Raw genomic sequence first — 57,671 nt, 5'->3', positions numbered from 1 at the left:
AGTCGATGTTCAAGAACGAGGTCCGTCGTGCATCGTGAGTCGAAGTCAGGGATGTTGGGCGGTGCCCTGTGGTGCCTCTTCACGCTGGTGGCATTTCCAGTTCACGCCATCTGTCCGGATCCTCCGCCACCGCCCACGACGTGCATCAACGCGAAGGGTTGCTACGGGATGACGGAGTGCGACGACTACCCGAGGTGCGGCTCGTTCTCGGGGGTCTCGAATGTCGCGTGCACGGTCTGCGGCGATCAGGGCCATGTCCGGTGTGATTGGGAGGGCAACCTCATCGCGGGCTCGTGCTCAGCCTACGGCGAGGAGAAATGCGACGCTTGTGACAACGACGGTGACTCCTTGATTGACGAGGGGCCCGACGGCGGCGTGCTGACGGGCGGCGCCTGCGACCCGCTCTCCAATGGATGTACGGGGACGCGCACGTGCAGCGCGGGCCAGTTCCAGTGCGTCATCCCCTCCGGCACGCGGAGACACTGTGACGAACCGAAATATGGCTGTGAGAACGCCACCGCCGCCTGTCAGCCCGACGGGACGCATGGCCCCTGCCGGCCGGCGACGACTACCCAGGAGAAGTGCAACGGCTGTGACGACAACTGGGACGGCTTCGTCGACAACCTGCCCGGCCAGGGAGCGGGGACCCTGACGCAGGAGTGCCGGACCACGGCAGGCACGTGCGCGGGCTCGGTGCAGGCCTGCATCGTCCAGGACAGCATCAGCATGTGGGGCCAATGTGTCGCGCCCACAGAGTCCTGCAATGGGCTGGATGATGACTGTGACGGGAACATCGACGAAGGGGACGTCTGTGCCCTGTATTGCACGTGCACCCCGACCACCTGTGCATCCCAGGGGAAGACCTGTGGCTCTGTCCCAGACGGATGCGGCGGCACGCTGAGCTGCGGCACCTGCCCGGCGGGCCAAGCCTGCGGCGCTGCCAATACCTGCGACACGGTGACCTGTCCGCCGTCTCAGTACCTGTGCTGTGACCAGCTGACGTGCAGCCCCCAGAAGGGCTGCCCGGAGATGGCCTGTGGGCCAGGAGGCGGTGGCGACGAAGGCTCCAGTTCCGAGCCCCTTCCTTAGGTTCGGTGCAAGCAGGGCCGTCACCGGCCGAGGGCGGCACGCCTCGCCATCACCGGAGGTGGCAAGGGCTCGGCCCGCACTGCCTTCATCGAGACACTTTGCGTGTCTCCGGATGCGGGAAGCCTCAGGCGATGTCCATCATTGAGGGTGAGGACTCCCGATGACGAGCGTTGCGGGCATCATCCGTCGACATCAAGAGGAGATCATCCGGCAATGGTCCGAGCAGGCAGCTCGGGCCGCGTCCGCCCGAGGGCTGGACGCGCCCGAGTTCAAGAACATCATGCCTATCTACCTGGCCTCGCTCGCTGACGAGGAAGGTGCGCCCGGTGCGCTTGCCCACGCGCAGCGGGAGCACGTGGAGACGCATGTGGCCGCCCGCCTCCGGCAGGGCTTCAATGTGGCGGAGGTCGTCGAGGAGTTCGCCATCCTGGGACGGTGCATCGCCAGCATGTGGGCGACCGCTGCGCCTGAAGCCCGTCCCAGCGTCCTTGACGTCGAGCGGCTCTTCACCGAGCTGTATGCCGCTTCGACCGCCGTGTCGGAGCTCTTCAGCCGTCACCTGTTGGAGGACGAGCAGACGGAGAAGCGTTACCTGCGGCTGCTCCAGAAGGTGGCAAGTGAGGCGCTCGTCGACGGGGATGCGGCATCCCTGCGTGACCACTTGAAGGGGGTCCTCTATTTGATCATCGAGGCGATGGGCGCCCAGAGTGGTGCCGTGCTCCTGTATGAGGCCGAGGGGGAGCAGCTCGTCACCGCGGCCGCCGCGGGATTGGCGAGCGAGCAGCTCGCGCACTACGCGGCATCCATGAGTCCTGCGTCCTTTCCCGGCAGCGTCGCCGCCGCGGGCGAGGAGACCAGCTCGGTCCTGGATGCCGAGACGACGTCGCTCGAGGTGAGCCCGCCGCTGCGTCAGAGCGGACTTCGTTCGCTGCTCGGGGTTCGACTTCCTCCCCACCGCGCGCTGGTGGGCATCATGTATGTCGGCCTTGCCGAGGTCCGGGAATTCACCGCCCGGGAAAAGGCGCGGCTCCTGTCGCTGGGACAACAACTGAGCGTCCACCTGGACAACGCCAAGCTGTACGCGAATCTGCGCGAGAAGATCGAAGCGCTGCAGACCGAGCGCTCGCTACGCGAGCACTTCGTCTCCGTGCTCGCCCATGACCTTCGCGGACCGCTGTCGGCGGCGAAGTCGGGGGCTCAGCTCCTCATGCGGCATCCCGAGCGGCTGGACCAACGACGCGACCTGGCGCTGCGCATCGACCGCAACATTGAACGCACCGACCAGATGGTGCGGGACCTGCTCGACGCGAACCGCATCCAAGGGGGCCAGCGGCTCCCGCTACGCCTCGACATGTGCGACCTGGGCGGTGTCGCCCAGGAAGTGGTCGAAGAGCTGAGCGCGCTCCATGGGGACCGCTTCGTGCTCCAGGCGGAGGAGCGCGTCCGGGGAATCTGGAGCGCGGAGGAGCTCCGCCGCGCCCTCTGGAACCTGGGCAGCAACGCCATCAAATACGGGTCCGCCACGGAGCCCATCACCTTCACCGTCACACGGGCCGGCGACCTGGCGCGAGCGTCTGTCCACAACCAAGGCCCCGTCATCGCGCCCGCGGACCAGGAACAGATCTTCAAGCCCTTCACCCGGACCCATTCCGCGAACAAGGGCCCTTCGAAAGGTTGGGGGCTTGGACTGACGCTCGTCTTGGGGTGTGCGCAAGCACATGGAGGAACAGTCTCCGTCCAGAGTGACGTCGAGACCGGAACGACCTTCACGCTGGAGCTGCCGCTGGACGCCCGCCGCTACCAACCTCGCGACCCGTGAGCCGGGACATCCGCCCGTCCAGCGGCCTGGGCAGCCCCCGCAGACTGGTGGACACTTCGAAGTCGGCTGACCGGCGGGAGTGTCCACCACTGGCTCTCAGGTGGAGCGTGCAAGGAAGAAGCCTGGAGGCAGGCACCCGGCAATGGCCTGCTGGGCGCCGGTCATGGCCCTGAGCATCGCCTTCTTCGTTCCCTTCATCGTCGCGGCATTGGCCGTCCCCATCACCCGGCTGTTCAAGTCCTGGGCGGGCTGGGTGCTCGCCCTGTGTCCGGCGGGGCTGGCGGTGTGGTTCGGCGCACAGGTCCCCGCCGGGGTCCGCGGTGAGGTGCCCTCGCTGACGCTGTCGTGGATGCCCGATTTGGGCATCGACTTCGCGCTGCGACTGGACGGCCTGTCCCTGCTGATGGCGCTGCTCATCACGGGCCTGGGCACGCTCGTGGTCATCTACGCGGGGCGCTACCTGGTCCACCACGAGGTGCTGGGCCGCTTCTACGGCTGGCTCCTGCTGTTCATGGCCGGGATGCTGGGCATCGTCCTCGCCGACAACACGCTCCTGCTCTTCATCTGCTGGGAGGTGACGACCTTCAGCTCGTTCATCCTCATCGGCTTCGAGCACAAGGAGGACGCCGCCCGCGAGTCCGCGCAGCGGGCCTTGCTCATCACCGCGCTGGGCGGCCAGTCCCTGCTGGTGGGCCTGCTCCTGCTGGGCGACCTGGTGGGCACGTTGTCCATCTCTGGCACCATCGCCGCCGCGGACACCGTGCGCGGCAGCCCCCGCTACCTGGCCATCCTCCTGCTGGTGCTGGGCGGCGCGTTCACCAAGTCCGCGCAGATGCCATTCCACACCTGGCTGCCGGGCGCGATGACCGCGCCCACGCCCGTGAGCGCGTACCTCCACTCCGCCACCATGGTGAAGGCGGGCGTCTTCCTGCTGGCCCGGCTGTCGCCCGTCCTGGGAGGCACCCCCCCATGGGAAACCATCCTCACCGTCGTGGGCACGGTGACGATGGTGCTGGGCGCCCTGCTGGCGCTGGGGCACACGGACCTCAAGCTGGTGCTCGCGTACGCGACGGTGAGCGTCCTGGGGGCGCTGGTGATGCTGCTCGGCCAGGGCACCGCGGCCGCCATCCAGGCCATGGTGACGTTCCTCACCGCGCACGCGCTCTACAAGGGCACGCTGTTCCTGGTGGCGGGCTCGGTGGACCACGAGACGGGCACGCGCGACGTGACGCACCTGGGCGGGCTGCGCAAGCGACTGCCGATGACGGCCGCCGCGGCCGCGGCCGCCGCCTTGTCGATGATGGGCCTGCCCCCGCTCTTCGGCTTCGTGGGCAAGGAGCTCATCTACGAGGCCTGCCTGAAGGGCCCGGGAGGCTGGCCCCTGGCGGTGGGGGCCATGGTGGGCTTCGGCGGCATGGTGGCCGCGGCGCTCCGCGTGGGCGTGCAGCCCTTCGCGGGCAGGACGTTCCGCGCCGCGAGGCCGGAGTCGGAGGTCCACGAAGCGCCGCCGTCCATGTGGGTGGGGCCCGCGCTGCTCGCCGCCGCGGGGCTGGTGTTGGGCCTGGTGCCCTGGGCCATCCAGCCCCTGCTGGCCATGGCGGCGGTGGACATTGGCGGAAGCCAGGCGGGAGACCTCAAGCTGACGCTGTGGCATGGCGTGACGCCCGCGCTGGGATTGAGCGCGGGGAGCCTCGTCCTGGGAGGAGGCCTCTTCGCGCTGCGCCAGCCGGTGCTGAAGGGCCTGCGCGCCCTGAACCTGTCCAGCCACGGCCCGGAGCACTTCTACCAGGCCTCCCTGAGCGGCCTGCTCAAGCTGTCCTCGTGGATGACGCGGGTGCTCCAGAATGGCTCGCTGCACCAGTACATCGTCGTCACCATCGCCACGTTCGGCGGGCTGCTGGCGCTCGCGGTGGTGCTGCGGCTGGGGCAGTGGCCCCGGGGCGTGTCCATGGATGTGCTGCCCTATGAGGTGGTGGTCCTGGTGGGCATCCTGGTGTCGGCGGTGCTGGCCGTGGTGTCGCGCTCGGCGCTGACGTCCATCCTCGCGCTGGGCGCGCTGGGCCTGGCGGAGGCGCTGCTGTACGTGTTCTTCGGCGCGCCGGACCTGGCCATGACGCAGGTCGTGGTGCAGACGCTCACCGTCATCCTGTTCGCGCTCGTCTTCGCGCGCTTCCCCGTCCAGCCGCACGAGCACCGCTTCCGTTGGTGGACGGCGGCGCTGCCCCTGGCCGTGGGCGGGCTCGTCACCTGGACGCTGCTGCACGTGGCCTCCGTGCCCACCCACACGCGGCTGGCGGACTTCTACGCGGCCCAGAGCGTGCCCGGCGGCAAGGGGCTGAACATCGTCAACGTCATCCTGGTGGACTTCCGGGCACTCGACACCCTGGGAGAGACCGCCGTGCTGGCGACGTCGGGGCTGGGTGTCTATCTCCTGTTCCGCACGCGCTCCCGGAGAAAGAAGAGGCAGGTATGAACCCCGTGGTGATGCACACCGTGGCGCGGATGATGGCGCCGGTGCTCCTGCTCGTGTCCCTGGTGCTGGCCGTGCGCGGCCACGACATCCCCGGCGGCGGCTTCGTCGGCGGCCTGCTGGCGGCGGCGGCCTTCGCGCTGCAGATGGTGGCCTTTGGCCGGTCCGCCGCGCGCAGGCAACTGCGCGTCCACCCCACCCGGCTGGCGGCGGCGGGGCTGCTGGTGGCGCTGCTCAGCGGCGTCCCCGCGATGCTGCAGGGCCGCGCGTTCCTCTCCAGCCTCTGGGGCCGGGTGCCCCTGCCCTGGTCGGACGGGTTGAAGGTGGGCACCCCGCAGCTCTTCGACGTGGGCGTGTACCTGGCCGTCCTGGGCACGGCGATGTCCTTCATCCTGGGCATGAGCCGGGGTGAGGAGACGACCGCGCCAGAGCTGGGGAGGTAGGCATGGAGCTGTTCCTCGCGCTCACCGTGGGCGCCCTCTTCGCGGCGGGGCTGTACTGCCTGATGCTCCACAGCGTCGTCCGCCTGGCGCTGGGACTGGTGCTGCTGGGCAGCGCCAGCAACCTGCTGCTGTTCACCGTCAACGGGCTCCAGCGCGGCTTCGCGCCCCTGGTGCCCGAAGGCCAGGAGGCGCTCACCCGGCCCTTCGCGGACCCCCTGCCGCAGGCCTTCATCCTCACCGCCATCGTCATCAACTTCGGGCTGCTCGCGCTGCTGCTGGTGCTGGTGCACCGGGCGGCGCAGGAGACGGGGACCGACGACACCCGCGCGCTGCGCACCGAGCTGAAGGACTCCCAATGATGCCGTCTTCGGCGCTGCTCAGCCTGCCCATGATTTTGTGCCTGGGCGCCGCGGCCGCGGGCCAGCTCACCCCCTCCCGCGCCTGGCCGCGCCGGTGGCTGGCGTTGATGACCATGGTGTCCGTCACCGCCGTGGGCGCGCTGCTGCTGGTGACGGTGCGGCGCAACGGCATCCAGGCGACGCAGATGGGCGGCTGGGCGGCGCCCTTCGGCATCACCCTGGTCGCGGATCTGCTCAGCGCGCTGATGGTGCTCGTCACCGGGCTGATGGGGCTGACGGTGGTCTCCTTCTCCGCGGCCACGCTCCCGGCCTCGCGGGAGGCGGGCGCCTACTACCCGCTGGTGCTGGTGCTGGTGGGGGGCGTGTGCGGCGCGTTCCTCACCGGAGACCTCTTCAACCTCTTCGTGTGGATTGAGGTCATGCTGGGCGCCTCGTTCGTGTTGCTCGCGCTGGAGGCCCGGCAGGAGCAGCTCGAGGCGTCCATCAAGTACATGTCGCTGAGCCTCATCGGCTCCGTGGTGCTGCTGTGCGCCGTGGGCCTGCTGTACGGCGTGGCGGGGACGCTGAACCTGGCGGACCTGTCCGTCACGGTGCCGGGCCTGGGCACGCCGAGGCTGATGACGGCCGTGTCCATGTTCTTCCTGGTGGCCTTCGCGCTGAAGGCGGGCGCCTTCCCGCTCTTCTTCTGGCTGCCGGCCTCCTACCACACGCCTCCCGCGGCGGTGACGACGCTGTTCTCCGCGCTCCTCACCAAGGTGGGCGTCTACGCCCTGGCGCGCGTCTTCACCCTGGTCTTCACGCAGGACGCGCAGTTCACCAGCACCCTCCTGCTGGTGATGGGCGGCCTGACGATGGTGACGGGAGTGCTGGGCGCGGTCGCGCAGTACGACGTGCGCCGGCTGCTGTCGTTCCACATCATCAGCCAGATTGGCTACCTCATCGCCGCCCTGGGGCTGCTGACCCGCGGCGCCCTGGCGGCGCTCATCGCCTTCCTCATCCACTACATCTTCGCGAAGTCCGCGCTGTTCCTGGTCAGCGGGGCCACCGCGCGCGTCACCCGCACCTATGACCTGCACCAGATGGGCAACCTGTACCGGACGCAGCCCCTGCTGGCCGCGCTGTTCTTCATCCCCGCGCTGTCGCTCGCGGGGGTGCCCCCCTTCTCCGGCTTCTTCGCCAAGCTGGCCATCATCCAGGCCGCGCTGCGGACCCAGCACTGGGTCATCGCGGGGACGGCGGTGGTCGTGGGCCTGCTGACCCTCTTCTCCATGATGAAGATCTGGCGCGAGGCCTTCTGGAAGGCGCCCCCGGAGAACCAGCCGCAGGAGCCCAACCGGCCGCTGAGCCTGGGCGACGGCGTGCTCGGGCCGTGCATCGCGATGACGACCTTCATGGTCGTCCTGGGCGTGGGCGCGGAGCCGCTGCTGGAGCTGGCGGACGCGGCGGCGGGACAGCTCATCGACCCCACGGAGTACGTGCGGGCGGTGCTGAGGGAGCGCCCATGACCGCCTTGCTCTGGAACCTGATGCTGGCCCTGCTCTGGGCCGCGATGCTGGGGGAGGTCAACGCGGCGAACCTCCTGACGGGCTTCGTGATTGGCTTCCTCCTGCTGGGCCTCATCGACGTGAAGCCCCTGCCCACGCGCTACGCGACGCAGGCCTGGAACGTGGCGCGGCTGGTGGCCCGGGTCGCCTGGGACGTGCTGGTCGCCAACGTGCGCGTGGCCTACGAGATCGCCACGCCGAGGCTCATCTCCTGCCCCGCCATCTACCGCTACGAAATGGAGGCTCGGACGGACGCGGAGATCACCCTGCTGATGCTCATCGTCACCTTCTCTCCCGGGACGCTGGGGCTGGAGGTCTCCGAGGACCGGAAGGCCCTCTACATCCATGTGATGTTCGCCACGACGCGGGAGGCCTTCCGCCGGGAGCTCCGCGAGCGCGTGGAGAAGCCGCTGCTGAGGGCCCTGCGATGAGCAACGCCTTGCAGTTCATCATCCAGGGCACCCTGGGCGCGCTGTCCATCGCGATGCTCTTCTCGCTGCACCGGCTGGTCCGCGGACCGTCGCTGACGGACCGGGTCGTGGCGCTGGACCTCTTCTCGCTCCAGACGGCGGCGGTCATCACCGTCTATGCCCTGTGGGTGGGGCAGCCGGAGCTGGTGGACGTGGCGCTGGTGCTGGCCGTCATCGGGTCCATGGGCACCATCGTCATCGCGAGGTATCTCTACAGCGCGGGCAGGGGCAGACAATGAAGGACTTCATCACCGCGACGATGCTGCTCTCGGGGGCGCTGCTGATGCTCCTGGCGGGCCTGGGCTTGTTCCGGATGCCGGACCTGTTCCTGCGGCTCCAGGCGGCCGCGAAGGCCTCTTCCCTGGGGGTCGGCTTGCTGCTGGGCGCGGCGGCGCTGGGGCTGGGTGACGTCAGCGTGATCGCCCGCGCGGTGCTGGGGGTCGCCTTCGTCTTCGTGATGACGCCGGTGGCCACGCTGCTCATCGCGCAGGCCGCGTTCCGCGCCGGACTCCCGCTGTGGGAGCGGACGCACCAGAACGACCTGGAGGAACACCACCCCGCGGGCGGCCCGTACGAGCCCCGGCTGGGGCCCGACGGCGAGGACTGAGCGCGCGAGGCTCAGTCCGCCTTCACCACGTCCTCCTCCAGCGCGATGGCGGGGGACGCGCCGTTGTAGACGGCGGCGTCGAGCAGCCCCTCCTCGCGCGCCACCAGCACCGGCACCAGCATCTGCCCGGTGACGTTGGTCAGCGTGCGCATCATGTCGAGGACGCGGTCGATGGCGAGCAGGTAGCCCAGCCCCTCCAGCGGCAGGCCCGCGGAGCTGAGCACCACCGTGGCCATGACCACCGCCGTCCCGGGCACGCCCGCGGTGCCGAAGCTGCCCAGCACCGACGCCAGCAGGATGATGAAGTACTGCGACGCGGACAGCTCCAGGCTGAAGTACTGCGCGACGAAGAGCGACGCGATGGCCGGGTAGATGGCGCCGCACCCGTCCATCTTGATGCTGGCCCCCAGCGGCACGGCGAAGGCCGCGTAGTCCTTGTTGACGCCCAGGTTGTGCGTCACCGCGCGCAGGGCCACCGGCATGGACGCGAAGCTGGACGAGCTGACGAAGGCCACCTGCATGCCCGGCGCGGCGCCCCGGAAGAAGCGCAGCGGATTGAGCCCGTGCGTCATCAGGAGCCCGCCGTACACGAAGACGATGTGCAGCGCGCACGCCACGTACAGCGCCAGCACCAGCTTGCCCAGCGGGAGCAGGCGCTCGAAGCCATAGGTGCCCACCAGCGCGGCGATGAGGCCGAAGGTGCCCAGCGGCGTGAGCTCCAACACGAAGCGGGTGACCTGGATCATCGCGTCGCTGGCCTCGCGGACCAGCTCGCGCAGCCGGGCCGCCTTCTGGCCCAGCTTCACCAGCGCGAAGCCCAGCAGGCCGGCGAAGAAGATGACCTGGAGGATCTTCCCATTCGCGAGCGCCGCGAACGGGTTGGTGGGCACCACGTCCAGCAGCACCTGGATGGGGCCCGGCACGTCCCGCGGCTGGTACGTTTCGCTGGCCATGAGCTGGCCCACGCCCTCCCCCGGGCGCAGCAGCGCGGCGACGCCCAGGCCCACCCCCACCGCCAGCGCCGCGGTGACGGCGAACCAGAGGAACGTCTTGCCCCCGAGCACCGCCATGCTCTTCTGCCCGTGGAGCGCCGCCACCGCGTTGATGACCGCGAAGAACACCAGCGGCGTGGCGATCATCTTGATGAGGTTGACGTAGAGCGTCCCCAGCGGCTGGAACCAGGGGCCCGCCGGCGCCCCCACGAGCCACCCGGCCACGGCCCCGAGCACGAACGCCCCCAGGACACGCTGCCAGAAGGGAATGTGGAACCAGGCGGAGACGAGCTTCTTCACGGGGGAGACCCTCTCTACGGTGGGCGGCGGACGATAACCCCAGCCCCCAGGCCGCGCAGGGGGAAGCGCAGGATTTGCGCCAGGGGCGCCCACGCCGGGGATCCGGGGTTTGCCGCGTCCGAGCACCAGGGCCTCCCATTTATTCCCGGGGAGCGGTACACCTGGGCCCCATCATGGCCGAGACCTCTTCGCTCAACATCCCCACTGTCGACCTCGCCGACCTCGCGTCGGATGACTCCGCTCGCGTCGAGCGCGCCGCCGCGGCGATCCGCGAGGCCTTTGGCGTCTTCGGTCTCGTGTACCTGAAGAACCACGGCGTCGACACCCAGGCGCTGAACCGGTTCTACGACGCGTTCGCGGCGTTCATCGCCCGGCCCGCCGAGGAGAAGAAGCCCTACGGCCGCGCGGACATCTGGTACCAGCGCGGCTGGACGCCTCCGAACACCGAGGTCGCGGTCGCCGGCAACGGCCAGCCGGACTTCAAGGAATGCTACTTCGTCGCGCCCTACCCCAACGACGCGCAGTCCGCGCTCGAGTTCCCGGAGCTGTACCCGGAGAACGTGTGGCCCCAGAACGCCCCGCCCTACTTCGAGGACGGCATCATGACGCTGGGCCGCTCCCTCCATGAGGCCGGCCTGAAGCTGCTCCGCGGCTCCGCCATGGCCCTGGGCCTGCCGGAGACGCAGTTCACCGACCTGTGTGACCGGGGCGCCCACGTCACCCGCGCGCTCCAGTACCTGCCGCTCACCCACGCCCAGGTGAACACGGACATCGTCTGGGGCGAGGAGCACACCGACTTCAACCTGCTCACCCTGCTCCCGGGCGGCCGCTTCCTGGACCCGGAAGGCAGCCCCGCGCCCGGCCCCGACAACAAGAGCGGCCTCTACCTCCGCACCCGCGCGACGCCGGATGCGCCCAACGGCCTCCAGGTGCGTGGCACCGCCCCCGCGGGCTGCATCGTGGCGCAGGTGGGCCAGCAGCTGGAGATCCTCACGGGTGGCACCTTCCTCGCCACGCCGCACGTCATCACCGCCCCGGGCGTGCCGGGCTGGCAGCGCCAGTCCGCCGCGCACTTCATGCACGTGCACACGAACACCGTGCTCTTCCCGCTGGAGAAGTTCCGCGGCGAGGAGGCCGTCCGGAACTACGCGCCGCCCGTGCTCGCGGGCACGTATGACATCAAGACGCTGGTGGACATCGGCCTCGCGCCAGCGAGCGCGCTCGATAAGCTGGGCTACCGCCACTACGACCGGCTGAACCGCCAGCGCGCTGGCGCGTAGGCCGGGTCGCACCGCTTGAGGCCCCGGCAGTCTCCGGGGCCTCGCGTGAAACACAATCATCAACAACAGACAGTCAATCACAGACACGGACGATGTCTGACTTATGTATCTTGACTTGTCAATGACAGACATTTGCCATCATTGGTGCGCCAGGACGCCCGCCCCCTCGCCGAACGGGGGTGCCAAAAACCACTGAAAAGAACTTCATGTAGGCACTGCCCGCATTGCAACCGGGCGCTCCTGAAATTACTGACAATGCGTTCATGTAGGCATTGCACGCCCCTGGCGATACCTGGCCGTCCGCTCGCGCGCCAGGCCCGCGTGCAACCCGCGAAAACTGGCTGAATATTTGTTCATGTAGGCACTGCACATCCAGGACTGCGGTTTTTGGAACATCCGCTCGGGGGCCGAGCGTTGCCGATATCCGAGTGTGTCGCCTGCGCGACAAAGATACCGTCCCAGCGGCGGAGGCAATGGCGTCCCGGTGGGAGACCGTTCAAGGGTAGCTCGCCCAGCCCCCCGCCGGCGCAACCCGCCTCAAGGGGAGGAGCTTCGCCGCACGATGCACCCCATCATCGACTTCAAGACGCTCTTCGACATCTCACCCAACCCGTACATGCTGCTCGACCGCGAGCTCCGCTACGTCGCCGCCAACCCGGCGTACCTGCGCGTCACGGCCAGCAAGCTGGACGAGCTGCTCGGCAGAAACGTCTTCGAGGCCTTCCCGGACGATCCGTCGGACCCGAACAACGCCAATCTCCGGCAGCTCCGGGAGTCCTTCCTGCGCGTCCTGGAGAAGCGGGCGCCGGACATCCTGGCCCTGATTGCCTACCGCGTCCCCCAGCTGACGAACCAGGGCATCGTCAACTCGCACCGCTACTGGAGCGCCACCCACATCCCACTGCTCGATGCCGCGGGTGAGGTGGCCTACATCCTCCAGCACACCGTGGACATCACCGAGCTCCAGCGGCTCCAGGAGGCCGTCCAGGCCGCGACCGGGTCCGCCGACACCGTGAAGCCGCCTTCAGCCCAGTTGGAAGCAGGCGTCTTCCAGCGCGCGCTGCAGGTCCAGGAAGCGAACCTGAACCTGGACCAGGAGCGGCGCCACCTCCGGCGCCTGTTCGAGCAGGCGCCTGGCTTCATGTGCTTCCTTCGCGGCAAGGAGCATCTCGTCGAGCTGGCCAACGCGGCCTACATGCAGCTCGTCGGGCACCGGGACATCCTCGGCAAGCACATCCGGGACGCGCTGCCCGAAGTGGATGGCCAGGGGTACTTCGAGCTGCTGGACCGTGGCTTCACCACGGGCGAGGTCTTCGTCGGCCGGGGCATGAAGGTCTTCCTCCAGCGGACCCCCGACGACACCCTGACGGAGCGCTACGTCGACCTCGTGTATCAACCCATCATCGAGCAGGACGGGTCCGTCTCCGGCATCTTCGTCCAGGGCCACGACATCACGGAGCAGAAGCACGCCCAGGACGAGCTGCGCCAGTACAAGGACCACCTGGAGGAGCTCGTCCGGGAGCGCACCCGCGCGCTGGAGGAGAGCGAGGCCGAGCGGCGTCAAGCGGAGGCCGCCCTCCGGCAGGCCCAGAAGATGGAAGCGGTGGGCAAGCTCACCGGCGGCGTGGCGCACGACTTCAACAACCTGCTCCAGGTCATCGGTGGAAACCTGCAGCTCCTGTCCCGGGACGTGGGCGACAACGCCCAGGCGCAGCGCCGGCTGACCACGGCGGTGGGCGCGGTGGAGCGCGGCGCCCGGCTCGCGTCCCAGCTGCTGGCCTTCGCCCGGCGGCAGCCGCTCAATCCCACGGTCATCAACCTGGGCCGCCTGGTCCGCGACATGGACGACCTGCTGCGGCGCGCGCTCGGCGAGGACGTGGCGCTGGAGACCGTCATCGGCGGCGGGCTCTGGAACGCGTTCGCCGACCCGAACCAGCTCGAGAACGTCATCCTCAACCTGGCCATCAACGCGCGCGACGCCATGTCGGGCGAAGGCAGGCTGACCGTCGAGGCGGGCAACGCCATGCTGGATGACCACTACGCCCAGCTCCACCCGGACGTCGTGCCGGGCCAGCACGTCCTGCTGGCCATCTCAGACACCGGCTGCGGCATGCCGCCCCAGGTGATGGAGCGCGCCTTCGAGCCGTTCTTCACCACCAAGCCTGAGGGCCGCGGCACGGGCCTGGGGCTCAGCATGGTGTATGGCTTCGTCAAGCAGACGGGCGGCCACGTCAAGATCTACAGCGAGGTCGGCCACGGGACGACCATCAAGATCTACCTCCCCCGCTCGCTCCAGGCGGAGCTGCCGCGCCCCGAGGTCATCCCCGAGCAGGTCGAAGGCGGCAACGAGACGCTGCTCGTCGTCGAGGACGACGCGGAGGTGCGCGCCACCGCGGTGGAGATGCTGACGGAGCTGGGCTACCGCGTGCTCAAGGCCTCCGACGGGCAGAGCGCGCTCGCGGTCATCCAGAGTGGCATCCCCGTCGACCTGATCTTCACCGACGTGGTGATGCCCGGCCCGGTCCGCAGCCCCGAGCTGGCGCGGAAGGCCAAGGCCCTCTCCCCGGACATGGAGGTGCTCTTCACGTCCGGCTACACGGAGAACGCCATCGTCCACGGCGGCCGGCTGGACCCGGGGGTCCAACTGCTGAGCAAGCCCTACCGCCGCGAGGACCTGGCGCGGAAGATCCGCCAGCTCCTGGCCACCCGGCAGCACCGCATCGCCCAGCGCGAGGCCACCCAGCCGGCCCGCGGCGCCACCACGCCTGTCCCCGTTCGGGCGAAGCGGACCGCGCTGCGCATCCTCCTGGTGGAGGACGACGAGTACATCCGCCTCCCCGCGTGCGAGCTGCTGGAGACGCTGGGCCACGCGGTGACGGCCGTCACCCGCGCGGAAGAGGCCACGCCCCTCCTGGGCTCACGGGCATTCGACCTCCTGTTCACCGACGTGAGCCTGCCCGGCCAGTCCGGCATCGAGCTGGCGCGCCAGGCCGTCCAGGACGTGCCGGGCCTGCGCGTCATCATCGCGTCCGGCCACGGCACCCACCTGGACACGGGCGACAAGGGGCCTATCTCCGGCGCCATCCTCTTGCCCAAGCCCTACGGCCTGTCCCAGATCGAGCAGGCGCTCGCCCAGGTCATGGACTGAAGGTGAATTCAGATTCATGCAGTGCGTCATGTAAACGGCTCGCGCGGGGCGCTTGCTCCTCACGCGCCAAAGTCCGTTAATCGGGCGTATGAAATTCCTGAGAGAGCTCCGCTCGGTCCTCAACCTGACCGTGCTGGTGGCCGGGCTCGGCTACTTCGTCGACCTCTTCGACATCACGCTGTTCGGCGTGGTGCGTGTCGCATCACTCAAGGACATCGGCATCACCGACCCGTCCGACATCCTCCAGAGCGGCCTGCTCATCTACAACGCGCAGATGGTGGGCATGATGGTGGGGGGCCTGCTCTGGGGCGTGCTCGCCGACAAGCGCGGACGCCTGTCGGTGATGTTCGGCTCCATCCTGCTCTACTCCTTCGCGAACCTGGCCAACGCCTTCGCCTGGGACGTCACCAGCTACGCGGTCTTCCGCTTCCTGGGCGGCGTGGGGCTCGCGGGTGAGCTGGGCGCGGCCATCACCCTGGTGGCGGAGTCCCTGCCCAAGGAGAAGCGCGGCCTGGGGACCACCATCGTCGCCACGCTGGGGATGCTCGGCATCGTCGCCGCGGCCTTCGTGGGCCAGCACCTGCACTGGAAGACGGCCTACCTCACGGGCGGCTTCATGGGCATCGCGCTGCTCTTCGCGCGCTTCAAGGTGTCGGAGTCGGAGCTGTTCACCAAGAAGACGGACCCCTCGCGCGCCAACCCGCTGCTGCTCCTCACCGGCGGCCGGTTCCTCAAGTACATCTGCTGCATCCTCGTCGGCGTACCTATCTACTTCACCACGGGCATCCTCTTCACCTTCGCGCCCGAGCTGACGGCGGGCCTCAACGTCCAGGGCACCGTGACGGCCGGCAACGCCATCCTCTATGGCTCCATTGGCCTGACGCTGGGAGACTTGCTGGCGGGCGTCTTCAGCCAGTGGCTCAAGAGCCGCAAGCGCGCGGTGGCGATGAACCTCTGCGCGGGCTTCCTGCTGATGCTCGTCTACGGCCTCACCCCGGGCCTCACCAGCACCATGGTGTACGGGCTGAGCTTCCTTATTGGCATCACCGTGGGCTACTGGGCCGTGCTGGTGACCATGGCCGCCGAGCAGTTCGGCACCAACATCCGCGGCACCGTGGCCACCACCGTCCCCAACTTCGTGCGGGGCTCGGCGGTGCTCGCGGCCAGCGCCTTCGCCTACCTCAAGGGGGAGCTGTCGGTGTCCACCGCGGCGCTCATCGTCGGCAGCGTCTGCTTCGGCCTGGCCCTGCTGGCCCTCACCCGGCTGGAAGAGACGTTCCACCGGGACCTGGACTACGAGGAGACGGCGACCGGTGCGCAGCCGGCCGCCCAGCCCTCTCAGTCCGGCACCTGACGCACGGCGCGGCGCTCATGGGGCGCGCCGCGCGTTGAATCGGACGTTCGCCCCGGCAGCCGTTGCTCCGGGGCCCCGGGATTCATACAGCGCGCGCATGGAACCTGTGTCGCTGCGTCCCATCCAGAAGGTCCTCTGCGCCAACCGCGGTGAGATTGCCATCCGCGTCTTCCGCGCGTGCAACGAGCTGGGCATCCGCACCGTCGCCATCTACAGCGACGAGGACCGCACCCACGAGCACCGCCACAAGGCCGACGAGGCGTACCTCGTGGGCCGTGGCAAGCGCCCCGTGGAAGCCTACCTGGGCATCGACGAAATCCTCGACGTGGCCGTCAAGGCGGGCGTGGACGCCATCCACCCCGGCTACGGCTTCCTGTCGGAGAACGCCGCCTTCGCGGAGGCGTGTGAGCGCCGCGGCATCCGCTTCATCGGCCCGCGCTCGGACGTGGTCCGCACCATGGGCGACAAGGTCGCCGCCAAGGGCCTGGCCGAGGCGTGCGGCGTCCCGGTGGTCCCTGGCGTGACGCTGGAGGGCGACGACGCGCACGTGCTGGAGCAGGCCCGCGCCTTCTTCGCGAAGCATGGCGGCCCCGTCCTGGTGAAGGCGGCCCATGGCGGCGGCGGCCGGGGCATGCGCGTGGTGCGCGAGGTGCAGGAACTGGAGGACGCGCTGGCCTCCGCGCGCTCGGAGGCGAAGAGCGCCTTCGGCTCCTCGGCGGTGTTCCTGGAGCGCTTCCTGGAGCACGTGCGCCACATTGAAGTGCAGCTCCTGGGCGACCTGCACGGCAACCTCGTCCACCTGCATGAGCGGGACTGCTCGGTGCAGCGGCGCCACCAGAAGGTCATCGAGATTGCCCCCGCCCCCAACCTGGCGCCGGCGGTGAAGGACGCCCTCTGCGACGCGGCGGTGAAGCTGGCGCGCGAGGCGGGCTACACCAGCGCCGGCACCGCCGAGTTCCTGGTGGCGGGCGACGCCTTCTACTTCATCGAGTGCAACGCCCGCCTCCAGGTGGAGCACACCGTCACCGAGCAGGTGACGGGCGTGGACCTGGTGCAGAGCCAGCTCCGCATCGCGGAGGGCTACCGGCTGGATGCGCCGGAGGTGGGCATCTCCCGGCAGCAGGACGTGGTGCCGCGGGGCTACGCGGTGCAGCTGCGCGTCACCACCGAGGACCCCGCCCACCAGTTCATGCCCGACGCGGGCGTCATCACCGCCTGGCGCGCGGCCACCGGCTTCGGCATCCGGCTGGACGGCTCCAACGGCTACACCAACGCCGTCATCTCTCCCTACTACGACTCCATGCTGGTGAAGGTCATCGCCTACGCACCCACGTTCCAGGGCGCGGTGATGAAGGGGCAGCGCGCGCTGCGCGAGTTCCGCATCCGCGGCGTGAAGACGAACCTGCCCTTCCTGGAGAACGTGCTCGCCCACCCCGCCTTCCAGCAGGGAGAGACGTACACGCGCTTCATTGACGAGACGCCGGAGCTGTTCCAACTGGAGCCCCGCCGGGACAGGGCCACCAAGCTGCTCCAGTACCTGGGCGACGTCACCGTCAACGGGCACCCCACCATCAAGAAGGACCAGCGGCTCAAGCCCACGCGGTTCATGGAGCCGCGGCTGCCGGTGACGCCTTCGGGCCCGGTGCCTCGGGGCACCGCGCACATCCTGGCGGAGCAGGGCCCGCGAGGGCTGGCGGACTGGGTGCTGGCCCAGCAGCGCGTGCTGCTGACGGACACCACCATGCGGGACGCGCACCAGTCCCTGCTGGCCACGCGCATGCGCACGAGGGACCTCCTCCGCGTGGCCCCGGCCACCGCGCACCTGGCCTCCGACTTGTTCAGCCTGGAGAGCTGGGGCGGCGCCACCTTCGACACCGCCTACCGCTTCCTCAACGAGGACCCGTGGGCCCGCCTGCGCGCGCTCAAGGCCGCCGCGCCCAACCTGCTCCAGCAGATGCTCCTGCGCGGGGCCAACGCCGTGGGATACACGAGCTACCCGGACAACGTGGTGGAGGCCTTCATCGACGAGGCGGCCGAGGCGGGCGTGGACGTGTTCCGCATCTTCGACAGCCTCAATGACCTGGGCAGCATGGAGGTCTCCATCCGCCGCGTGCTGTCGACGGGCAAGGTGGCGGAGGTGGCCATCTGCTACACGGGAGACGTCGCCAACCCCAAGCGCACGAAGTACACGCTGGACTACTACGCGGACCTCGCGAAGCGGATTGAAGACGCCGGCGCGCACTTCCTCTGCATCAAGGACATGGCGGGCCTCTTGCGCCCGCGCGCCGCGGCCATGCTGGTGCGGCGCCTGCGCGAGGTGACGCGGCTGCCCATCCACCTGCACATGCACGACACGTCCGGCAATGGCATCGCCAGCTACCTGGAGGCCATTGAGCAGGGCGTGCACGTCGTGGACGTGGCGCTGGGCAGCATGGCGGGCCTGACGAGCCAGCCCAGCCTGAACGCGCTGGTCAGCGCCCTGCGCGGCCACCCGCGCGAGACGGGCCTGGCCAACGCGCGCCTGCAGCCGCTGGCCAACTACTGGGAGGACGTGCGCGAGTACTACGCCCCCTTCGAGGCCGGCCTCAAGAGCACCACCAGCGAGGTGTACTACCACGAGATTCCCGGTGGCCAGTACTCCAACCTCCGGCCGCAGGTGGCGGAGCTGGGGCTGCTGAACCGGTGGAACGACGTGAAGGACGCCTTCGCGCTGGTGAACGTCCTGGTGGGCGACATCCCGAAGGTGACGCCGTCGTCGAAGATGGTCGGTGACTTCGCCATCTTCCTGCTCAAGAACGACCTCACCGTGCGCGCCTCCACGCTGGCGGAGGCGGCCGCGCTCACGCGCCAGAAGCTGATTGAACAGGCGCCGCGGCTGGACTTCCCCACCAGCGTGGTGGGCTACTTCCGGGGCGAATTGGGCCAGCCGCCCAACGGCTTCCCGGAGGACCTGCGCGCCGCCGTGCTCAAGGGCCTGCCCCGCGTGGAGGGACGGCCCTCCGCCAGCATGCCGCCGCTGGACCTGGACGCGCTCCAGCGGGAGCTCTCCGCGAAGACAGGCCACGCGCTCACCCGCGTGGACGCCCTCTCCAGCGCGCTCTATCCGCGTGTCATGGCCGGCTACCTGGAGGACCTGGGGCGCTACGAGGACGTGTCCATCCTCGACACCCCGAACTACTTCTACGGCATGGAGGTGGGGCAGGAGGTCTGGGTGGACCTGGAGCCGGGCAAGACGCTGGTCATCAGCCTGTCCGCGGTGGGCGAGCCGGATGAAGAAGGCGTGCGCACCGTCTACTTCGCCCTCAACGGCCACACCCGCACCGTACACGTGAGGGACCGCGCCCGCGCCGTCACCGTGGAGGCGCGGCGCCAGGCGGACCGCGCCAACCCAAACCACGTCGCGGCGAGCATGCCGGGCACCGTCATCGCCCTGCACGCCAGGTCAGGAGACGCCGTGGAGGCGGGCGCGCCGCTCGTCACCCTGGAGGCGATGAAGATGGAGACCGTGGTGCGGGCCCCGCGCGCCGGCACCGTGGCGGAGGTCGTCCCGGCGCTCAAGGCCTCCGTCCAGGGAGGCGACCTGCTGGCGGTGCTCCAGTGACGGAGGGCCGGGGCCCTCAGAAGGTCACCGTCATCACCAGGGTGTCCGAGTAGGCGCCCGCGGGGATGGCCTGTCCGGCCGGGATGCGCCCGAAGATGGGCACCGTCACCTCCTGCCCGAACACGGGAATGACGGGCCCGTAGCGCCCCGTGCCGCCCGCGCCGTTGCCCCAGACAACGAGGCGCGTCGCGTCCAGGTAGAGGTTGTACTGCAGGCGGGGTGCGCCCGGCCCCGCCATGCCGCGTGCCTGGGCGTTGCCCGAGCCACCGGCGCTGAAGTCGATGATGACGGGGGTGAGCTGCCCCTCACACCGGTAGGTGATGCTCCCGGCCGAGTCCCGGGGCAGCACGTCCGTGGTGAGGTAGGTGCCAAAGCTCACCCCCACCGTGCTGCGAATCTGGCACACGGCGCCCGCCCATCCGGGCAGCAGTCCGCAGACGCCCGCCACGATGAACGCGGTCGCCCTAGTTCGCATCGTCATGAACACACCTCACGACTCCCAGGTCGATGACCTTGCCCTCGTGTGACGGGACGTCCAGCGAGGTCGCGCAGCGGCCCTTGGGGTAGATGACGGTCGCCGGCAGGCGGCCTTCGGGCAGGCCCACCAGCTCGAACTCACCATTCCACCCGATGGGTGAGCTCCACTTCTCTCCGTCCCTCTCGACGCGAATCTCACCGTAGGACAGCCAGCGCGTGTCCTCCGCCGAGGCGATGGTCACCTTGCCCCGGTACGCCCGGACCTTCTGCGTCTTGAAGTCCAGCACTACACCGCCTCGCTGGTACGTGGCCACCATCTGCTCCGTGGAGGGGATGTAGACGTCCAGCGGCACCTGATGGTCCGCCAGGGAGAGCCGGTTGGCGTTGTAGGCCTGGAGCCGCGTCACCACCAGCTCACCGCTGGCGTCCGTGCGCCCGATTTCGTGGTTGTTGAGCCGCACGCCCACGCCCTCCACGCCCTTCACGCGCACCAGCGCGTAGCCCTGGTCCACCGCGCGCGTGGGACGCACGCGTCCACCAATCAGCACCAGGCCGCCGGCGACCTCGGCCATGCCCGCCAGCCGCCCGTCGAACCACTCCGCGCCCGCGCTGACGCGGCCCACGTTGGCGTCGAAGTCGGCGCGCGCCATCGCCTGGTCCACCGCCCCCACCCGGCCCTGCACCTGGTAGCCCAGGCCGCCCTCCATGGGCACCGAGCGGGCCACGTCCACCGACGTGGTGCCCTCCCCGCGCAGCGCCTGGGAGTGCCCCACCGTGGCCGTGGTGCGGGAGTCGAAGATGGCGTTCAGGTACACCATCCCCTCGATGGCCACGCCGCCTCGCTCGGAGTTGCCGCGGCTGGCGGAGAAGGACAGCGTGGACCAGTCGGTCAGCCGCGCGGAGGTGGTGGCCCCCAGCCACGTCGTCCACCCGTCCCGCTGGTAGCGCGACAGGGTCGCCTGTCCGCCCACGCTGACGCTCTCTCCCAGCGCCAGGAACAGCGAGCCGCCCGTCTCCACGAGGGGGTGGTCGTCATCCAGCTTGAGGCTGGTGTGCGTGTAGGACGTGTTCATGCCCCGGCCGAAGACGGAGCCCCCCACCCAACGGCGCTGGAGCGAGTACACGATGCCCGCCGCCAGCCCCGTGCGCCGCGCGCTGCGGCTGACGGCCTGTGACAGCTCCAGCTCGCCGAAGGGCAGCTGGAGGAGCTGCATGGCGCCGGTGCTGACGACGTCGGGCGCCAGCTCCAGCCGCACGCCCGGCGTCAGCCACGGCGTGACGCCCATGCGGAAGTTGCCCAGGAGCATGGGCCGGCCGAAGTCGAAGTTGGAGAGGTTGACGTTCTCCCGCTCGATGCCCGCGGAGAGCCGGTAGTCCGCCACGCCAGGAGCGAGCTGCTGCCCGCTGAGGTAGTAGGACGTGTTCACCTCGCTCGCCCGGCCGAACGCGTCCCGGATGACGTAGCGCGTGTTCCCCTCGCCCCGGGGCACCGTGAGGTTCTCCAGCCGGAAGGGGCCGGGCGGGAGCTCGGTGCGCTTCACCAGGTGGTTGTTGACGTACACCTCCAGCGTGGACGGCGTGGCGACGTCCCCCGCGTAGTCCTGCATCGGGTTGCGCACGAAGTAGGGATTCAGCTCGAAGGTGCGCATGGCGTGGAGGCCGGCCACCACCGCGCCGCCGCCCAGCACGCCGCCAAACCCCGTGGACTCACCGGCGATGGCGCGCACCATGTGCTTGGGGAAGTCCAGGGACAGCTGCGTGAGGCCCCGCAGGGGCACGGCGCCGGGTCGCCACCGGGCCTGCGTCGTCAACAAGCCCCGCCCCATGGACGCGCCGGCCTCTCCAAAGAAGGTCAGTGAGGTGTTGCGGGCGTGGGCCGCGTAGTTGATGAAGCCGCTGGGGCTGCCGCGCACCGCGTAGTCCGACGGCGCCAGCGGCCCCAGGTTGATGCGCGTCTGGCCAAAGACGGACGCGGGCAGCTCGCACGACAGGCTGACGGTCCGCTCGTTCATGACGCACTTCCCCTCGGGCTCCAGGGACCGCGCGGAGATGTATGTCTTTCCTTCGATGACCTCCAGGCGCCCCCCCAGCGCCACCAGGTCCACGCCGTGGTCCTCCAGGGTGGCCGCGGGGAGCAGCACGTCGCTGCCCCGCAGCATGGGGAAGCTGGCGCCGCGAGGGACGCCGTTCAGGGTGAAGTCCGCGACGATGGGCATCGGCGGCGAGGAGGGGTCGGCGGCCGCGGGGCCCTGCGCGTCCGCCAGCAAGGCCCCCAATGACAAGGATAACGCCAGCGCCGCGCGGGAGGGCCCGCGGGCCACAGCAAGCCAGGTGGGGGCCATGGTGCATCGGTCAGCGAGCGCAGGGCGCGGGAGAATCCACGGGGGACGTCTGACGGAGCACGCCCTGGTCGGTCTCCATCTCCACTTCCACCGTGCGGACCTGGCGGCAGGCCTTGCCAGCAACCTCCATGGCAAACACCTGCGCGTCGCCCGCCAGGACGTACCAGCCGGGCTCCTCTTTCTCCACCAGCCGCTTGCCCTTGGCGTCGAGCCCCCGGACCCGCAGGTTCCGGATGAAGAAGTTCACCGTGCCCGGGTTCTGCACCCGGACGTGGAACTTCGACTCGCGCAGCACGGCCTGCGCGATCTTTCCTTGAACAGTCTTCTTCTTGGGTGCGACAAAGACAGGCACTGAGACACGGGTGAGGACATTCAACCCAGTCACCTGGGTGGACGGCTGCAGCGGGGGGAGCTCCTCCACGACGATGCGGAAGGAGCGCTCGGTATCCTGCGGAGCCGAGGAGCTGCCCACCCGGATGGGGCGGGACTCCCCGGGCTCCAGCGTCAACAGGGACGGGAAGAAGAACAGGTCCTGCGTCGGCGCGAGCGACATGCGCCCTTCTTCGTCCTGGACCCAGGAATAGACAGAGGCTTGGAAGCGCGTGGTCTCGCTGCTCTTGTTCCTCACGTTCATCACCACGCCACGGGCGCCTGAATCCAATTCAAGCCGGACCGGACTGACATCGAGCTCAGCCGCGCTCGCCGTTCCCATGGCAATCCATTCCAAGGCAGCCGAACACATCAGGCCGCCGGCCCAGGACAGAAGTCGGTTACGCATGTGTTATCACCTCGAATCAGAAGGTGACGGTGGCGACGACGGTGTCGTTGTACGTGCCGGAAGGAACGTTCTGGCCGCGCGGAACCGTGCCGTAGACCAGCACTGGCACGGGCAGGCCCGTACCCAGGAACGGGAGGCCCGCGCCAGCGCTGTTGCCCCACACGATGAGACGGGTGACGTCCTGGTACAGGTTGTAGGCCAGGTAGTCAGCCGACGCCGAGTTGCGCATCCGGCGCAGCGGCGCCGCGTCCGTCGAGCCCGCGGCCGGGTACAGGCCCTGGCCGAGGGTGATGAACGCGGTGCCGAGCAGGGTGCACTGCACGCTCAGCGCGCCCGTGCCGAACAGGTCGATGCCCAGCGCGGAGTTGACGACGATGGGGTCGTACGTGCCGAAGTTCAGCGTGCCGCCGCCACCGCCGGAGCCGATGCTGCAGGAGCCACCGACGTTGGCGGTGACGTTCAGGTTGGCGGTGGAGGTGGCGGCCTCAGCGGGCGAGAAGGCGACGAGGGACGCGGCGGCGGTGACAGCGGCAACGGCGGTCTTGATTGCGTTCATTTGGGTTGCGTGCTCCATCGAGCGGCCGGTCGATTCCGGCTGCGTCAGGGCATTGCAACCCGCTCGCCGACCGCTGAGCGGTCCGGCGCACCCCTCCCTTCAGCGCGTGTCGCACCAAGGCCTTGCGTGCGCTTCCAGGCAATACGTGAAAATGTTCGCTTGGTTGTTTTTACGGCGAAACGCACACATGTCCCTGGAGGGAGCCCTTCAGGGAGGGACGGACAGGCTTCGCGGCCCGCGCCAGCTCTTTGGCATGTGGCATCGTGTGAAGGAATGAGCCCAGCGGGCGGAAGCGCATTGCCCACGCCTGGCAAGATTCTTCCCACCCATGGAACGAGAAGCGCGAGGGTGTCCGGCGGCGTCTACCTGGTGACACGCGCGTTGCTCAGCCGAACGGAACTGAACCGCCCAGCAAGTCCGCCCTTGCTACCCAACCCGGTGCGGGGCGCCGGACGCGCTCAGTCCACCTTCGCCACGCGGCGGCGGTCTCCGAGGAACTCCTCCACGCCCTGGGCAATCGCCTTGGCGACCTCGGTCTGGTAGACAATGGACTTGAGACGTGCCTCTTCGTCTGGGTTTGAAAGGAACGACGTCTCCACCAGGATGGCCGGCATCTTCACGCCCAACAACACATAGAAGAGCGCTTCCTTGTGGCCCAGGTCACGGATGCCCTTGTACTTGCGGGACAGGTCCCCCACGAGGCTGCGCTGCACGTGGTTGGCGAGCCGCGAGGACTCCTCGGTGTTCGCCTTCGTGGCCAGGTCGGCCAGGATGAACTGGAGGTCGCTGATGCCCTTCTCCGAGGACGCGTTCTCCCGCGCGGCCAGGCGGATGGAGTAGCGGTCCGCCGACGTGTTGAGGGTGTACGTCTCGATTCCGCGCAGCGTGCGCTTCTCCGCCGCGTTGCAGTGGACGGAGATGAAGAGGTCGCCGTGCTCGGCGTTGGCGTACCTGGCGCGGTCCTCCAGGCGGATGAACCGGTCATCGTCGCGGGTGAGCACCACCTCCAGGCCCTTCGCGCGCAGCTCCTCCGCCAGCTTGAGGGAGATGGCCAGCGCCACGTCCTTCTCGCGCGTCCCCTTCTTGCCAATGGCGCCCGTGTCGTGGCCGCCGTGGCCGGGGTCGATGACCACGCGCCGCACCTTGAGGCCGAGCTGCTCCACCAGCGTCAGCTCCATGCCGCGCGACTGTTTGGCCACGGCCTTCAGCCGGGCCTGCGCCACCTTGTCGTCCACCGGACGGGTGATGGGACGCGGGGGCTCGGCGACAGCGGGCTTCGAGGCCACGGCGGCGGCGACGGCCGCGTCCAGGCTGCCTTCGCGCGTGTCCTCCTTCGCGGGGGCGCTCGGCGCCTTCTGGGGAGGCCTGGCCGACGGTTCGCGGGCCATCTTCTCGATAGCGGCCACCAGGCTGGACGAAGGCCGCTCCGCGGGCGCCGAGGCCTCCACGGCCGGCGCCGGCTGCGCGTCCTTGGACGTGTCGCTGTCGCCCGCGCTGGAGGTCGCTGCCACGGCGACCGCCTTGCCAGCGGTGCCCGCCTTGCCCGGCGCGGAGGAATCCGTCTTCGCCACGACAGGCGCGGCCTTGCGCGGGGGCGGCGGCGGGGCCTTGGGCGACGGCAGCGAGGCCAGCAGCTCCCGCATCTCCCGCGCCCGGTCACCCTTGCCGTTGACGGCCAGCGTCTGGGTCAGGACCTTGCGCGCGGACTCCGGCTGGTCCAGCCGGTGGACGTGAATCTTCGCCAGCGCCAGCGCCCCATCATCCGACAGCCGGTGCTTCGGGTAGCCCTCCAGCAGCCGGGTGTAGTCGGTGATGGAGGCCTTGAGGTCGTCCTCCACGAAGGAGATGCGGCTCAGCTCCTGGAGCATCTCCGCCGCGGTGAACAGGGCATCCGGCGCGCGGGCCGACTTCGGGAAGCGCGCGGCCACGGACTCGAAGCGCGCCACCACGTTCAGCCAGTGATGGCGCAGCTTGCGCCGGGCCGCGTCGTCCTTCAGCGCGTAGTAGACCTTGCGAGCACCCTGATAGGCCTCCTCGGCCTCATCTCGCTTGGCGGCCCCCACCGCGCTCGGGACGAGCAGCAACAGCACGGGCAGCACGATGACGAGGCGCGAGTGCATGGGGTTCCTCCGGGTGGGTGCGAGCTACAGGCGTGTGTCACACAGCCCCACCCCGCCGGCAAATTTTCAGCCCCCACCATCCGCCTCAGCGCAGCCAGCCCAGCACGCTCGCGAGGTCCTGGTCGATGACGCGCGCCCACCCAGGCTGCCGGGGCACCACCGCCGCCAGCACCTTCTCCCCGTTGCGCACGGGCGCCCGCCCCGGACGGACGCGCGCGCGCACCGCGTGCTTCACGTCCTGCCGGAAGTAGTGGGCCGGAAAGGACACCTCGCCCCGAGTCTCTGGCAGGGGCCCGTCCGGCGTCAGCCACACCAGCGCGCCCAGCCGCAGCGGCTCCACCTCGGAGCGCCACAGCCGCCGCATCTCCCACGCGAAGTACCCCACGGCCACCAGCACGCCCAGGCCGATGCCCCAGGGGAGCAGCCCCACGCGCAGCGCCTGGGAGCGGGCGAAGCCGGCCTCGCGCGGCTGGCCCGGCATGGCGGGGTCCACCAGCAGCGTCACACGGGCGCCCCGCCCCAGCCCTTCCGCGTACTCGGCGAAGGTCCGGATGCCGGCCACGGAGTGCTCCGCCTCCGCGAACGTATAGAGCACCTCCAGGGCGGCTTCGCCGCCATCCCGGGCGTCCAGGGGCGGCAGGCGGGAGGCCATTACCAGCCCCTCCACCTCCTCCGCGCGGGCGGCGAAGCCCTGCTCCTCGATGAAGTAGCGTCCGGCCCAGCCGGCACCGGTGCCCAGGACGGCCACCGCCACCAGTCCCAGGAGGACGCCTCGCACCAGGCGCCCCACGGCGCCGGGCACCTGCGTCAGTCGGACCTTTCGGGGGGCATGCGGAATGGCCAGCTGCATATGGCCGCGCAGCCTACCCCAAGCGGAGGGGACGGACGCACACGCCGCCTCACGGCGCTTCCGGCAGCCGCACCCAGACGCCCCGGAAGCGCTTGCGCGACGCGTCCTTCAGCCGCTTGCACTCGACGCCGTCCACCGGCGCGGTGCCGTCGTCGCTGAGCAGCAGGATCTCCTCGGCGTCCTCCGGCGTGAAGAAGGCCTCCGGGTTCAGGCCCGCCAGGTCCACCGCCTCCACGGCGACCGGGGCATCCTCACCGCCGCGCCACGTGAACAGGCGCGAGGTGCCCTCTGCCGCCGTGCCACCGCTGATGATGAGGTAGCGGCCTCGCCACCAGGACAGCGAGCGGATGCCCAGGCCGCCCAGGTCCAGTTGCACGGGCTCGCCCAGTTGGGCCCGAGCGCCCTCCTCCTCCACCAAGGACACCGGATTGAGCAGCGGCACCAGCAGCGCCTTGCCGTCCGGCACGGGGCTGCGGAAGCCCACGAGGATGGAGCGCCCATCCGGCATGGCCGTCATGCCTTCGATGTTGAGCCCGCCCGGGGCCTTGGGCGCCTTCATCTCCGCCCCGCCCAGGCCGAAGCGCGCCAGCCGCGGCGCGGCGAGCAGGTCATCCAGGAGCTGCGTATACGGCCGCCCCACCAGCCGGGGCCCTGCGTCCGTGTCCTCGGTGGCGAAGAAGCGCAGCCGGCTGGGCGCCTTCTTCCCGGAGCTGTTGCGGCCGTGCGACGTCAGCCAGAAGGACAGCGAGCCCAGCCCGGTGGCCGCCTCGATGTCCGTCTCCGGGGCCTTCTTCTTCGCCGCGGGCAGCTCCAGGTCCGGGGACAGGTCCACGCTCTGCACCGGCGGACCGCCCCGGCGCGCGTCGTAGACCCGGAGGACGTTGTCCTCGTCATCGCCCACGACGAACAGGTCGCCGCCAAGCGCCACCGCGCCGGAGGCGTCACACATGCCCTGGAAGCGCAGGACGTCGCGGCCCTCCATGGACGCGGCGGCCACGGGGGCCGGCCTTTCGCCCACGCCGTGCGCCGAACAGCCCCACACCAGCACTCCCATGCAGACAGGCAGCAGCTTCATGGCCCCACTCTTGGCCACGGTCAGCGCATACGGGGAGTGGCGTGACGCTGACTGTGCGCTGGGCGACACGGGGACGGCGGGGACTTTCGTGCCGGCCCCGTCAGGAACCTACAGGCACTGCCAGGCGCCTTCGATGCAGCGGCAGAGAGACCACTCGCAGTAATTGGGGATGTAGCAGCGGCGGTTGACGTTGGTCGAACAGGCCTTGCCCGCGACGTTCTGACACCAGTTCGAGGACGGGCCCGGCTCACACAGGTTCTGCTCCTGCGCGGCGACGTGCTCGGCGCCTGCTTCAGACATCTCGGGCTCGTGCGCTTCCTGGCCCACGCCACACGCCGTGAGGGACAGCGACAACGCCATGAGGACAAGTGCATTTCGCAGCATCTTCAGGGTTCCTTTCGCTCAGGCATTCCTGCCTGAGCGATTTTGCCCGAAATCCTGGGTCAATGCGTTGCCAGCGCCGCGCGGTGCCATCACTTCTTGGGAGGATTGTTTCCGCGGCCTCCGCCAGAGGGGTTCCCCGTCGTACTCGGAGCATTGGCCGGCCTGCCATGACCGCCGCCACCATCACCTCCGCCGCCGCCCTTGCCCGAACCTCCGCTCCCCTGCCCTCCACCGTTGCCCTTGCCGCCACCGGAACCCTGACTGCCGCTTCCGCTGCCTTTGCCCATCATGCCTCCCTGGTGAGGAATCAAACAGACGAGACACCATGCTCTGGCATTGTGAAAAGGCCCCGCCCGGCTTGACGTGCAATTGAAGACATCGGGAGTGCACCGGCAGGTCGTTGGGTGCGAGGCCGGCCTTCAACGCACAGGTCCCGCATGTGCTTGAATGCGGCCCGGGGGCGTCACGGACGCCTGGATGGAGGACGATGCCAGCGCCAGGGCGACGTCGTCGGCTCAGCCGTCGCGGCCGGAAGCCGACCTCCGGTCCGCCTTTCGCCACGGGCGCCATGCGTTTATGGCCTGGAACATGAGTCTCTGGGTCCTCGTTGTGGCGGTCCTTGCCGGGTTGCTGGCCGTCGTACCGCCGTGGTTGTTCGCGCGCCGCCGCCCTGGCTACAGCCACTTGAGGAACACCCTCAGCGAGCTAGGGGAGACAGGCGCTCCAGATGCGGCCCGAGTGGCCTGGCTCGCCTTCGCGCCCCTGGGGCTCGCGGTTTGGGGTTTCGTGGCGTTGCTCGGAGGGCGGCTTCCGGAGGACGCCAGGACGGGGCTCGTGCTGCTCTCCCTTCTGGGCGTGAGCTATGTCGGCGCCGCGGTGTTCCCGTGTGACGCCGGCGCGCCGTTCTGGGGGACGTGGCGGAACCAGATGCACAACCTCGTCGCCGCCATCGGCTACTTCGGCGCGGGCGCGGGGTTGATCGAACTCGGGCGCACCTTCGAGGACATGGCAGCGGTGTCCGGCCTCGCGGTGCTCACGTCCGCGCTGGGCAAGGGCGTGCTCGCCGGAATCTTCGTGCTGTCGTTCGAATCGCCCATGCGCGGGCTCATTCAGCGCCTCATCGAGACCACGGTGTTCGGCTGGATGGTCCTGGTGGGTGCGTGGCTGGTGCTCGGCGCCTGAGAGCGGCGTGCGGACGAAACGAGCAGCCGGAGGCTGTTGGGCGTAGTAGCCGCTTGGCGAGCTGCGCCTTGCTGGAGCACTCGAAGGAGTCGGCGCCCAGGTCCTTGTAGGGAAGGTCCTGGCGCAGCATGTGGTAGGCGGCCGTAAGCATGGATTCGGGGTGCTCACCATGCTCCGGGTCCAACTGTTCGACGGGCTCACCTGCACCCATGACGCGCCAACCTCTGTGCCTACGCCACGCGCAGGCTACCTCGTTTCATTCCTGTGGGTCGGGCGCGCAGCCCGGTGGATAGCTGTTCGGAAATGTCGGGACTTTTGTGGCGTCAAAACCCCCGACATTTCCGAACAGCGAGCTACGGGAGTGACTCCGACGCCCCGCTGCGAGGGGGCCCCTGGGGTGGCCGTGCGCTGCGCGATGAGTCAGGCTCGAGGATGATTGAACGCCCCACCGCACGGAGAGGGCCACGCTGCCCTCTCCGTGCAGTCAACGTCACGGGAACTCAGGCGGGCAAAAAATCGCGCACTCCCCCGGAATGACGGGGCTGCAATCTTCGGGGCAGTTGAACCGGTTCTCCGAGCCGCGGCAGATGCCGTCACCGCATTGCGTGCAGTCGGCCGGGCAGGTCTCACCCGCCTCACAGATGTTGTCACCACACGTCATCTTGCGGAGCCGGAAGGTCTGGTAGCAACCACCGTAACGGTTGTCCATTTCAAGCGTCAAGGAGACGGGGTTGAACGCAGTCACCGTGTGCATTCCCGCGTTCTGGCACTGGCCATTGTGACGGTCCGCGTCGAACCGCACGTCCAGCGCCACGTCGCTGCGCCCGGAGATGCTGAACGTCTGCACGCAGCCGCCGTGGGCGTCGGTGGTATCGATTCCCCAAGGGCCGGCCCAGCTGAGCACGGGGCCCACGGGGATGGCGTACGTCCCTGGGTTGTCGCACTGCCCGTTGGAGGTCGAGCCGCTGTTGCCGTAGAAGCTGACCGTCAGCGCCAGCCCGCTCAGCTCACCGTAGGGGTCATGGATGCCAAACTTCTGCCAGCACCCCTGCGGCCGGGAGTCGGTGTCCAGGCGAACCTGGCTCGTCCATTGCCCCAGGCCCCGGCCTTCGGAGACATTGAAGCCGTTACACTCGGGCGACACGCCGCTGTACGCGCGAAAGTCGTGCCAGAACTGAACGCTCTCTAGCGCGTCGCTCCGGGTGCTGAGCGTGTCGGCTTCGGGGCTTTCCTCCTGAATGTCGGTGCCGCAGCCGGTCGTGAGGACAGCCGCGGTCGCAAGCATGGCCGCATGGGTGATGTAGTTCTTGAACATGGGGAGGGCCCTGGGGTGAGGTGGACTCAGAGGGTGGAATTACGATGCGAGGCTTTGCGGCAAATCAAAACGCACCACAACGCCCACTCTACGCATGACCAGGCAATGAAGTCGAGCAAGCCACTTGCCTACACAGGCGTTGCCGAATGACACCCAGGACAGGCACGACATGTCCTTGGACCTCCAACGGCAATCCCAACATGCACTGCCTCTTGACAAGCCGCATCATCCAGGCGGGTGTGAATATTCACAAACTCCTCCCTCCTGCCGTGCAGGGAGGAGTCTGGAATGAACCCCTTCAGGCCAGGCATCATCGCGCCTGGGTGGCCCTCCCGTTGAGGTACGTCTGGATTACCGGAATCTGGCTGATCTTCGTCGGGTCCCCCCCCTTGGCCGGGTCGAAGTCGAGCGGGTTGGCCCCCAAGACGACGAAGTCGGCCACCTTGCCGGGCTCGATGCTGCCCAGCAGCGTGTCAAGCTCGTGGTGGCGGGCGGGCACCACGGTGACCGCGCGCAGCGCCTCCTCGACGGTCGCCGCATGCTTTGCCCCCAGCACGTATTCCTTCGTGAAGTCCGGATAGGACCAGGTGCGCCGCGTGACGGCCTGCTCCACGAACCAGAGCGGGCGCGTCGGCGTCACCATTGAATCGCTGTGGAGCGAGAACGGGATTCCATTCTCACGATCATAGGCGATGGGATCGAGTTCGCTGGCGGCCTCCTCCCCCACCATCCCCACGAACGCGTCGCCCCAATACGCCACATGCCCGATGAGGTGCGTCACCTGGATGTCGAGCGCTGGCACCGGCTGCCCATTCATGGCACCTGCCCCCTTGCGCAGGTCGCCAATGCGCTGGGAGACCGCGGGCTGTCCCACCGTGTTGTGGATGAGGAGGACCCGGTGCGGGTTCTCCTTCGACTGCTGGAGCTGCGACAGCGCGTCGAGCGCCCACGTATTCGCCCCGTTGCCGTTGGCGTGGATCTGGAACCGCCACAAGCCCTGCTCCCAGAGCGAGCTCACCTGGTCGACGATGTCCTGCACGCTGTCGTAGTTGGCCCGGCCCTCACCTTCGCCCGAGCAGTGTCCGCCCTCCAGGTACTGATAGGGCGCCTCGAGCTTCGCGGTGCAGCCCTGCGTCGAGCCATCGACCCAGAGCTTGATTCCACCCGCCCCCAACCACTTCGGCAACGCGCAGTCATTCCCGGGCTTCGGCTCGCAGGCGGGCGCCGTCGGCTGGAGCTTCGCCGCGTTCGCCGCGTCAGCGACCACGACCCCCGTGATTCGGAAGGGGAACCCGGGCAGCTCGGTGAACCGCTTCACGGCGTTGACCTGCGACACGCTCTCGAGTCCACCGTCCGCGATGGTGGTGACGCCCGCGTCCCGCAGCGCGCGAATGGCACGCTCGATGTCCGCGCCTCCCTGCTCCGCGAGCTTGACCGGCTCGGAGTGCATCAATGCCATGGGCAGGTTCTGCGACAACGCCTTCATGAACGGCGCGAACCCGGACGCCTCCCGGAGCAGGCCCGTGAAGTTCCCATCCTTGTCCGTGACCCACTCCCCGCCGCCGGCCGCGACCGACGCGGGGGGAGTACACGGATTGCCTGGAGTGCTTGGACAAACGACATCAAATGCCTTCTGGTTCACGTAGGCCAGGTGACCCGACTGGTCCAGGATGAGCACCGGCCGGTCCGCGCTCACGCACTTCGCAAGATAGAACTTTGGCTGCGCCGTGAAGTCCGGGGGCCCGCCCTGCCCGCACGGCTCCGTCGCGGGGTCGAACACCTGCCGCGACGGATCCAGATTCATACCCAGAACGAACGTGTCGCTCCCTACGGCGCTCGCGGCCTCCACCTTCATCGCGGCGAGCGCGCTCAGCACATTGTTGCGGCGCTTGCAGTCCGTGGTTCCCCCGGGCGTCTGGTACGGAGGCGGCAGGCAGGGCGCCAGGTCGTGGGTGCCCAACACGCTCTGGACGAGCGTCGGCAGGAAGTGCAGGTGCGGGTCGAAGAAGCCCGGCATCAACACCTGCTCCGGCGCGAGCTGGACGACCTCCACCTCGGAGCCCAGGCCCTGCCGCAGCTCACGCTCGGTGCCGACCTTCAGGATCTGGCCGCGGTCGTCCACCAGCACGGCTTCGGCGATGGTCCCCTGGTCATCCAGGGTGACAACCTTCCCGACGAACAGGGTCGCGCCAGGCCTCGCGGGGCCGCGCTCGATGGGCGCCGCGCAGGACGACAGGAATGCGAGCGCAGCGATCAGCATGGAACCGCGAGGAAACGCGCGGGGAGGACGTGAGACGGCGCTACGCAGAGACCCAGTCATAAGGCTCCTTTGAGGGGGGTGGACAGCATACGCAGAAAGGCAATCGAATCCATACAGGCAACAACAGACACTTCAGCGCGGGGATTGACGCGTCAAACGAGGCGCTGGGGCCAGGAATCGCCGACGGTCGGTATGCTATGATTGACACACCAACCGAGCACGTTGACGCGTCAGCGCCCGGCCTGATGGATCCCGGACGTACTTTACAGGACATGTCGTCGCAGCCCGGCCGCTCGCTCGCCACGTCCACGCTGGGCACGGCGCGTCGGCTGTCGCTGTCAATCGCTGTTCGCCCAGGTGAGGATGCCCCGCGAGGTTGGGATGGGGCCAAGGAGCGCGAGATCTCCCCCAGGTTGCGCTGGAACTTCGACGTACACCCACGCCTCGTGGGAGTCTTCGAGACGTGCGCGGTCCACCCGAAGTCCCAACTCCCGGGTGGTATAAGACAGGCCAAGGATTCGCTCTATCTCACGGGCCGTTTCCTCGTCGAGTCCCCTATCGCAACGCCCCATCCACTGGGGCCCCACGAAGAACTGGTGCAGCAGCCCCTCCAGATCGACCAACTCATCCACGAGCGGAAGGTATGCCCCCTCCGCCTGTGGGTGCAGGCATGAGTTCCCCCCTGTCTGGTTCGAATAGAGGACTCCGGTCGGCCAAAGGAGGATGAGTCCCAGGCCAGCGGAGTCATAGAGTTGAATCACCAGCGAAGTAGACATTGGAACGCAACAGTACCTCGGCACAGAGGTTCTGACCGATTGGCCTTGGACCTGCGCAGAGTAGCGGTGAGCGTCTTTGGCGCGCTGCTGGGCGGGTTCATCGGATGGAGCACGCCCGGCCCCTCTGCGCTTCCGGAGCAGGCGCCGTCGTGTTTTCGCGAAGGGCGAGGGGTGATGACGCCGGACACCACCCCGCCAACGGCTGTCATCAGCGCCGCGGCCCTTCGCAGACGAGGACAGGCCCACGGGCCCCGTAAATCCAGGGACTTGGCACTCACCCCATGAAGCACCAGCGCTGGCACACGCCGTGCTCAGGGGACAGGCATCCCCACGGTTCCTTCCTTCGAGGCCCTGTCCCATGACGATCTCCTCCCTGCCGCGTCCGTCCTCCAGCCCTTGCGCGAAGCGTCCTCCCGAGGCCGCGCAGGCCCCGCAGAATGTCGTGGTGAAGGTCGTCAACCCGGACGGCTCACCGGTGAAGACGGTGGACTCCGCGAAGCAGCCCCAGGAGTTCGCCGCGCTGCTGAAGAAGCTGGGCCTGACGAAGGAGTCCCTGCTGAAGGGAGAGGGCGCGAAGGGCCCGTGCCCGAAGCCCACCGAGTCGCAGCGCTTCCAGCAGAACTGGCGCAGTGACAGCTTCGAGCCGTCCAAGGCCCAGGCCCAGAAGCCTCAGCCCACTCCCGCCCAGGCGCAGCCCACGCCGCCTCCCGAGCAGGCGCAGGGCGTGAAGGGCCCGTCCTCCGGCAAGAGCGCGGATGGGGTGGCCCAGGACATCGCGAAGCAAGCCACGTCCTGGAAGTACGACTACTCGGGCGGCAAGACGTGGGATGCCGCCATGAAGAACGCCAGCACCTTCGACAAGACGCAGGCCGGCGTCTGCGTGGACATGGCCATCGAGGCAGAGCAGCGCTTCGAGCAGGCCGGCGTGGACGCGCGCGTCGTCTTCGGCAAGACGGACCGGGGCGACCACGCGTGGGTGGAGTTCAAGGACGACCAGGGCAAGTACCAGGCCTTCGACCCCACCGCGGCGGCCTGCACCAAGAAGGCCGACGACGCCATCACCCCGTATGACAGCGGCAAATACCAGTACCAGGGCGTCACCCAGACCCACCAGGCCGTGCCCTGAAGCCCCCCCCCGAGCTACTCCAGCTCGCGCTGAAGCTTCGCCAGCAGGTTGAGCGCCTCCAGGGGCGTCATCCGGTCGATGGTCGCCCCCTTCAGCGCCTCCAGCGCCTGCTGCTGCGCGGGCGTCACCCCCACAGGGCCCTGCGCCGTGGGCGCCGGCTCCGCGCCGAACAGGCCCAACTGCCCGGACGTGGCCCCACGGCGCCCACCCTGCGGCTGCCGCACGGCCACCCGGGGCCGGCCCGCGTCATCCAGCTCCCCGGACTCCAGGTTCTGGAGCAGCTCGCGCGCGCGGCCCACGACTTCGGGCGGCAGGCCCGCGAGCTTCGCCACTTCAATGCCGTAGGAGCGGCTGGCCCCACCCGGCACCAGCTTGCGCAGGAAGATGACCTTGCCGTTCTGCTCCTTCACGGCGATGCACAGGTTCTTCACCCGAGGCCGCTCGCGGGCCAGGTCCACCAGCTCGTGGTAGTGCGTGGCGAACAGCGCGCGCGCCCCCACCGTGTCGTGCAGGTGCTCCGCCACCGCCCAGGCGATGGAGAGCCCGTCGAAGGTGGACGTGCCGCGGCCAATCTCATCCAGGATGATGAGGCTCTTGCTCGTGGCGTGGTGGAGGATGTGACTGGTCTCCGTCATCTCCACCATGAAGGTGGACTGCCCGCGCGCCAGGTTGTCCGCCGCGCCCACGCGCGTGAAGATGCGGTCGCACAGGCCAATGCGCGCCGCCTTCGCCGGGACGAACGAGCCCGCCTGCGCCATCAGCGCCGTCAGCGCCACCTGCCGCATCACCGTGCTCTTGCCGGCCATGTTCGGACCGGTGATCACCATCAGCTGCGCGTCCTCCGCCGGGTCCAGGCGGACGTCATTGGGGACGAACGAATCCCCCGCCCCCAGCATGCGCTCCACCACCGGGTGCCGCCCCGCGGTGATGCTGAGCGCCACGGACGCGTCCACCTCTGGCCGCGTGTAGCCATACTCCGCCGCGCACCGCGCGAAGGACAGGAGCGCGTCCCCGGTGGCCACCGCCTCCGCGGCGGACCGGATGCGCGGCGCCGCTGACACCACCTGCGCGCGCAGCTCCTCGAAGAGCTGGAGCTCCAGCGCGCAGCGCCGCTCCTCGGCGGTGAGGACCTGCTCCTCGTACTCCTTCAGCTCCGGGGTGACGAAGCGCTCGGAGTTCACCGTGGTCTGCTTGCGGATGTAGTCCTTGGGCACCCGGTCGAGGTTCGACTTCGTCACCTCCAGGTAGTAGCCGAAGACCTTGTTGTAGCGGACCTTCAGCGAGGAGATGCCTGTGCGCTCCTTCTCCCGCTGTTCAATCTGGAGCAGCAGGTCCTTGCCGGACGTGGACAGCGCCACCAGCTTGTCCAGCTCCGCGTGGAAGCCGGCGCGAATCATGCCGCCGTCCTTCAGCGTCACCGGCGGCTCGTCCGCCACCGCGCGCGCCAGCAGCGCCGCCAGCTCCGGCAGCGCGGACAGGGGCCCCGTCAGCGACTTGAGCAGCGGGGACTCACACCGCCCCAGCACCGCCACCACCCGGGGAAGCTGCGCCAGCGACAAGCCCAGCGCGCGCAAGTCCCGGGCGTTGCCCGCGCCCAGCGACAGCCGGCCGCACAGCCGCTCCAGGTCCCCCACTTCCTTGAGGATGCCGGCCAGCTCCTCGCGCCACACGCTGCGCCCGGACAGCTCCTCCACCGCGTCCAGCCGCGCGTGGATCTCCGGCAGCGAGCCCAGCGGCGACGAAAGCCAGCGCGCCAGCTTGCGCGCGCCCAGGCTCGTCACCGTCTTGTCCAGCACCCCCAGCAGCGAGCCCTTGCGCCCGCCGTCCCGCAGCGAGCGCAGCACCTCCAGGTTGGCCCGCGAGGACTCATCCATCAGGAGGTTGCCGCCGCGCTCCTGCCGGCTCAGCCGGTCCACGTGCGCCGCCGCCGTCTTCTGCGTGTCCTTCAGGTAGCGCAGCGCCGCGCCCGCGGCCCCCGCGGCCAGGGGCGCGTCATCCAGTCCGAAAGCGGACAGCGACTGCACCGCGAAGTGACTCCGCAGGTAGCCCGCCGCCCGCGTGGGTTCGAACGACGCCGCCTCCCCCTCCGCCACCGCGGGCGGGCGCGCCAGCCGGGCGAGCAGCTGCGCCACCTCCGGCGCGTCCCGCTTCCCGTCCGGCACCAGCAGTTCGCGGGGCTCCACGCGCGACAGGGACTCCGCCAGCTCCGCGATGCCCGGGGCCTCCAGGGCCAGGAACTCGCCGGTGGACGCCTCCAGCAGCGCCGCGCCCCAGCCCTTGTCGCTCCAGGACACGGCGGCCAGGAAGTTGCTGGCCTGCGGCTCCAGCACCTCTTCGTCCAGCACCATGCCCGGCGTAATCACCCGCGTGACTTCCCGGCGGACGATGCCTGGCCCGTTGCCCGGCTCCTCCACCTGCTCGCAGATGGCGACCTTCAGGCCCTCCGACACGAGCCGGCCGATGTACCGCCGCGCGGCATGGTAGGGCACCCCGCACATGGGCACCTTGTCCGCGCCCTTGGCCCTCGCGGTGAGGGTGATCTGGAGGATCTCCGAGGCCTTCACCGCGTCCTCGAAGAACATCTCGTAGAAGTCACCCAACCGGAAGAACAGCAGCGAGTCCGGGTGGAGCGCCTTCACCTCCATGTACTGGCGCATCATGGGCGTCAGGGAGGCGATCTCCCGGGCGCCCGCCGCCTCGCTCACCGGCCCCACCTCGGGCGTCATGTCCCCGGGGAGCGCCACCGCTGCGGTCCCGCCTGCCTTCGCCTGCTGCGTCACGGCCATCCCTGCCCTTCTCTCATGGCCCCACCCCTGGATCAACGAACCGCCGCCCTACCCGCCGAGTTCCCTTACCACCCACCGCCGACATTCCATCCACCCCACCGCTGAAAACGGGTGCCATGCCCGGCGACGCGGTGCATCTTGCGCGCCGCATGGCGCAGACATCCCCTCCCTCCGAGGCCCGGCCCCGGCCTCCCGTGCCCGCGCTCTTCCGCGTGGCCCTGGCCCCCATCCAGGCCTTCTTCCGCCTGGAGGCGGCCAGCGGCATCCTGCTGGCGTCGTGCGCCGTGGCCGCCCTGGCGTGGGCCAACTCGCCGTGGGCCGCCACCTACTTCGCCGTGTTCGACGCCCGCATGACGGTGGGGGTGGCGGGCGGCCACGCGGGCTTCACCGTCCGCGAGTTCATCAACGACGGCTTGATGACGCTGTTCTTCTTCGTCATCGGCCTGGAGATCAAGCGCGAGCTGAGCTCCGGCGAGCTGCGCACCTTCTCCCGCGCGGTGCTGCCGCTCATCGCCGCGCTGGGCGGAATGATTGTCCCCGCCGCGCTCTACGCCGCCTTCAACCACGGGACGCCCGCGCAGGCGGGCTGGGCCATCCCCATGGCCACCGACATCGCCTTCGCCATTGGCTGCCTCACGTTGGTCAGGGCGCGGGTGAGCCACGGGCTGGTCGTGTTCCTCACGGCGCTGGCCATCTTTGACGACATCGGCGGCATCCTCGTCATCGCCCTGTTCTACGGCACGGGGCTTCACGCGAGCTGGCTCGTGGGGGCGCTGGGCGTGCTCGTCGTGCTGGCGTGCCTCAACCACTTCCAGGTGCGCAACGGCGTGGCCTACGCGCTGGCGGGCGCGGCGCTCTGGTACACGATGCACCACGGCGGCATCCACGCCACGCTGGCGGGCGTGGTGCTGGGCCTGTTCATGCCCGCGCGGCCCCTGCGTCCGGGCCGCCAGGTGCTGGAGGAGCTGCGCTTCTACGTGGACCGGGCGCTCCAGACGGCCATGGACGAGGCGGCCCGGGGCGCGCAGATTCTCTACATCGAGGAGCGCCTGGAGGAGCTGGAGCCGCCGCTCAACCGCTTCGTCCACCTGTGGCACGTGCCCGTGGCGTACGGCATCGTCCCTCTCTTCGCCCTGGCCAACTCGGGCATCTCCCTGGAGGGCATGGGCTGGGCGGACCTGCTCCGGCCGCTGCCGCTGGGCATCATCGTCGGCCTCTTCGTGGGCAAGCAGGTGGGCATCTTCCTGTTCACCTGGGGCTCGGTGAAGCTGGGCGTGGCGGACCGGCCCGGCGGCGCGACGCTGCCGCAGCTCCACGGCGTGGCGGTGGTGGCGGGCATTGGCTTCACGGTGGCCCTGTTCGTGGCGGGGTTGACCTTCCCCACCCAGCCGGCGCTGCTCACGGAGGCCAAGCTGGGCATCCTGGTGGGCTCGCTGCTCTCCGCGGTGGTGGGCTACGCGCTCTTGCGCTTCGTGGCGAAGCCGGCCGTCCCGGCGTAACGTAGAGGACAGGAACGCCCCGTGATTCTCCAAGACCTCAACCGCGTGCGGCAAATCACCGTCATCGCGGCGCGCCACGGCTTTGGCGAGCTGGCGGAGCGCGCGGGGCTGTGGCGCATCGTCGGCCGCAAGGAGAAGGTGGAAGTCTCTCCGGAGGCCCAGCGCGCCTCCACCGCGCGGCGCTTCCGCATGCTGCTCAACGATTTGGGCCCCACCTTCGTCAAGCTGGGCCAGGTGCTGTCCACCCGCGCCGACCTGCTGCCCGCCGAGTACATCGACGAGCTGGCCATGCTCCAGGACCACGTGGAGCCCATCACCCTGGAGGAGGTCCGCGCGCAGATTGAAGGTTCGCTCGGCGCCACCGTGGAGAGCCTCTTCGCCACCATCGACCCGGCGCCGCTGGCCGCCGCGTCCATCGCCCAGGTGCACCGCGCGGTGACGCTGGAGGGTGAAGAGGTGGTGGTGAAGGTGCAGCGGCCGGGCATCGCCGAGCGCATCGACTCCGACCTGGGCGTGCTGCGCAGCCTGGCGCGCCTGTTGGAGGCCGTGGTGGAGGAGACGGGCGTGTACACGCCCACCGGCATCGTGGACGAGTTCGACCGGGCCATCCACGAGGAGCTGGACTTCATCAACGAGGCCACCAACATCCGGGCCTTCCTGGAGAACCACCGCGAGCGGCCCTACCTCAAGATTCCGCGCGTCTACGCCGGCCTGTCCAGCCGCACGGTGCTGACGCTGGAGTTCATCCGCGGCGTGAAGCTCAACCCCGCGGAGCTGAGCGAGCCCGAGCGCAAGGCGATTGCCCAGAACATCCTGGACGCCTCCTTCCGGCAGCTCTTCGAGGACGGCCTGTTCCACGGAGACCCGCACCCGGGCAACCTCCTGCTGATGGAGGACCACCGCCTGGCGCTGCTGGACTTCGGCGTGGTGGGCCGGCTGTCGCGCCCCATGCAGGAGACGCTGGTCATGCTGTGCCTGGCGGTGGCGCTCAAGGACAGCGAGTCCGTGGCGCGCATCCTCTACCGCGTGGGCGTGCCGGACGCGCGCGCCAATCTGGTGGGCTTCCGCAACGACATCGAGGCGCTGCTCGGCCAGCACCTGGCCACCACGCTGGGGCAGGTGGACACGCGCTCACTGCTGCGGGACCTGCTGGACCTGGCGGTGAAGTACCGCATCCGCATCCCCAAGGAGTACGCGCTGCTCAGCCGGGCCTCCGTGTCCACGGAGGGCATGCTGCGCAGCCTGTACCCGGAGATGAACATCATCGAGGTGGCGCTGCCGTACGCCAAGGAGCTGCTCGCCGGGCGGTACGATCCGATGCAGCTCCAGGGCGGGCTGATGCGCACGCTGCTGCGCTTCCAGTCCATGGCGCAGGATCTGCCCACGCAGCTGTCGCAGATCCTGCTGGACATGGAGTCCGGCAAGTTCACCGTCACGGTGCGCGCGGACCAGTTCGACAAGCTGAATGAGAACCTGCGCAGCGCGGCGGTGATTGCCTTCATGGGCCTGTGCGCGTGCGGGTTCATCGTGGGCGCGTTCATCTCCTTCGCGCCCAAGCCGTGGATGTACGGCAACGTGCCGGTGCTCGGCGTGGTGGGCATCGCGGTGGCGGCGGCCTTCTTCGGCGCGGCCATCACCTGGTACATCTTCGGTGGCCGAGGCCTGGGCAAGGTGCGCCTGAGCCGCTTCCTGAAGAAGCCCAGGCGCAAGTAGCCGCTGCCTCTCCCCTCCTTCAGGGGATGAGGTCGGCCATGGCATGACAGCCCAAGTGTGTCAGTCAGGCAGCACTTGTACTCCAGGCTGATACAGCCGCAGCGGGAGGCTCGTCATTGTCCATCCCAGACGACGGGGAGCCATGCCGAAGAAGAACACCCCAAGGAGAGACGGCACCGCCAGAGGCACGCCGGGACGGGCAGGCCCCGGTCGAGGCACTCCCTTCGCATTGGAGAGTGAGTCATGCAGACTGACTACTTCGTCATCGAGTCAGCGCCCAACAACAACCACCCGCTCCTTCAATGGGATGAAGTCGTGTGGGGATTTGGGAGACCGGAGCCCGTTGCCGTCTCGCATCCAGTGCGGTTGCGGCTGGGCTCTCCAGTACCGCGGAAGTCCGTCATGGTGGACCACCACAGCCTGCCGCAGCCGGTGTTCTCTGCTCGAATCGTTGAGGTGCTGGAGCCAGCACCTACGTGTTCCACCGCTCACTGGTGGAGCGACTGCTCGCGTTGATGCCCCCCTCGGAGGGCATTCGGTTCGTCCGCGTGGACAAGTGGAACGACTCCGCGGGTTTCCAGGTGGAGGCCGCGCCGTAGCGTTAGACGGGCCGGCGCCACAGGTCCGCGAGGTCCGCCGGGAGCTGCGAGGCCACGGCCGCCACCTCGTCTTCTGGAATCCTGTCCCGGATGGCGGTGAACACCGCCGTCAGGACGCGCTGCGCCTGGTCCACGGGGATGCGCAGGTGGTCCGCCACGTCGGTGATGAACTCCGCGCGGCCCATGCGCTTCGCGTGGGACGGGCCCCGGTGGATGTCGCACGTCCCCAGGATGGCGCCGATGCCGCCCTTCCCCAGCGACCAGAGCAGCTTGAGGTCCTCTCCGTCGGACAGGCGCCGGGCCAGCGTGCAGAACACCGCCTCCGCGCCCTTCCGGGCGTCCACGCCATTCACCTGGAACTCGCGGCTGTTGCCGAGCTCGTCCAGAAAGCCCTGGAGGTCCTGCGGCTCGTCGCGCTCCTTGACCGGCGTGGCGTTGATGGGGGTTTCGGTGTGCTCCGCCATGGGGCTGCCTCCTTGCGTGCCAGCGCGTCCGTGCCGCGCGCCCATCATGGTGAGCATGGCGCGCGTTTGCTTCAGCCGGGCAACGCCGTGCGCCTCGGCCCGTCGGCTTCCAGGCGAGAGCCCGGCAGGGAGCCGCCCCTCCCCGTTCCGGCGAGAGAACCCGAGCGCACACGCGAACCTCTGCACAACGACGACTCGCCGATGTCCGCCACGTCCCGCGCCTCATAAGTCCCCGCCATGCCCGGCGCCATGGCGAAGGCCGCGCGCACCCGCGCGTCCTTGTACGACGCACGCGCCATCTTCATGTCGATGCGGCTGTAATCCACCTCGCGAAGCGCATCGCACCCGGGATGCCCACGTGTCTTCGGCGAACTACATGGGACAGCACCACCAGGGGCCAGCGCGGCTGCGCATCCGAGACAGGCGCGTCCTTCGCGGCGACGAAGGGCGCCGTCGTGTTCGCCTCCATGGAGGTACCTTGAGGGGCCGGGCACCAGACCACCGTCTTCAAGGCGCGGTTGCGCGCCTCGTCCTGGAAGGTCAATGCCGAGAAGCCCACTGCGTGGGGCGCCGCGTCAACCGAGGATGGACTGCCCGGCGCGGGGGCCTCCATTGGGAGCCCCGCCCCGGCCCCTGCCTCCAAGCCCTCGCTACCGACGCCCCCTTGGCCAGCGCTGACTCAAGCCTTGTTGCCCGGCGGCGCGCTTGCCCATGCCCGAGACGAGGGTCCACCTCTTTGCTCGCGTAGCCGCGCAAGGCCGTCAGTCACGCTCAGCAGGAGGCCCGGGCCCGGATTCGCGACGCTGGAGACGCCTGGGTTCATGCATCAACAGTGTATCATGAAGCTTATTCGCAGGAGCGGCGGCACGCCCCCACGCACTTCGCCTTGTTCCTGGCGCCCTTGCAGTTGCCGTTACACGCGCGCTTGCACTGGGTGACCGCCGCGGACGCCCCACTCTCCTCGACGTCGCCCCCTTCATCGCTTTCAGCTTCTTCAATCGGCTTCAGGTCGGCGCACAGCGCCCAATCCACGTCCTTGTCGTCGAACTGGATGTGCGCGAGCTTGCCGTACACCTCATCGACCGTGCCCTTGGTGAGCGTGATGGCGGTGCTCCAGCGGGCCCGGACGCGGTCGCCCACAGCGGCGTCGCAGGTGTCCTCCTTGGGGGGATGCGACACGGCGCCCTGGGGTTCGATCTCCTTGAGCAGCGCCCAGCCGACGTTGGTGTCGGCGAAGCGCAGCCTGGCCAGCTTGCCGTACACCTCGAGCACCGTGGCCTTCTGCTTCTTGCGCTTGCCGAGCGGCGCCTTCACTTTCGCACCCTCTGAGAATTTCTCGCCCGCGAGGTCCTCAGCCGTGAGTTCGGGTTGGCTCTTCGAACACGAGAGGAGAGACAACAGACACAACGCCACCACGGGTCTGATGAGATTCATGACGACGAACCCTACGTCAGCTTTTCAACGTATCGCCACGCATAACTGAAACGCGGCCGTGTTGCGTGAGGCGGGTCAAGAAGGACCGAGACGCAAGGATTCCGCGGCCGTGTGGGGGCCCGGCAGGATGCTCTCCCAAGGAAGCGCGATTGACGCACGCCACTCTAAATTCGAGCAATTCGGGCCGAACCCGTGAGAGACTTTCCTGACAGACGCAATCCCTCTCTCCGGGAGAAAACATCGTGCTTCGTTCCGCTGCTCCGAGGTCATCCCTCTTATTGCCGCTGGCCACCGTGCTGGTGGCGCTCGGTGCCCTGCTCGCCGCGCCGCCCGCCTGGGCGGACAAGCCGGCCAAGCCCACGAGCAAGCCCGTTGACCGGCACTACATCCGGAAGGTCCTCCCCTCCAAGTTCCCCGCCAAGGACAAGAACACCGTCATCGAGTCACGCGTCGATGTCAGCCGGGATGTGAAGGAGATCAACGAGGGCAAGGCCAAGCAGGGCAACGCGTCCGGGACGGTGACGTGGACCCTCAACAAGCGGACCTATGGCGCCCATTCGAACGGCACGCTGTTCCCCATCCGGGGCGCCGGGTTCCATGAACTGAACCGCGGCGCCTACAAAGCGCTGGAGGTCTACAACAAGTTCAAGGACACGCCGCGCGCCAAGGAAATCATGGACAAAATCGGCATCCCGCCAGCAGATAGGAAGGCAGCGCTCAAGGCGCACAAGGCAGGCTGAGAGGGAGAACCATGCATCCCGAACGACTCATTCTTGGATTTCTCATGCGCGGCGAAGCGGGCGAGGAGCGCCTCTTCGAGAGCATCGCCCGCGCCCTCGGGGTGCCTCACGAGGAGGTGGCCCGCTTCGACGTGGACGGTTCCTCGGATGCGGCCGTGCTCGTCGAGCGCGCGCTCCGGCCCGCAGGCTTCCGCACCGATGTGTCCCTCTATATCGATGTCTCCCGCGCCAGCGGCGCCCGTGGGCTCACCTCCGTGGAGGTGGCCACGCGCGTCTCAGCGCTGCTCGGGGAAGAGGCCCTCGTCTCGCCTCCCGCGGACGACCCCGCTATCGCCAGCACCTGGTTTCTCGTCACCCCCGACGGCAAGCGCTTCCGGGCCAGTGAGGCCTCGCTGGACGAGGACTCCGTCGACATCGACCGCTCCACGCTCCGCCCTGAATAGCGCGGGCGCCGCGCGAGGTGCGGCCGGAGCCCCACTCCAGCCGCTCCGCTCGCGGTGCTCGACGCCAGCGCATCCGCGACGTTATCGCTGAGCGTCCAACGTCCGTTGGAAGAACGCCACCGCCTCCGCGCTCGTGCGCGCCTGTGAGGCCGCCCGCGTGCCGGGCGTGGCATCCCGGCACAGCATGGCCGCGGCCTTGAAGCCCAGCTCCGTGCACTCGGGCAGGAAGGTGAAGTGGGCCGCGTCGTCCAGCGTCACCGTCGTCGCGTCTGGCAGCAGCTTCGCCAACTGCAGGCCGTGCTGGGCGTGGGGCATGAGCTCGTCCCCCTTGGCGAGCACCAGCGTCACCGGCACGTCGATGTCCGCCACGTCCCGCGCCTCGTAGGTCCCCGCCAGGCCCGGCGCCATGGCGAAGGCGGCGCGCACCCGCGAGTCCTTGTACGACGCACGCGCCACCGCCAGGTCGATGCGGCTGTAGTCGACGTCTCGAAGCTCGTCGCATCCCGGGTGCTCGCGCGCCCCAGGTGCCGTGCAGCGGTTCGCGAGCGGCGCCAGGTTGAGCCGCGCGCCCACCAACGCCAGCGCCGTGTAGCCGCCCATGGAGTGCCCGGCGGCACCGATGCGCGCAGCGTCCACACGTGGCCCCCAGGCGGTGTCCCTCAAGAGCCCATTCAGGAGCGCCGTGAAGTCCTGGGGCCGCTCCCAGCCGCGCACATAGCCCTCCGGACTCGTGTCTCCGTAGGTGTTGCCAGGGTGGTCCACCGACACGACGATGAAGCCGTGCGCGGCCAGGTACGCGCCGAACCACGACATGTTGATGGCCGCGCCACCGTTGCCGTGGGACAGCACCACCAGCGGCCAGCGCTCCCGGGCATCCGAGAGCGGTGCGTCCTTCGCGGCGACGAAGGGCACGAAGATGGGAGACGCCGTGTGCTCCACCATGCGGGAGCCCAGCGGCGCCGGATACCAGACCACCGTCTTCAACGAGCGCTGGCGGGCCGCGTCCTCGAACGTCAGCGACGTGAACCCCACGGCATAGGCCGAGGCCGCGCCCGACGGAGCCAAAGCGGAAGACACCTCCGGAGCAGCTGGGAAGGAGGCACAGCCTCCCATCAGGAGCGCCACCCCGAGGCCCCCTGCGCCCAGACGGTTGACGAAAGAGGCGCAGCGACCGCGAAACGAACGATGGACCATGGCCCTCAACCAACGCTTCAACAAAGGACCCATTGCGGCTTCACGCCACAAAGAAAAGGCCACCGCGGCGTCACGAAGACGCGCGCGATGGCCTTCACTTCGAGGACGACGCGACGTGCCGCCTACCCGTGCGCCGCCGGGCGGGGCTCCTCACCATGCCCCGGGTGCTGTGGTGGCTCGTGGCGCTCATCGTCCTTCTTGCCAAACCGCTCGCCCAGCCGCGTCTTGATGCGGTCCGCCACCACGTAGAAGGCGGGCACCACCAGCAGGCTGAGCACCGTGGACACGGACAGCCCACCCAGCACGGCGATGGACATGGGCGCGCGCGTCTCCGAGCCCGCCCCCAGCGCCAGCGCCGCCGGCACCGCCGCCATCATCGTCGCGGTGGACGTCATGAGGATGGGCCGTAGCCGCACCGGCCCCGCACGCAGCATGGCCTGCATCGCGTCCGCGCCCCGCTCCCGCTCTTGCAGCGCGTAGTCCACCAGGATGATGGAGTTCTTCTTCACGATGCCCATGAGCAGCAGCAGGCCAATCATGCTGAAGATGTTCAACGTGGTGCCCGTGGCGAACAGGGCGAAGGCCGCGCCCGCCACCGACAGCGGCAGAATCGTGAGCACCGTCACCGGGTGCAGGAACGAATTGAACTGCGCCCCCAGCACCATGTAGGCCACGCCAATCCCGAGGAAGAGCGCGAAGAACAGGCTGCTCATCGAATCGCGGAAGGCCACGCTGGCGCCACCGGCCACCACACGCACGCCGCCGGGCAGCTCCTTCGCCAGCCGCTCCACCGTCGCCAGCGCCTCCTCCTGGTTCGAGCCAGGCGCCACGTTCGCGTAGATGCTGATGGCGCGCTCGCGATCCCTCCGGGTGATGGCCTGCAGCGCGGGCCGCTCCTCCTGCGTCACCAGCAACGACAGCGGCACCAGCGCGCCGCTGGCCGTCCGGACCTTCAACGTGGACAGGTCCTCCGGCCTGGCGCGCTGGTCCTTCATCAGCCGCATGCGCACGTCGATGCGCCGGCCTCCGGTGCTGTACTTGCCCACGCGCACGCCGCCCACCAGCGCGTTGATGGTGGTGGCCACCGACTGGATGGGCACCCCCAGGTCCGCCGCGCGGCCCCGGTCCGGGGTGATGCGCAGCTCCGGCATGCCCAACTGGTAGTCCGTGTCCACGTCCACCACCTTGCCGCTGGCCTGGAGCAGCTCCCGCATCTGCTGGCTGCCCTCCACCAGCTGCTCCCAGTCCGAGCCGCGCACGCTGAACTCCACCGGGAAGCCGCGCTGCGCGGTGAAGCCGCTCTGGGATTGGTCCTGCACCACCGCGCGCAGGCCCGGGTAGCTGTTGAACTCCTTGCGGAGGATCTGCTGGAACTCCGACTGCGGCATGCGCTCGTCGGGCGGCTTCAAGCTGACGAACATGATGCCGGTGTTGACCGCGCCGCTGCCGAAGCCGCCGACGACGGAGAACACGCGCGTCACCTCGGGCCGGTTGCTGGCGAACTCCTCCGCCCGAAGGAACAGCCGGTTCGTCTCCTCGATGTCGCTGCCCACCGCCGTCTGCATGCGCACCAGCAGGCGGCTCTGGTCCTGCGATGGCACGAACTCACCAGGCAGCGCGCGGAAGACGAAGGCGCTGACGCCCAGCAGCAGCACCGCCGCGCCCAGCACCCACCAGGGGCGCTTCAGCCCCCACCCCAGGGCGCGCGCGTAGACGCGCTCCAGCTTCTCGAAGCCCCGGTCCACCCACACGCCCACCGCGCTGCGGCCCTCACGCGACGTCTTGAGCAGCTGCGCGCAGCGCGCGGGCGCCAGGGTGATGGCCTCCACGTAGGACAGCAGCACCGCCACGCACAGCGTCACGCCGAACTGGAGGAAGTACTTGCCGATGACGCCGCTCATGAAGACGACGGGCAGGAAGATGGCGATCACCGCCAGCGTCGCCGCCAGCGCGGCGAAGGTGATCTCCGCCGTGCCCTCGCGCGCGGCGCGCACCCGGTCCTTCCCTTCTTCGGAGTGCCGGTAGATGTTCTCCAGCACCATGATGGCGTCGTCCACGACGATGCCCACCGCCAGCGCCAGGCCCAGCAGCGTGAAGGTGTTGAGCGTGAAGCCCAGGAAGTAGATGACCGCCACCGTCCCCAGCAGCGACATGGGGATGGCCAGCACCACGTTCATCGTGCTGGACAGCGAGCCCAGGAACACCCAGCACACGAACGCGGTGAGCAGGCACGCGAGCATCAGCTCGAACTCGATCTCGTGGACGCTCTCCTCGATGAACTGCGTCGAGTCGAAGTTGACGCCCAGCTGCATCCCCTCCGGCAGGTCCTTCTGCATCTTGGCCAGCTCGGCCCGGATGCCCTGCGCCACCGCCACGGCGTTGGCGCCGCGCTGCTTCTTGATGCCCACGCCCTGCGCCGGCTCGCCGTTGATGCGCGCCATGCGGCGCACGTCCTCGAAGCCGTCCTCCACCAGCGCCACGTCATTCAGGTAGACGGGGAAGCCGTCCTGCTCCCGGACGATGATGCGCCGCAAGGTCTCCAGGTCCAGCGCCTCGCCCATGACGCGGACGTTGACCTCGCGGCCCTGCGTCTCGATGCGGCCGGCGGGCAGCTCCACGTGCTCCCGCTGGAGCGCGGCCGTCACGTCCATGACGGTCAGCCCCAGCGCGTCCAGCTTCTCCGCGTCCACCCAGATGCGGACGTTGCGCTCCAGCATGCCGCCGAGCTGCACCTCGCCCACGCCCGGAATCGTCTGGAGCTTCTCCTTCACGCGGAAGCGGGCGTAGTCACTCACCACCTGCTGGCTGAAGGGCCCGGACACGCCGACCCAGAGGATGGGTTGGTCCTCCGGGTTGGACTTGGAGATGATGGGCGGATCAATGTCCAGCGGCAGCCGGCGCTGCACCTGGCTCACCTTCGTCTGGACGTCCTGGAGCGCCAGGTCCACGTTGCGCGACAGGTCCAGCTCGACGGTGACCCTGCCGCCGCCCTGGCGCGCGGAGGAGCTGATGGCCGTGACGCCCTCCACCTGCGTCACCGCCTCCTCGATGAACTCGAGGACGTCGCTCTCCACCGCCTCCGGGTTGGCGCCTTCCCAGGTGACGGAGATGTTGATGGTGGGGAAGTCGACGTCCGGGAACTGGCTGATGCCGATACGCTGCGCGGCCACCAGTCCGAAGACGATGGTGGCCGCCATGATCATCCACGCCAGGACGGGCTTCTTGATGCACGCCTCGGTGATGTTCATGGCCGGGTGCCTCCACCGCCGCTGGCGGCCTCGGGCCGCAGGGCGGGCTCACCGGTGACCTTGGGCCTGGGCGCTTCCGCCACGCGGACGGCGGCCCCGTCGCGCAGGGCCTCGCCGCCGCGAATCACCAGCTGCTCACCGGGCTTCACGCCGTCGCGGACCTCCACGCGGCCATCTGAGGTGCGCATGCCCAGCTCCAGCACGCGCTCGCGGGCCTTGTTGCCCTCCACCACGTAGGCCAGGAAGCCGCGCTCACTGGCGCGCACCGCCGTCTGCGGAATCACCGGGCTGCCGCCGCGCATGTCCACCGGCACCACCACCGTGGCGAAGGCGCCCGGCCGCAGCCGCTCGGCGGCCTCGCCGGAGATCTCCGCCGTCACCGGCACCATGCGGCTGGCGTCGTCCGCGGCGGCGGCCACGTGTGTGATCTTCGCCGTGAAGGCCCCACCCCCCGCGGAGCTGACGGAGAAGCGCGCCGTCATGCCGGGCTGGATGCGGGACACGTCCGCCGCCGGGACGGTGAAGCGCAGCAGCAACGGCTCGCGCCGCAGCAGCGTGGCCAGCACGACGCCGGGCTGCACGTACTGGCCCGTCTGCACCGTGCGCGTCTGGAGCACGCCGTCCATGGGCGCGCGCACGTAGGCGTCCCGCTGGTTGAGCTGCGCCTGGTCCACCAGCGCCTTCGCCGCCGCCACGTCCGCCGCCGCCGTGCGCGCGCGGGCCTCGAAGGTCTCCAGCTGCTCGGCCGGGAGCAGACCGGGGCTGGCCTCGTTCACCGCGGTGCGGCGCTTCGCACCGGCCTCCGCCTCCTCCAGCGTGGCGCGGGCCCGCGCCAGCGAAGCCTCCGCGGAGCGCACGGCGATGGCGTAGCGGGCGGGCTCTATCTCCGCGAGCACCTCGCCCTTCTTCACCGACTGCCCTTCCGCGAAGCGCACCCGCTCCACGGCGCCCGGCACGCGGGCGGTGATCTGCACCCGCTCGAAGGCCTCCACGGAGCCCACCGCGTCCACCACGTACTCCACGTCCCGCGACTCCACCGGAGCCACCTCGACGGGGAACTGGATGGCGGCGCGGCCACCACCCGCCGGCGTGGCTCCGCCCTTGGCGCGCTGCGCGTCCTTCTCGCAGCCAGCCCCCAGGGACAGCACGGCCACGGCCAGACCCAACGTTCCTGCGCGTCGCATTGCCTTCACGGTTCCTTCCCCAATGGGTCGAGTCCAACGGCCGCCCGAAGCCCCAGCAGCGCCACGCCCAGCGCGAAGCGGCTCTGGGCATACGCCACCTCCGCCTCGAACTGCCGCAGCGAGGCGTCCGCCACCGTCAGCGCGGTCGACAGGCCCTGACGGTAGAGAATCCCCTGCTCCTCCGCGTTCTGCCGCGCCGTGCGGACCGCCAGGTCGCTCTGCGCCAGGGCGGCCTGCGCGTTCTCCAGTGCCACCCTCGCCTGCTCGATGTCCACGTCCACCCGGCGCGTGGTGGCCTGGACCTGGAGCTCCGCCGCCCTCGCCAGGGCCACGCGCTCCCGGCGCTCGGCGTAGCGTTCGCCGCCATCGAAGAAGTTCCAGATGAGGTTGACGCCCAGGAACCCGTCACCCGTGCGGCCCGCGAGGCCGGCCTCGTTCGTGAGGCGGTACGTGGCGGACGCGCCCAGCGTCGGAAGCAGCCGGGCGAGCGGTTCCTTGGCGCCCTCCTCCAGCGCGTCCACCCGCAGGCGCGCGGCCAGGATGTCCGGCCGGCGGTCCAGGGCCCCATCCGCCAGCGAGGCGTGCGCCTGAAGCGGCCGGCTGGCGTCCGACAGCAGCGCATCCGGCGAGGCCAGCGCGCCCTTCACCGAGGACACCAGCAGGAAGCCCAGCTCCAGGCGCGCGGTCTGCGCGGCGTTGCGCGCGTTGGCCATCTGCACCTCGGCGCTGGCCGCCTCCAGCTCCGCGCGCGTCGCATCGTTGCTGCTGGCCAGCCCCGCCTTGGCGCGGGCCGCCGCGTCCTGGAGCGACTGGCGGGCGAACGCGAGGCGCTGCTCGGCCGCGCGGTACACCTGCTCCTGGGCCAGGGTGGCGAGGAAGGCGTTGGCGGCCTCGAAGCCAATCTGCCGTCGCGCCTCCACGGCCTCCCATTCCGCCGCGTCGCCTTCCCGCCGCGCCGCGCGGTACAGGAAGATGCCGCGCGCGTCGAACAGCGGCATGGAGGCGACGAAGTTGGCGTTGAAGGCGTTGCTGCGCTGGATGACCACCGTCTGGCCACCCACTTCGCGCGTCACTTCATTCAGACGCCGGGTGTAGGTGCCCGTTCCCGTCAGCTCTGGAAAGAAGAAGGCCCGTGCCCGAGCCAGCCGGGCCTGTGCGGCCTCGGCCTGCTGCTCGGCGGCCAGGGCCACCTCGTTGCGCTTCGCGGCAAGCTGCACCGCCTGTTCCAGCGTCAGCGGACCGCCTGCCGTGGACTGGGCCTCCGCGGGCGGGGGCTGGGACGGAGGACTTGCTGGGGCATCCTCCGCGACGTCGGAGGCCGAGGGCTGCTGTCCCAACGCACTGGACGCGGTCAGGGCGAGCCAGGCGCAGAGGGGCACGGTGATGGCGTGACGAGGTCTATGCATGAACGGGCGGGGAAGGCTCGAGCCTCGGGGGGCGGTGCGACGCGCCATATAAACGGAGGTGTAGAGAACGGGCTATGACGATTCGGCGGCTGGACGGTGGCCCGCGCGACGGTCTATGGGTTGCGTCGGGTTCTCCTGGGTTCCGTAGCTCACTGTTGAAAGATTGCGGGCGCCGCCAAGCGCCCGGGAATGCTCAGCCGATGCGTTTATTCCTGATGGGTTGCGTTCTTGCGGTGCTGTTCTCCGTTTCCGGCTGCCGGAAGCAGGAAGACCCACCCAGTGCCGGGGCCGTCCGCGTGCTCGTCTCGTATGCGACGTTTCGCCCGGGCTGTCTCACGCTGACCGTCACGGATGTGGACGAACCCAGTCGCACGGAGACCGCCGACGTCCGGATGGAGCCCTCGGCCCGCAGCGACGTGCGGACGGTGGCCATCCTGGGCCGGGAGGGCTGGAGCCGGAACCTGCGGCTCACCGCGACCGCGCATGAGCGCTCCTGCAACGGGCCCGTGGTGGCGCTGCACGAGGTCACCACGCAGGTGCCCACGGTGGGCACCGCGTCCGTGGAGCTGGACCTGCGCGCCCTGGACCTGGATGACGACGGCTATGTCTCCAGCGAAGGGACCTTCCCTGGCTCGGATTGCGATGACGACGACCCGGCCATCCACCCCGGCGCGACGGAGCTGTGCGACGGCGTGGACAACAACTGCGTCAATGGCGAGGCGGATGCCCCCGGCGGCGCGACCTACTACCGCGACGCGGACGGTGATGGTTTCGGCGACCCGTCCGCCCTGCCCAACCTCTCCTGCACGCCTCCCGCGGGCTATGTCCTGGAGGCCGGTGACTGCAACGACCAGGACCCCGACATCCACCCCCGCCAGGCGGAGCTCGTCTGCGACGGCAAGGACGACGACTGCGATGGGACCATCGACAACGACCCGTTCGACGTGAGCGCGCCGTGCGAGACCGAGCAGCGCTGCGCCGGGTTCAAGCAGTGCGCGAGCACCGCGCTGACGGCCTGCGTCAGCAGCGAGACGCCGCGGGAGTGGTTCCAGGACGAGGACGGTGACGGTGAGGCGGGGACCTCCTTGGGGCTCTGGTGCGTCAGCCCGTCACAGGGTGCGGTGGAGGAGGACACGGACTGCGATGAGAGCTCGCGCTTCGCGTCGAACGCGGCCACCGAGGTGTGCGACCGGCTGGACAATGATTGTGACGGACAGGTGGACGAAGACCTGGCGGGCTGCGACACCGTGGCCTGGACGACGGCGAACGCGACGCCCGCTTCGATCATCTGGGACACGGTGGCGGCGTACGCCGGCAACAAGGGCTGGCTGGCGGGACGCGACGGCCGGGTCGCCCACGTTGACGGCGAGACGATCACCCTCGTGGCGGACTGCCCGGGTGAGTGGAACACCTCCTGGGTGACGAGCGCCGGGCGCGTCTTCCTGGGCTCCGGCGCGGGCACGTTCACCACCCGGCGCCCCACCGACACCGGCCCCTGCGTCGACGTGGCGGGCCCGGTGAGCATCAGCATCAACGGGATGGTGGGCTTTGAAGACGGCAACCGCGTGGCGCTCTTCGCGGTGGACAGCCAGGGCCGCGTCCTCCGGTGGAACTACGAAGAGGGCGCGCCCACGCAGGCCGCGCCCGAGCAGCTCGTCGAGCTCGGCGGCAACCTCCGGTCCATTGACGGGACCAGCCCCCTGACGCTCTTCGCCGCGGGCGCCGAGGACCAGGGCGGCACCAGCCACCCCGTGGTCTGGCGCGGGCCCTCGGAGGACGGCGGCGCGTGGCAGAAGGAGCCCCTGGGCAACGTCGGAGTGCCTGGGTTCCTCCGCGCCATCCGGGTGCTGTCACCCAGCCATGTCTACGCCGGGGGTGACGGCGGCCTCTTCCTGGAGCGCGCGGGCACGACGTGGAGCGTGAAGCCCGCCGTCACCCTGCCCTCCGGGAACGCCGCGGACATCCGCGGACTGGTGGCCTTCAGCAGCAAGGCCGTCTACGCCGTGAGCTCCGGAACGAACCACATCCACTTCTTTGACGGCACGGCCTGGAGCCACGCCACGAACCCGTCTCCGTCCAGCCAGATGAACGCGCTGAGCGGAACCGGCCCGGCGGACGTCTGGGCCGCGGGCCAAAGCGGCGCGCTCGTGCGCTGGCGGCCCTGAGGCGGCGGGCGAACGGACACCATGGACCTGCGCGCGGACGGCCTCACGGTGCGGTACGGAGCGAGGCAGGTCCTGTCCGGTGTGAGCTGCGCGTTGCCGCCCGGGACGCAGGCGCTGGTGCTGGGGCGCTCGGGCGCGGGGAAGACGACGCTGGTGAAGGCCCTGGCCGGGCTGGTGCGGCCCACGGAGGGTTGCGTGCTGTGGGATGGGCGGGATGCGGCGCGGCTGACGGCCGCCGAGCGGCGCGAGCAGCAGGCGTCGTTCGGCATGGTGTTCCAGACGGATGCCCTGTTCGACTCGATGACAGTGCTGCAGAACGTGATGGCGCCCCTCACCCGCCGCCACGTCCCGGAGGCCGAGGCCCAGGCCCGCGCCCGTGACGTCCTGCGCGCGGTGGGGCTGGCGGACGCGGCGGACACGCTGCCGGAGCGCCTGTCTGGCGGCATGAAGAAGCGCGCGGGCATCGCGCGGGCCCTGGCGGCGCGTCCGTCGGTGGTGCTGGCGGATGATCCCTTCGCGGGGTTGGATCCGGGCACGGCCCGGCAGGTGGCCCGGGTGCTCCTGGACGTGTCCCGGGGCGGCACGCTGCTGGTCGTGTCGACGGAGGCGCCAATGGACCTGCCCCTGCCTCGCTGGCTGTACCTGCGAGGGGGGCGACTGGTTCATGACGGGCCGCCCGCGCCCGAATTGGAGGATGCACCGGACGAGGTGCCCGCGTGACGGTGCTGACGAAGCTCGGACGAACGGCGCTGGACGTGCTCCGAGGAACCGGCGCGCTCGGACTGGTCGTGGGCCGCACGGTGCTGGCGCTGCCGAAGCTGGAGCGCCGCGAGCTGGGCCGCGCCCTGGTGCAGTTCGGCTACGGCTCCCTGCCGCTCGCCCTGGCCACGGCGGCGCTGGCCGGCATCATCGTGGTGCTGCAGTCGGGCATCTACGTCCAGCGCTTCGGCGCGCGGGCCGTCCTCGGCTGGGCGGCGGGCTACGGCGTGCTGTGGGAGTTCGGCCCGCTGCTGCTGGGCCTCATCATGTCGGCGCGGCTGGGCGCGCGAAACGCGGCGGAGCTGGCGCTGATGCAGGTGGGCGGACAGATTGAAGGCCTGCGCGGCATCGGCCTGGACCCCTTCGCCATCCTCGTCGCGCCTCGCGTGGTGGCCATGGAGGTCAGCATGCTGGCGCTCAGCAGCGTCACCTTCGCGGTGGCCATCCTCTTCGAGTCCGTGGCCGCCCTGCTCGCCCTGGGCCTCCCGGTGCGCGTCTTCTTCGGCACCTTCTCTCAGTTGCTGGGGCCGTTCGATCTCCTGGGCGGCGTGGTGAAGACGGGCATCTTCGGGCTGGCCATCGCCCTGCTGTCCACCACCGTGGGCCTGTCCGCCCGTGGCGGCGCCCACGCCGTGGGCCAGGCGGCGGCCAGCGCGGTGGTGCGCGGCTGCGCGGCCATCTTCATCCTCGACTTCGTCCTCACGTCCGTGCTCGCGGGGTGGATGGGATGAGCAGCGTGCTGACGTTCTTCGGAGCGCCCGTGGTGATGCTGGCGCGCACGGTGCGGGCCTCCACCCGGGACGGCGTGCCCTGGCGTGAGTCCCTGGCGCAGCTCCACGAGCTGGGCGGGCGCAGCGTGTGGCTGGTGATGTCCGGCATGGCCTTCTTCGGCGCGGTGCTCGTCACCATCGCCAACAGCCAGGCGCGGCGCTTCGTGGGCAACGTGGCGGTGCTAGGGCCCGCGTACTTCGAGCTGCTCATCCGCGAGCTGGGCCCGGCGGTGTCCGCGCTGCTCACGGCCTCACGCGCGGGCGCGGCGCACGCGGCCGAGCTGTCCACCATGAGCGTCAACGAGCAGGTGGAGGCCCTGGAGATGTCCGCGGGCGACCCCTACGCGGACCTCGTCGCGCCTCGGGTGATTGCGGGCGTGGTGGGCGTGCCCCTGCTGTGTACCCTGGGCACCATCGCGGCCACGCTGTCCGCGTCGGCGGTGGCGCAGCTCGCCTTCGGCGTGGACGGGCGGGCGTTCATGGATCCGCGCTACGTGGATGGCTGGGATTTGCTGGCCGCGTTCCTGAAGGCCGCGGGCTGCGGGCTCTACATTCCGCTGGCGGCGGCGGTGGCGGGCCTCAAGGCGCGCGGCGGCGCCGAGGCCGTGGGCGAGGCCACCACCGACGGCGTGGTGGCTGCGAGCCTGGGGTGCCTGCTCATCGACCTCGCCGTGTCGCTGGCCTTCCAGCTCTTGCGCCTGTGAGTGAGCCTCGCGCATGACTTCACTTCCCGACAGCGAGGCCCTGCGATTCCGAGACGTGCACGTCGCGTTCGACGAGGGACGCCGGCCGGTGCTCGCGGGGCTCACGGCGGAGGTGTCCACGAAGGAGCTGACGTTCATCGCGGGCGCCAGTGGCACCGGGAAGAGCGTGCTGTGCCGGCTGGCGGTGGGGCTGCTGCGCCCGGACGCGGGTGAAGTGACGCTGTGGGGAGAGCGCGTGGACTCGCGGCCCGAGCGAGAGCTGGTGCCGCTGCGGCGCAAGGCCCCCTATCTGGTGCAGGGCCCGGCGCTGCTGGACTGGCGCACGCTCCGGCAGAACGTCTGGCTGGCGGACCCGGCGGCGGCCGTGGATGACGTGGACGCCGCGCTGGCCCAGGTGGGGCTGCTGGACTGGGCGGACCGGCTGCCTCCGGAGCTGGGGCCCGGGGCGAAGAAGCGGACGGCCATCGCCCGGGCGTTGGTGCTCAAGCCGCGCTATCTCCTCTTCGACGAGCCGACGACGGGGCTGGACCGGAAGGCGGCGGGCCAGGTGGAGGAGGTGCTCGCGTCGCTGAAGGCGCGGGGCCTGGGGGGGATGGTGGTGTCCCACGACTACCGGCAGTTGAAGGCGCTGGCGGACCGGGTGCTGGTGGTGGCGGACAAGCAATGTGCTTACCTGGGCACGCCGAAGGGCTTCCTGGAGTCCTCCGCGCCCGAGCTGCGGGTGTTGACGGCGCCATTCATGGAGGGCGCGACGGATGGATGAGCGACGGCTGGAGTTGAAGGTGGGCGCCCTGGTGCTGTCCACCATCATGGGCGTGCTGGTGTTGCTGTGGCTGATGGGCGAGTTGAAGCTGGGCTCGGAGACGGGGCTGGCGGTGGACTTCGGCCACACGGGGAACGTGGTGGAGGGCGCCCCCGTGAAGCTGGGCGGCGTGCAGGTGGGGCGCGTGCAGGACATCCAGCTCCAGCCCGAGCGGCGGGACGCGCAGGGCCGCCCGTTGCCCGTGCGGATGGAGCTGGCGGTGGCGCCGGAGGCCGTGGGCGCGCTGCGCCAGGACGCGCGCGTGACGGTGGCCACGGTGGGCATCCTGGGAGAGCCCTACCTGGAGCTGAACCCGGGTTCGGCGCAGGAGCGGCTGCCCGCGGGCACCGTCGTCCGGGGAACGGACGCGCCCCGGCTGGACGTCCTGGCCGAGCAGCTCACCCGCTTCGTGGACCTGCTTTCACAGATGCTGGAGGAGGACCCGGAGGCCATCCGGGGCCTCGCGGCCAACGTGTCCCGGCTGGCGCGGACGCTGGACCAGCTGCTGACGGAGAACCGGGGCGACGTGAAGGTGCTGGCGTCCGAGCTGGCGGCGGCCTCGAAGGATTTGCGGCAGCTCGCGGGCCTGGCGCGCGAGGCCTTCCAGCCCGGGGGCAAGGGGGCGCGGCTGCTGGACGACGCGGCGGCGGTGGCCTCCGTGGCGCGCCGGGATTTGCCGGGCCTGACGAAGTCCGCTGGGACGACGCTGGACGCGCTGGCGGCCGTGACGGGTCCGCTGGGGCCCGAGGACGGCGCTCGGGTGAAGCTCGCGCTGGAGCGCCTGACCTCGGCTTCGGGCCAGTTGGAGAGCATCGCGGCCCGCGCGGACCGGGTGCTGGCGAAGCTGGAGGCCGGCGAGGGCACTGCGGGCGCGGTGCTCCAGGACGGCACGCTCTACGACGAGCTGCGCTCTCTGGTGACGGACCTCCGTAAGCACCCGTGGAAGGTGCTCTGGAAGGACTGAGAGTGTTCAGGGCCCGCCCTCCCCCCATTCTGGGAGCGCACAAGACCACTGCTGGTGGTACAAGCCCAGGCCGTGAAAGC

At 69.6% G+C, this 57,671-nt stretch carries 47 protein-coding genes; 26 read left to right on the top strand and 21 right to left on the bottom strand.

What is annotated here, in order from left to right; translation table 11 throughout:
• Positions 1 to 27 precede the first annotated feature (27 nt).
• The 9 genes from HV824_RS07575 (at position 28) to mnhG (ending at position 8,801) form a co-directional block, all read left to right on the top strand.
• Positions 28 to 1,089: a hypothetical protein gene (locus HV824_RS07575; protein ID WP_176417825.1), complete on the top strand. Its 1,062-nt coding sequence runs from the start codon at positions 28 to 30 to the stop codon at positions 1,087 to 1,089.
• Positions 1,090 to 1,249: 160 nt separating this feature from the next.
• The gene (locus tag HV824_RS07570) at positions 1,250 to 2,908 is read left to right on the top strand and encodes a GAF domain-containing sensor histidine kinase (protein WP_176417823.1); all 1,659 of its coding nucleotides are present in this window, start codon (positions 1,250 to 1,252) and stop codon (positions 2,906 to 2,908) included.
• A gap of 163 nt (positions 2,909 to 3,071) precedes the next feature.
• Positions 3,072 to 5,381, top strand: coding sequence for a hydrogen gas-evolving membrane-bound hydrogenase subunit E (gene mbhE, locus HV824_RS07565; RefSeq protein WP_255207838.1), 2,310 nt, complete (start codon positions 3,072 to 3,074; stop codon positions 5,379 to 5,381).
• A complete protein-coding gene (locus tag HV824_RS07560; protein WP_176417821.1) occupies positions 5,378 to 5,821 on the top strand; it encodes a Na+/H+ antiporter subunit B in 444 nt (147 codons plus the stop codon). The genes mbhE and HV824_RS07560 overlap by 4 nt, the downstream gene beginning before the upstream one ends.
• Positions 5,822 to 5,823: 2 nt before the next feature.
• Positions 5,824 to 6,180, top strand: a complete 357-nt coding sequence (locus HV824_RS07555; RefSeq protein WP_163782568.1) for an NADH-quinone oxidoreductase subunit K — start codon at positions 5,824 to 5,826, stop codon at positions 6,178 to 6,180.
• Positions 6,180 to 7,685, top strand: coding sequence for a proton-conducting transporter membrane subunit (locus HV824_RS07550; protein WP_176417874.1), 1,506 nt, complete (start codon positions 6,180 to 6,182; stop codon positions 7,683 to 7,685). Before HV824_RS07555 ends, HV824_RS07550 begins: the two co-directional genes overlap by 1 nt.
• Entirely contained in the window at positions 7,682 to 8,155 is a 474-nt protein-coding gene (locus tag HV824_RS07545; RefSeq protein WP_176422985.1) for a Na+/H+ antiporter subunit E, read from the top strand. Before HV824_RS07550 ends, HV824_RS07545 begins: the two co-directional genes overlap by 4 nt.
• Positions 8,152 to 8,433, top strand: coding sequence for a monovalent cation/H+ antiporter complex subunit F (locus HV824_RS07540; protein ID WP_163782570.1), 282 nt, complete (start codon positions 8,152 to 8,154; stop codon positions 8,431 to 8,433). Before HV824_RS07545 ends, HV824_RS07540 begins: the two co-directional genes overlap by 4 nt.
• Positions 8,430 to 8,801, top strand: a complete 372-nt coding sequence (mnhG, locus tag HV824_RS07535) for a monovalent cation/H(+) antiporter subunit G (RefSeq protein ID WP_176417817.1) — start codon at positions 8,430 to 8,432, stop codon at positions 8,799 to 8,801. Before HV824_RS07540 ends, mnhG begins: the two co-directional genes overlap by 4 nt.
• An 11-nt stretch (positions 8,802 to 8,812) precedes the next feature.
• Here mnhG and HV824_RS07530 read toward each other — a convergent pair whose 3' ends face one another.
• On the bottom strand, positions 8,813 to 10,093 hold the full coding sequence (locus HV824_RS07530; RefSeq protein WP_176422984.1) for a dicarboxylate/amino acid:cation symporter: 1,281 nt from the start codon (positions 10,091 to 10,093) through the stop codon (positions 8,813 to 8,815).
• A gap of 173 nt (positions 10,094 to 10,266) precedes the next feature.
• Here HV824_RS07530 and HV824_RS37945 point away from each other — a divergent pair, with 173 nt between their 5' ends.
• From HV824_RS37945 to HV824_RS07510, 4 genes are all read left to right on the top strand, one after another.
• Positions 10,267 to 11,373: an isopenicillin N synthase family oxygenase gene (locus HV824_RS37945; protein ID WP_176421335.1), complete on the top strand. Its 1,107-nt coding sequence runs from the start codon at positions 10,267 to 10,269 to the stop codon at positions 11,371 to 11,373.
• Positions 11,374 to 11,935: 562 nt separating this feature from the next.
• The gene (locus tag HV824_RS07520) at positions 11,936 to 14,521 is read left to right on the top strand and encodes a response regulator (protein WP_176422983.1); all 2,586 of its coding nucleotides are present in this window, start codon (positions 11,936 to 11,938) and stop codon (positions 14,519 to 14,521) included.
• An 88-nt stretch (positions 14,522 to 14,609) separates the two neighbouring features.
• Positions 14,610 to 15,875, top strand: coding sequence for an MFS transporter (locus tag HV824_RS07515; RefSeq protein WP_176422982.1), 1,266 nt, complete (start codon positions 14,610 to 14,612; stop codon positions 15,873 to 15,875).
• 97 nt (positions 15,876 to 15,972) lie between these two features.
• Positions 15,973 to 19,476 carry a pyruvate carboxylase gene (locus HV824_RS07510; RefSeq protein WP_176422981.1) on the top strand — a complete coding sequence of 1,168 codons (3,504 nt, stop codon included), beginning with the start codon at positions 15,973 to 15,975 and terminating at the stop codon, positions 19,474 to 19,476.
• Positions 19,477 to 19,492: 16 nt separating this feature from the next.
• Here HV824_RS07510 and HV824_RS07505 read toward each other — a convergent pair whose 3' ends face one another.
• From HV824_RS07505 to HV824_RS07470, 8 genes are all read right to left on the bottom strand, one after another.
• Positions 19,493 to 19,957, bottom strand: coding sequence for a spore coat U domain-containing protein (locus HV824_RS07505; protein WP_217917191.1), 465 nt, complete (start codon positions 19,955 to 19,957; stop codon positions 19,493 to 19,495).
• A complete protein-coding gene (locus tag HV824_RS07500; protein WP_255207836.1) occupies positions 19,941 to 22,235 on the bottom strand; it encodes a fimbria/pilus outer membrane usher protein in 2,295 nt (764 codons plus the stop codon). Before HV824_RS07500 ends, HV824_RS07505 begins: the two co-directional genes overlap by 17 nt.
• Positions 22,236 to 22,305: 70 nt before the next feature.
• Positions 22,306 to 23,007 carry a molecular chaperone gene (locus tag HV824_RS07495; protein WP_255207835.1) on the bottom strand — a complete coding sequence of 234 codons (702 nt, stop codon included), beginning with the start codon at positions 23,005 to 23,007 and terminating at the stop codon, positions 22,306 to 22,308.
• An 82-nt stretch (positions 23,008 to 23,089) separates the two neighbouring features.
• Positions 23,090 to 23,629: a fruiting body spore coat protein U gene (pru, locus tag HV824_RS07490; protein ID WP_176422977.1), complete on the bottom strand. Its 540-nt coding sequence runs from the start codon at positions 23,627 to 23,629 to the stop codon at positions 23,090 to 23,092.
• 458 nt (positions 23,630 to 24,087) lie between these two features.
• Positions 24,088 to 25,749 carry an N-acetylmuramoyl-L-alanine amidase gene (locus tag HV824_RS07485; protein WP_176422976.1) on the bottom strand — a complete coding sequence of 554 codons (1,662 nt, stop codon included), beginning with the start codon at positions 25,747 to 25,749 and terminating at the stop codon, positions 24,088 to 24,090.
• Positions 25,750 to 25,834: 85 nt separating this feature from the next.
• Positions 25,835 to 26,599 carry a DUF3592 domain-containing protein gene (locus HV824_RS07480; protein ID WP_176422975.1) on the bottom strand — a complete coding sequence of 255 codons (765 nt, stop codon included), beginning with the start codon at positions 26,597 to 26,599 and terminating at the stop codon, positions 25,835 to 25,837.
• A 49-nt stretch (positions 26,600 to 26,648) separates the two neighbouring features.
• Positions 26,649 to 27,674, bottom strand: a complete 1,026-nt coding sequence (locus HV824_RS07475; RefSeq protein ID WP_217917190.1) for a DUF3616 domain-containing protein — start codon at positions 27,672 to 27,674, stop codon at positions 26,649 to 26,651.
• Between the two features lie 108 nt (positions 27,675 to 27,782).
• Positions 27,783 to 28,058: a hypothetical protein gene (locus HV824_RS07470; protein ID WP_176417019.1), complete on the bottom strand. Its 276-nt coding sequence runs from the start codon at positions 28,056 to 28,058 to the stop codon at positions 27,783 to 27,785.
• A 477-nt stretch (positions 28,059 to 28,535) separates the two neighbouring features.
• Here HV824_RS07470 and HV824_RS07465 point away from each other — a divergent pair, with 477 nt between their 5' ends.
• Positions 28,536 to 29,240: a DUF998 domain-containing protein gene (locus HV824_RS07465; RefSeq protein WP_255207834.1), complete on the top strand. Its 705-nt coding sequence runs from the start codon at positions 28,536 to 28,538 to the stop codon at positions 29,238 to 29,240.
• Positions 29,241 to 29,730: 490 nt separating this feature from the next.
• Here HV824_RS07465 and HV824_RS07460 read toward each other — a convergent pair whose 3' ends face one another.
• The 3 genes from HV824_RS07460 to HV824_RS38160 form a co-directional block, all read right to left on the bottom strand.
• The gene (locus HV824_RS07460) at positions 29,731 to 30,555 is read right to left on the bottom strand and encodes a hypothetical protein (protein ID WP_176422973.1); all 825 of its coding nucleotides are present in this window, start codon (positions 30,553 to 30,555) and stop codon (positions 29,731 to 29,733) included.
• Positions 30,556 to 30,865: 310 nt separating this feature from the next.
• Positions 30,866 to 32,815 carry an amidohydrolase gene (locus HV824_RS07455; protein ID WP_255207833.1) on the bottom strand — a complete coding sequence of 650 codons (1,950 nt, stop codon included), beginning with the start codon at positions 32,813 to 32,815 and terminating at the stop codon, positions 30,866 to 30,868.
• A gap of 338 nt (positions 32,816 to 33,153) precedes the next feature.
• Entirely contained in the window at positions 33,154 to 33,591 is a 438-nt protein-coding gene (locus HV824_RS38160) for a DUF6210 family protein (protein ID WP_368738034.1), read from the bottom strand.
• 358 nt (positions 33,592 to 33,949) lie between these two features.
• Between HV824_RS38160 and HV824_RS07445 the strand changes: the two genes are divergently transcribed.
• Positions 33,950 to 34,717 carry a transglutaminase-like domain-containing protein gene (locus tag HV824_RS07445; RefSeq protein WP_176417023.1) on the top strand — a complete coding sequence of 256 codons (768 nt, stop codon included), beginning with the start codon at positions 33,950 to 33,952 and terminating at the stop codon, positions 34,715 to 34,717.
• A gap of 14 nt (positions 34,718 to 34,731) precedes the next feature.
• Here the strand turns inward: HV824_RS07445 and mutS are convergent, their stop codons facing one another.
• Positions 34,732 to 37,503, bottom strand: a complete 2,772-nt coding sequence (gene mutS / locus HV824_RS07440) for a DNA mismatch repair protein MutS (RefSeq protein WP_176422971.1) — start codon at positions 37,501 to 37,503, stop codon at positions 34,732 to 34,734.
• A gap of 149 nt (positions 37,504 to 37,652) precedes the next feature.
• Here mutS and nhaA point away from each other — a divergent pair, with 149 nt between their 5' ends.
• The 3 genes from nhaA to HV824_RS37250 all read left to right on the top strand — a co-directional run bounded on the left by nhaA (position 37,653) and on the right by HV824_RS37250 (position 41,314).
• Positions 37,653 to 39,002 carry a Na+/H+ antiporter NhaA gene (gene nhaA, locus HV824_RS07435; protein ID WP_176422970.1) on the top strand — a complete coding sequence of 450 codons (1,350 nt, stop codon included), beginning with the start codon at positions 37,653 to 37,655 and terminating at the stop codon, positions 39,000 to 39,002.
• Positions 39,003 to 39,023: 21 nt separating this feature from the next.
• Positions 39,024 to 40,715: an AarF/ABC1/UbiB kinase family protein gene (locus HV824_RS07430; RefSeq protein WP_176422969.1), complete on the top strand. Its 1,692-nt coding sequence runs from the start codon at positions 39,024 to 39,026 to the stop codon at positions 40,713 to 40,715.
• A 476-nt stretch (positions 40,716 to 41,191) separates the two neighbouring features.
• Positions 41,192 to 41,314, top strand: coding sequence for a hypothetical protein (locus HV824_RS37250; RefSeq protein ID WP_255207832.1), 123 nt, complete (start codon positions 41,192 to 41,194; stop codon positions 41,312 to 41,314).
• A gap of 2 nt (positions 41,315 to 41,316) precedes the next feature.
• On the opposite strand, the gene HV824_RS07420 is transcribed toward HV824_RS37250, so the two are convergent.
• The 4 genes from HV824_RS07420 to HV824_RS07405 form a co-directional block, all read right to left on the bottom strand.
• Positions 41,317 to 41,778 (bottom strand): DUF2267 domain-containing protein, encoded by a 462-nt coding sequence (locus HV824_RS07420; protein WP_176417026.1) that lies wholly within the window; start codon positions 41,776 to 41,778, stop codon positions 41,317 to 41,319.
• Positions 41,779 to 41,849: 71 nt separating this feature from the next.
• Positions 41,850 to 42,083 carry a hypothetical protein gene (locus HV824_RS07415; protein ID WP_176417027.1) on the bottom strand — a complete coding sequence of 78 codons (234 nt, stop codon included), beginning with the start codon at positions 42,081 to 42,083 and terminating at the stop codon, positions 41,850 to 41,852.
• Positions 42,080 to 42,337, bottom strand: a complete 258-nt coding sequence (locus HV824_RS07410) for a hypothetical protein (protein WP_176422968.1) — start codon at positions 42,335 to 42,337, stop codon at positions 42,080 to 42,082. Before HV824_RS07410 ends, HV824_RS07415 begins: the two co-directional genes overlap by 4 nt.
• 287 nt (positions 42,338 to 42,624) lie before the next feature.
• Positions 42,625 to 43,092, bottom strand: coding sequence for a hypothetical protein (locus tag HV824_RS07405; protein WP_176417029.1), 468 nt, complete (start codon positions 43,090 to 43,092; stop codon positions 42,625 to 42,627).
• Between the two features lie 362 nt (positions 43,093 to 43,454).
• Between HV824_RS07405 and HV824_RS07400 the strand changes: the two genes are divergently transcribed.
• Positions 43,455 to 43,952, top strand: a complete 498-nt coding sequence (locus HV824_RS07400; RefSeq protein WP_176412521.1) for a hypothetical protein — start codon at positions 43,455 to 43,457, stop codon at positions 43,950 to 43,952.
• 44 nt (positions 43,953 to 43,996) lie between these two features.
• Positions 43,997 to 44,395 (top strand): hypothetical protein, encoded by a 399-nt coding sequence (locus HV824_RS07395; RefSeq protein ID WP_255207831.1) that lies wholly within the window; start codon positions 43,997 to 43,999, stop codon positions 44,393 to 44,395.
• A gap of 81 nt (positions 44,396 to 44,476) precedes the next feature.
• Here HV824_RS07395 and HV824_RS07390 read toward each other — a convergent pair whose 3' ends face one another.
• The 4 genes from HV824_RS07390 to HV824_RS07375 form a co-directional block, all read right to left on the bottom strand.
• Entirely contained in the window at positions 44,477 to 45,460 is a 984-nt protein-coding gene (locus HV824_RS07390) for an alpha/beta fold hydrolase (protein ID WP_255207830.1), read from the bottom strand.
• A 251-nt stretch (positions 45,461 to 45,711) separates the two neighbouring features.
• Entirely contained in the window at positions 45,712 to 48,837 is a 3,126-nt protein-coding gene (locus HV824_RS07385) for an efflux RND transporter permease subunit (protein WP_176422966.1), read from the bottom strand.
• Positions 48,834 to 50,021 (bottom strand): efflux RND transporter periplasmic adaptor subunit, encoded by a 1,188-nt coding sequence (locus HV824_RS07380; protein WP_176417032.1) that lies wholly within the window; start codon positions 50,019 to 50,021, stop codon positions 48,834 to 48,836. Before HV824_RS07380 ends, HV824_RS07385 begins: the two co-directional genes overlap by 4 nt.
• 5 nt (positions 50,022 to 50,026) lie before the next feature.
• Positions 50,027 to 51,427, bottom strand: a complete 1,401-nt coding sequence (locus tag HV824_RS07375; RefSeq protein ID WP_176417033.1) for a TolC family protein — start codon at positions 51,425 to 51,427, stop codon at positions 50,027 to 50,029.
• Between the two features lie 296 nt (positions 51,428 to 51,723).
• Here HV824_RS07375 and HV824_RS07370 point away from each other — a divergent pair, with 296 nt between their 5' ends.
• Genes HV824_RS07370 through HV824_RS07345 form a run of 6 tightly spaced genes read left to right on the top strand, consistent with a single transcriptional unit; the run spans position 51,724 to position 57,591 of the window.
• On the top strand, positions 51,724 to 53,592 hold the full coding sequence (locus tag HV824_RS07370; RefSeq protein ID WP_368738033.1) for a MopE-related protein: 1,869 nt from the start codon (positions 51,724 to 51,726) through the stop codon (positions 53,590 to 53,592).
• 21 nt (positions 53,593 to 53,613) lie between these two features.
• Positions 53,614 to 54,312: an ABC transporter ATP-binding protein gene (locus tag HV824_RS07365; protein WP_176417035.1), complete on the top strand. Its 699-nt coding sequence runs from the start codon at positions 53,614 to 53,616 to the stop codon at positions 54,310 to 54,312.
• The gene (locus tag HV824_RS07360) at positions 54,309 to 55,082 is read left to right on the top strand and encodes an ABC transporter permease (RefSeq protein WP_176422964.1); all 774 of its coding nucleotides are present in this window, start codon (positions 54,309 to 54,311) and stop codon (positions 55,080 to 55,082) included. The genes HV824_RS07365 and HV824_RS07360 overlap by 4 nt, the downstream gene beginning before the upstream one ends.
• Complete coding sequence (locus HV824_RS07355; protein WP_176417037.1) at positions 55,079 to 55,825, top strand: ABC transporter permease; 747 nt, start codon at positions 55,079 to 55,081, stop codon at positions 55,823 to 55,825. Before HV824_RS07360 ends, HV824_RS07355 begins: the two co-directional genes overlap by 4 nt.
• Positions 55,826 to 55,838: 13 nt before the next feature.
• A complete protein-coding gene (locus HV824_RS07350) occupies positions 55,839 to 56,588 on the top strand; it encodes an ABC transporter ATP-binding protein (RefSeq protein ID WP_176417038.1) in 750 nt (249 codons plus the stop codon).
• A complete protein-coding gene (locus HV824_RS07345) occupies positions 56,581 to 57,591 on the top strand; it encodes an MlaD family protein (RefSeq protein ID WP_176417039.1) in 1,011 nt (336 codons plus the stop codon). The genes HV824_RS07350 and HV824_RS07345 overlap by 8 nt, the downstream gene beginning before the upstream one ends.
• The last annotated feature ends 80 nt before the right edge of the window (positions 57,592 to 57,671 follow it).

This window comes from Myxococcus sp. AM009, from assembly GCF_013372605.1.
GTDB lineage: Bacteria > Myxococcota > Myxococcia > Myxococcales > Myxococcaceae > Myxococcus > Myxococcus vastator.
The sequence above is the reverse complement of the archived record's forward strand: the minus strand, read 5'-3'. Positions and strand labels throughout refer to the sequence as shown.

Coding starts and splice junctions, on each gene's coding strand:
- HV824_RS37945 (WP_176421335.1), top strand. CDS start 10,267: ATGGCCGAGACCTCTTCGCTCAACATCCCCACTGTCGACCTCGCCGAC.
- HV824_RS07395 (WP_255207831.1), top strand. CDS start 43,997: ATGCGCGGCGAAGCGGGCGAGGAGCGCCTCTTCGAGAGCATCGCCCGC.
- mbhE (WP_255207838.1), top strand. CDS start 3,072: ATGGCCCTGAGCATCGCCTTCTTCGTTCCCTTCATCGTCGCGGCATTG.
- HV824_RS07510 (WP_176422981.1), top strand. CDS start 15,973: ATGGAACCTGTGTCGCTGCGTCCCATCCAGAAGGTCCTCTGCGCCAAC.
- HV824_RS07550 (WP_176417874.1), top strand. CDS start 6,180: ATGCCGTCTTCGGCGCTGCTCAGCCTGCCCATGATTTTGTGCCTGGGC.
- HV824_RS07540 (WP_163782570.1), top strand. CDS start 8,152: ATGAGCAACGCCTTGCAGTTCATCATCCAGGGCACCCTGGGCGCGCTG.
- HV824_RS07495 (WP_255207835.1), bottom strand. CDS start 23,007: ATGGGAACGGCGAGCGCGGCTGAGCTCGATGTCAGTCCGGTCCGGCTT.
- nhaA (WP_176422970.1), top strand. CDS start 37,653: ATGGCGCAGACATCCCCTCCCTCCGAGGCCCGGCCCCGGCCTCCCGTG.
- HV824_RS38160 (WP_368738034.1), bottom strand. CDS start 33,591: ATGTCTACTTCGCTGGTGATTCAACTCTATGACTCCGCTGGCCTGGGA.
- mnhG (WP_176417817.1), top strand. CDS start 8,430: ATGAAGGACTTCATCACCGCGACGATGCTGCTCTCGGGGGCGCTGCTG.
- HV824_RS07480 (WP_176422975.1), bottom strand. CDS start 26,599: ATGCAGCTGGCCATTCCGCATGCCCCCCGAAAGGTCCGACTGACGCAG.
- HV824_RS07475 (WP_217917190.1), bottom strand. CDS start 27,674: ATGAAGCTGCTGCCTGTCTGCATGGGAGTGCTGGTGTGGGGCTGTTCG.
- HV824_RS07520 (WP_176422983.1), top strand. CDS start 11,936: ATGCACCCCATCATCGACTTCAAGACGCTCTTCGACATCTCACCCAAC.
- HV824_RS07470 (WP_176417019.1), bottom strand. CDS start 28,058: ATGCTGCGAAATGCACTTGTCCTCATGGCGTTGTCGCTGTCCCTCACG.
- HV824_RS07380 (WP_176417032.1), bottom strand. CDS start 50,021: ATGCGACGCGCAGGAACGTTGGGTCTGGCCGTGGCCGTGCTGTCCCTG.
- HV824_RS07555 (WP_163782568.1), top strand. CDS start 5,824: ATGGAGCTGTTCCTCGCGCTCACCGTGGGCGCCCTCTTCGCGGCGGGG.
- pru (WP_176422977.1), bottom strand. CDS start 23,629: ATGAACGCAATCAAGACCGCCGTTGCCGCTGTCACCGCCGCCGCGTCC.
- HV824_RS07350 (WP_176417038.1), top strand. CDS start 55,839: ATGACTTCACTTCCCGACAGCGAGGCCCTGCGATTCCGAGACGTGCAC.
- HV824_RS07505 (WP_217917191.1), bottom strand. CDS start 19,957: ATGACGATGCGAACTAGGGCGACCGCGTTCATCGTGGCGGGCGTCTGC.
- HV824_RS07460 (WP_176422973.1), bottom strand. CDS start 30,555: ATGTTCAAGAACTACATCACCCATGCGGCCATGCTTGCGACCGCGGCT.
- HV824_RS07375 (WP_176417033.1), bottom strand. CDS start 51,427: ATGCATAGACCTCGTCACGCCATCACCGTGCCCCTCTGCGCCTGGCTC.
- HV824_RS07515 (WP_176422982.1), top strand. CDS start 14,610: ATGAAATTCCTGAGAGAGCTCCGCTCGGTCCTCAACCTGACCGTGCTG.
- HV824_RS07560 (WP_176417821.1), top strand. CDS start 5,378: ATGAACCCCGTGGTGATGCACACCGTGGCGCGGATGATGGCGCCGGTG.
- HV824_RS07455 (WP_255207833.1), bottom strand. CDS start 32,815: ATGCTGATCGCTGCGCTCGCATTCCTGTCGTCCTGCGCGGCGCCCATC.
- HV824_RS07485 (WP_176422976.1), bottom strand. CDS start 25,749: ATGCACTCGCGCCTCGTCATCGTGCTGCCCGTGCTGTTGCTGCTCGTC.
- HV824_RS07545 (WP_176422985.1), top strand. CDS start 7,682: ATGACCGCCTTGCTCTGGAACCTGATGCTGGCCCTGCTCTGGGCCGCG.
- mutS (WP_176422971.1), bottom strand. CDS start 37,503: ATGGCCGTGACGCAGCAGGCGAAGGCAGGCGGGACCGCAGCGGTGGCG.
- HV824_RS07365 (WP_176417035.1), top strand. CDS start 53,614: ATGGACCTGCGCGCGGACGGCCTCACGGTGCGGTACGGAGCGAGGCAG.
- HV824_RS07465 (WP_255207834.1), top strand. CDS start 28,536: ATGGAGGACGATGCCAGCGCCAGGGCGACGTCGTCGGCTCAGCCGTCG.
- HV824_RS07445 (WP_176417023.1), top strand. CDS start 33,950: ATGACGATCTCCTCCCTGCCGCGTCCGTCCTCCAGCCCTTGCGCGAAG.
- HV824_RS07570 (WP_176417823.1), top strand. CDS start 1,250: ATGACGAGCGTTGCGGGCATCATCCGTCGACATCAAGAGGAGATCATC.
- HV824_RS07420 (WP_176417026.1), bottom strand. CDS start 41,778: ATGGCGGAGCACACCGAAACCCCCATCAACGCCACGCCGGTCAAGGAG.
- HV824_RS07385 (WP_176422966.1), bottom strand. CDS start 48,837: ATGAACATCACCGAGGCGTGCATCAAGAAGCCCGTCCTGGCGTGGATG.
- HV824_RS07415 (WP_176417027.1), bottom strand. CDS start 42,083: ATGAAGATGGCGCGTGCGTCGTACAAGGACGCGCGGGTGCGCGCGGCC.
- HV824_RS07345 (WP_176417039.1), top strand. CDS start 56,581: ATGGATGAGCGACGGCTGGAGTTGAAGGTGGGCGCCCTGGTGCTGTCC.
- HV824_RS07355 (WP_176417037.1), top strand. CDS start 55,079: ATGAGCAGCGTGCTGACGTTCTTCGGAGCGCCCGTGGTGATGCTGGCG.